Annotated in this window: 53 protein-coding genes (1 of these 53 cut by a window edge); 21 read left to right on the top strand and 32 right to left on the bottom strand. The window is 61.3% G+C overall.

Annotated elements, in window-relative coordinates; genetic code table 11:
* The 4 genes from NA619_RS20225 to NA619_RS20210 all read left to right on the top strand — a co-directional run.
* Nucleotides 1–1,125 carry the 3' portion of an efflux RND transporter periplasmic adaptor subunit gene (locus tag NA619_RS20225; RefSeq protein WP_255963610.1) on the top strand. It extends 51 nt beyond the left edge of the window, so the window shows 1,125 of its 1,176 coding nt (coding positions 52–1,176); its start codon lies off the left edge, out of view; it ends in the stop codon at nt 1,123–1,125.
* Nucleotides 1,122–4,286 (top strand): multidrug efflux RND transporter permease subunit, encoded by a 3,165-nt coding sequence (locus NA619_RS20220; RefSeq protein ID WP_255963608.1) that lies wholly within the window; start codon nt 1,122–1,124, stop codon nt 4,284–4,286. The genes NA619_RS20225 and NA619_RS20220 overlap by 4 nt, the downstream gene beginning before the upstream one ends.
* Complete coding sequence (locus NA619_RS20215; RefSeq protein ID WP_255963607.1) at nt 4,279–5,781, top strand: efflux transporter outer membrane subunit; 1,503 nt, start codon at nt 4,279–4,281, stop codon at nt 5,779–5,781. Before NA619_RS20220 ends, NA619_RS20215 begins: the two co-directional genes overlap by 8 nt.
* Nucleotides 5,782–5,875: 94 nt before the next feature.
* Nucleotides 5,876–6,343, top strand: a complete 468-nt coding sequence (locus NA619_RS20210) for a DUF3597 domain-containing protein (RefSeq protein WP_255963605.1) — start codon at nt 5,876–5,878, stop codon at nt 6,341–6,343.
* Between the two features lie 345 nt (nt 6,344–6,688).
* Here the strand turns inward: NA619_RS20210 and NA619_RS20205 are convergent, their stop codons facing one another.
* From NA619_RS20205 to ppc, 11 genes are all read right to left on the bottom strand, one after another.
* Nucleotides 6,689–7,501: an inositol monophosphatase family protein gene (locus tag NA619_RS20205; RefSeq protein ID WP_423836855.1), complete on the bottom strand. Its 813-nt coding sequence runs from the start codon at nt 7,499–7,501 to the stop codon at nt 6,689–6,691.
* A gap of 187 nt (nt 7,502–7,688) precedes the next feature.
* A complete protein-coding gene (locus NA619_RS20200) occupies nt 7,689–7,934 on the bottom strand; it encodes a DUF2789 domain-containing protein (RefSeq protein ID WP_255963603.1) in 246 nt (81 codons plus the stop codon).
* Nucleotides 7,935–8,095: 161 nt separating this feature from the next.
* Nucleotides 8,096–8,356 (bottom strand): hypothetical protein, encoded by a 261-nt coding sequence (locus tag NA619_RS20195; RefSeq protein WP_122164406.1) that lies wholly within the window; start codon nt 8,354–8,356, stop codon nt 8,096–8,098.
* A 333-nt stretch (nt 8,357–8,689) separates the two neighbouring features.
* Nucleotides 8,690–9,109 (bottom strand): HPF/RaiA family ribosome-associated protein, encoded by a 420-nt coding sequence (locus NA619_RS20190; protein WP_255963602.1) that lies wholly within the window; start codon nt 9,107–9,109, stop codon nt 8,690–8,692.
* Between the two features lie 177 nt (nt 9,110–9,286).
* Nucleotides 9,287–10,069, bottom strand: a complete 783-nt coding sequence (locus NA619_RS20185) for a class I SAM-dependent methyltransferase (RefSeq protein ID WP_255963601.1) — start codon at nt 10,067–10,069, stop codon at nt 9,287–9,289.
* A gap of 55 nt (nt 10,070–10,124) precedes the next feature.
* Nucleotides 10,125–10,817 (bottom strand): extensin family protein, encoded by a 693-nt coding sequence (locus tag NA619_RS20180; RefSeq protein ID WP_255963600.1) that lies wholly within the window; start codon nt 10,815–10,817, stop codon nt 10,125–10,127.
* Between the two features lie 58 nt (nt 10,818–10,875).
* Nucleotides 10,876–11,745 carry a DUF72 domain-containing protein gene (locus tag NA619_RS20175; protein WP_255963599.1) on the bottom strand — a complete coding sequence of 290 codons (870 nt, stop codon included), beginning with the start codon at nt 11,743–11,745 and terminating at the stop codon, nt 10,876–10,878.
* A gap of 17 nt (nt 11,746–11,762) precedes the next feature.
* The gene (locus NA619_RS20170; RefSeq protein WP_255963598.1) at nt 11,763–12,125 is read right to left on the bottom strand and encodes a hypothetical protein; all 363 of its coding nucleotides are present in this window, start codon (nt 12,123–12,125) and stop codon (nt 11,763–11,765) included.
* 58 nt (nt 12,126–12,183) lie between these two features.
* A complete protein-coding gene (gene tsaB / locus NA619_RS20165; RefSeq protein WP_255963597.1) occupies nt 12,184–12,861 on the bottom strand; it encodes a tRNA (adenosine(37)-N6)-threonylcarbamoyltransferase complex dimerization subunit type 1 TsaB in 678 nt (225 codons plus the stop codon).
* 142 nt (nt 12,862–13,003) lie between these two features.
* The gene (gene adk / locus NA619_RS20160) at nt 13,004–13,651 is read right to left on the bottom strand and encodes an adenylate kinase (protein ID WP_255963596.1); all 648 of its coding nucleotides are present in this window, start codon (nt 13,649–13,651) and stop codon (nt 13,004–13,006) included.
* A gap of 255 nt (nt 13,652–13,906) precedes the next feature.
* The gene (gene ppc, locus NA619_RS20155; protein WP_255963595.1) at nt 13,907–16,540 is read right to left on the bottom strand and encodes a phosphoenolpyruvate carboxylase; all 2,634 of its coding nucleotides are present in this window, start codon (nt 16,538–16,540) and stop codon (nt 13,907–13,909) included.
* A gap of 198 nt (nt 16,541–16,738) precedes the next feature.
* Here ppc and NA619_RS20150 point away from each other — a divergent pair, with 198 nt between their 5' ends.
* From NA619_RS20150 to NA619_RS20140, 3 genes are all read left to right on the top strand, one after another.
* Complete coding sequence (locus tag NA619_RS20150; RefSeq protein ID WP_255963594.1) at nt 16,739–17,083, top strand: pilin assembly protein; 345 nt, start codon at nt 16,739–16,741, stop codon at nt 17,081–17,083.
* Between the two features lie 247 nt (nt 17,084–17,330).
* Nucleotides 17,331–17,726, top strand: coding sequence for a DUF4398 domain-containing protein (locus tag NA619_RS20145; RefSeq protein WP_255963593.1), 396 nt, complete (start codon nt 17,331–17,333; stop codon nt 17,724–17,726).
* A gap of 45 nt (nt 17,727–17,771) precedes the next feature.
* Nucleotides 17,772–18,575, top strand: coding sequence for an OmpA family protein (locus NA619_RS20140; protein WP_255963592.1), 804 nt, complete (start codon nt 17,772–17,774; stop codon nt 18,573–18,575).
* Between the two features lie 96 nt (nt 18,576–18,671).
* Here NA619_RS20140 and NA619_RS20135 read toward each other — a convergent pair whose 3' ends face one another.
* Nucleotides 18,672–19,001, bottom strand: coding sequence for a hypothetical protein (locus NA619_RS20135; RefSeq protein WP_255963591.1), 330 nt, complete (start codon nt 18,999–19,001; stop codon nt 18,672–18,674).
* A gap of 284 nt (nt 19,002–19,285) precedes the next feature.
* On the opposite strand from NA619_RS20135, the gene NA619_RS20130 reads away from it, so the two are divergent.
* Nucleotides 19,286–20,839, top strand: a complete 1,554-nt coding sequence (locus tag NA619_RS20130; protein ID WP_255963590.1) for a class I adenylate-forming enzyme family protein — start codon at nt 19,286–19,288, stop codon at nt 20,837–20,839.
* Nucleotides 20,840–20,870: 31 nt separating this feature from the next.
* Here NA619_RS20130 and NA619_RS20125 read toward each other — a convergent pair whose 3' ends face one another.
* The 8 genes from NA619_RS20125 to NA619_RS20090 all read right to left on the bottom strand — a co-directional run bounded on the left by NA619_RS20125 (nt 20,871) and on the right by NA619_RS20090 (nt 28,754).
* The gene (locus NA619_RS20125) at nt 20,871–21,800 is read right to left on the bottom strand and encodes a 2-hydroxyacid dehydrogenase (protein ID WP_255963589.1); all 930 of its coding nucleotides are present in this window, start codon (nt 21,798–21,800) and stop codon (nt 20,871–20,873) included.
* Nucleotides 21,801–21,872: 72 nt separating this feature from the next.
* Nucleotides 21,873–22,619, bottom strand: coding sequence for a class II aldolase/adducin family protein (locus NA619_RS20120; protein WP_255963588.1), 747 nt, complete (start codon nt 22,617–22,619; stop codon nt 21,873–21,875).
* 61 nt (nt 22,620–22,680) lie between these two features.
* Nucleotides 22,681–24,363 carry a long-chain fatty acid--CoA ligase gene (locus tag NA619_RS20115; protein ID WP_255963587.1) on the bottom strand — a complete coding sequence of 561 codons (1,683 nt, stop codon included), beginning with the start codon at nt 24,361–24,363 and terminating at the stop codon, nt 22,681–22,683.
* Nucleotides 24,363–25,166: a 5'/3'-nucleotidase SurE gene (surE, locus tag NA619_RS20110; RefSeq protein WP_255963586.1), complete on the bottom strand. Its 804-nt coding sequence runs from the start codon at nt 25,164–25,166 to the stop codon at nt 24,363–24,365. The genes NA619_RS20115 and surE overlap by 1 nt, the downstream gene beginning before the upstream one ends.
* Nucleotides 25,163–26,233, bottom strand: a complete 1,071-nt coding sequence (locus NA619_RS20105; protein ID WP_255963585.1) for a phosphotransferase — start codon at nt 26,231–26,233, stop codon at nt 25,163–25,165. Before NA619_RS20105 ends, surE begins: the two co-directional genes overlap by 4 nt.
* A gap of 10 nt (nt 26,234–26,243) precedes the next feature.
* Complete coding sequence (locus NA619_RS20100) at nt 26,244–27,011, bottom strand: SDR family NAD(P)-dependent oxidoreductase (protein WP_255963584.1); 768 nt, start codon at nt 27,009–27,011, stop codon at nt 26,244–26,246.
* A gap of 35 nt (nt 27,012–27,046) precedes the next feature.
* Nucleotides 27,047–28,258 (bottom strand): acyl-CoA dehydrogenase family protein, encoded by a 1,212-nt coding sequence (locus NA619_RS20095; RefSeq protein ID WP_255963583.1) that lies wholly within the window; start codon nt 28,256–28,258, stop codon nt 27,047–27,049.
* Nucleotides 28,251–28,754, bottom strand: a complete 504-nt coding sequence (locus tag NA619_RS20090) for a PaaI family thioesterase (RefSeq protein ID WP_255963582.1) — start codon at nt 28,752–28,754, stop codon at nt 28,251–28,253. The genes NA619_RS20095 and NA619_RS20090 overlap by 8 nt, the downstream gene beginning before the upstream one ends.
* A gap of 442 nt (nt 28,755–29,196) precedes the next feature.
* On the opposite strand from NA619_RS20090, the gene dctP reads away from it, so the two are divergent.
* The 3 genes from dctP to NA619_RS20075 all read left to right on the top strand — a co-directional run bounded on the left by dctP (nt 29,197) and on the right by NA619_RS20075 (nt 32,200).
* Nucleotides 29,197–30,231 (top strand): TRAP transporter substrate-binding protein DctP, encoded by a 1,035-nt coding sequence (gene dctP / locus NA619_RS20085; protein WP_255963581.1) that lies wholly within the window; start codon nt 29,197–29,199, stop codon nt 30,229–30,231.
* A gap of 116 nt (nt 30,232–30,347) precedes the next feature.
* Nucleotides 30,348–30,893: a TRAP transporter small permease subunit gene (locus NA619_RS20080; RefSeq protein WP_255963580.1), complete on the top strand. Its 546-nt coding sequence runs from the start codon at nt 30,348–30,350 to the stop codon at nt 30,891–30,893.
* The gene (locus tag NA619_RS20075; protein WP_255963579.1) at nt 30,890–32,200 is read left to right on the top strand and encodes a TRAP transporter large permease; all 1,311 of its coding nucleotides are present in this window, start codon (nt 30,890–30,892) and stop codon (nt 32,198–32,200) included. Before NA619_RS20080 ends, NA619_RS20075 begins: the two co-directional genes overlap by 4 nt.
* A gap of 57 nt (nt 32,201–32,257) precedes the next feature.
* Here the strand turns inward: NA619_RS20075 and NA619_RS20070 are convergent, their stop codons facing one another.
* From NA619_RS20070 to NA619_RS20035, 8 genes are all read right to left on the bottom strand, one after another.
* Complete coding sequence (locus NA619_RS20070; protein ID WP_255963578.1) at nt 32,258–33,553, bottom strand: flavohemoglobin expression-modulating QEGLA motif protein; 1,296 nt, start codon at nt 33,551–33,553, stop codon at nt 32,258–32,260.
* A gap of 239 nt (nt 33,554–33,792) precedes the next feature.
* A complete protein-coding gene (lysS, locus tag NA619_RS20065; protein WP_255963577.1) occupies nt 33,793–35,295 on the bottom strand; it encodes a lysine--tRNA ligase in 1,503 nt (500 codons plus the stop codon).
* A gap of 193 nt (nt 35,296–35,488) precedes the next feature.
* Nucleotides 35,489–36,584 (bottom strand): peptide chain release factor 2 gene (gene prfB, locus NA619_RS20060; protein WP_255963576.1). Its coding sequence is split into 2 segments (ribosomal slippage): nt 35,489–36,511 and nt 36,513–36,584, totalling 1,095 coding nucleotides; the frame shifts between segments, so codons are not numbered across the junction.
* Nucleotides 36,585–36,742: 158 nt separating this feature from the next.
* The gene (locus tag NA619_RS20055) at nt 36,743–37,501 is read right to left on the bottom strand and encodes a tellurite resistance TerB family protein (RefSeq protein WP_255963575.1); all 759 of its coding nucleotides are present in this window, start codon (nt 37,499–37,501) and stop codon (nt 36,743–36,745) included.
* A gap of 30 nt (nt 37,502–37,531) precedes the next feature.
* Nucleotides 37,532–38,641, bottom strand: coding sequence for an NADH:flavin oxidoreductase/NADH oxidase (locus tag NA619_RS20050; RefSeq protein WP_255963574.1), 1,110 nt, complete (start codon nt 38,639–38,641; stop codon nt 37,532–37,534).
* A 453-nt stretch (nt 38,642–39,094) separates the two neighbouring features.
* Nucleotides 39,095–41,191, bottom strand: a complete 2,097-nt coding sequence (locus NA619_RS20045) for a molybdopterin oxidoreductase family protein (RefSeq protein ID WP_255963573.1) — start codon at nt 41,189–41,191, stop codon at nt 39,095–39,097.
* A 189-nt stretch (nt 41,192–41,380) separates the two neighbouring features.
* A complete protein-coding gene (gene recJ / locus NA619_RS20040; RefSeq protein ID WP_255963572.1) occupies nt 41,381–43,096 on the bottom strand; it encodes a single-stranded-DNA-specific exonuclease RecJ in 1,716 nt (571 codons plus the stop codon).
* A 33-nt stretch (nt 43,097–43,129) separates the two neighbouring features.
* Nucleotides 43,130–43,657, bottom strand: coding sequence for a winged helix DNA-binding protein (locus NA619_RS20035; RefSeq protein ID WP_255963571.1), 528 nt, complete (start codon nt 43,655–43,657; stop codon nt 43,130–43,132).
* 197 nt (nt 43,658–43,854) lie between these two features.
* Here NA619_RS20035 and NA619_RS20030 point away from each other — a divergent pair, with 197 nt between their 5' ends.
* The 5 genes from NA619_RS20030 (at nt 43,855) to NA619_RS20010 (ending at nt 48,367) form a co-directional block, all read left to right on the top strand.
* Nucleotides 43,855–44,604: a 5-oxoprolinase subunit PxpA gene (locus NA619_RS20030; RefSeq protein WP_255963570.1), complete on the top strand. Its 750-nt coding sequence runs from the start codon at nt 43,855–43,857 to the stop codon at nt 44,602–44,604.
* Nucleotides 44,601–45,305: a 5-oxoprolinase subunit PxpB gene (pxpB, locus tag NA619_RS20025; protein WP_255963569.1), complete on the top strand. Its 705-nt coding sequence runs from the start codon at nt 44,601–44,603 to the stop codon at nt 45,303–45,305. The genes NA619_RS20030 and pxpB overlap by 4 nt, the downstream gene beginning before the upstream one ends.
* Nucleotides 45,302–46,216, top strand: a complete 915-nt coding sequence (locus NA619_RS20020) for a biotin-dependent carboxyltransferase family protein (protein WP_255963568.1) — start codon at nt 45,302–45,304, stop codon at nt 46,214–46,216. Before pxpB ends, NA619_RS20020 begins: the two co-directional genes overlap by 4 nt.
* A 26-nt stretch (nt 46,217–46,242) precedes the next feature.
* Nucleotides 46,243–47,040, top strand: coding sequence for a putative hydro-lyase (locus NA619_RS20015; protein WP_255963567.1), 798 nt, complete (start codon nt 46,243–46,245; stop codon nt 47,038–47,040).
* 109 nt (nt 47,041–47,149) lie between these two features.
* Nucleotides 47,150–48,367, top strand: a complete 1,218-nt coding sequence (locus NA619_RS20010) for an NRAMP family divalent metal transporter (RefSeq protein ID WP_255963566.1) — start codon at nt 47,150–47,152, stop codon at nt 48,365–48,367.
* Nucleotides 48,368–48,415: 48 nt separating this feature from the next.
* Here the strand turns inward: NA619_RS20010 and NA619_RS20005 are convergent, their stop codons facing one another.
* Nucleotides 48,416–48,958: a YaeQ family protein gene (locus NA619_RS20005; RefSeq protein WP_222909059.1), complete on the bottom strand. Its 543-nt coding sequence runs from the start codon at nt 48,956–48,958 to the stop codon at nt 48,416–48,418.
* A 159-nt stretch (nt 48,959–49,117) separates the two neighbouring features.
* Between NA619_RS20005 and NA619_RS20000 the strand changes: the two genes are divergently transcribed.
* Nucleotides 49,118–49,336 carry a bacterioferritin-associated ferredoxin gene (locus NA619_RS20000; protein ID WP_255963565.1) on the top strand — a complete coding sequence of 73 codons (219 nt, stop codon included), beginning with the start codon at nt 49,118–49,120 and terminating at the stop codon, nt 49,334–49,336.
* A gap of 195 nt (nt 49,337–49,531) precedes the next feature.
* On the top strand, nt 49,532–50,002 hold the full coding sequence (gene bfr / locus NA619_RS19995) for a bacterioferritin (RefSeq protein WP_255963564.1): 471 nt from the start codon (nt 49,532–49,534) through the stop codon (nt 50,000–50,002).
* Between the two features lie 242 nt (nt 50,003–50,244).
* Here bfr and grxD read toward each other — a convergent pair whose 3' ends face one another.
* Nucleotides 50,245–50,571: a Grx4 family monothiol glutaredoxin gene (grxD, locus tag NA619_RS19990; protein ID WP_122164442.1), complete on the bottom strand. Its 327-nt coding sequence runs from the start codon at nt 50,569–50,571 to the stop codon at nt 50,245–50,247.
* A gap of 272 nt (nt 50,572–50,843) precedes the next feature.
* Here grxD and argF point away from each other — a divergent pair, with 272 nt between their 5' ends.
* Together argF and NA619_RS19980 are read left to right on the top strand one after the other, a co-directional pair.
* Nucleotides 50,844–51,764: an ornithine carbamoyltransferase gene (gene argF, locus NA619_RS19985; protein WP_255963563.1), complete on the top strand. Its 921-nt coding sequence runs from the start codon at nt 50,844–50,846 to the stop codon at nt 51,762–51,764.
* Complete coding sequence (locus tag NA619_RS19980; protein ID WP_255963562.1) at nt 51,761–52,870, top strand: ABC transporter ATP-binding protein; 1,110 nt, start codon at nt 51,761–51,763, stop codon at nt 52,868–52,870. The genes argF and NA619_RS19980 overlap by 4 nt, the downstream gene beginning before the upstream one ends.
* Nucleotides 52,871–52,887: 17 nt before the next feature.
* Here NA619_RS19980 and tadA read toward each other — a convergent pair whose 3' ends face one another.
* Both tadA and NA619_RS19970 read right to left on the bottom strand, forming a co-directional pair.
* The gene (gene tadA, locus NA619_RS19975; protein WP_255963561.1) at nt 52,888–53,397 is read right to left on the bottom strand and encodes a tRNA adenosine(34) deaminase TadA; all 510 of its coding nucleotides are present in this window, start codon (nt 53,395–53,397) and stop codon (nt 52,888–52,890) included.
* A 23-nt stretch (nt 53,398–53,420) separates the two neighbouring features.
* Nucleotides 53,421–54,791, bottom strand: a complete 1,371-nt coding sequence (locus NA619_RS19970) for a multicopper oxidase family protein (RefSeq protein WP_255963560.1) — start codon at nt 54,789–54,791, stop codon at nt 53,421–53,423.
* 191 nt (nt 54,792–54,982) lie between these two features.
* Here NA619_RS19970 and NA619_RS19965 point away from each other — a divergent pair, with 191 nt between their 5' ends.
* Entirely contained in the window at nt 54,983–55,825 is an 843-nt protein-coding gene (locus NA619_RS19965) for a DUF1206 domain-containing protein (protein ID WP_255963559.1), read from the top strand.
* Nucleotides 55,826–55,903 lie beyond the last annotated feature (78 nt).

The raw sequence follows: 55,903 nt of genomic DNA, 5'->3' as shown, positions 1-55,903 counted from the left end.
TTGGTAGCCTGCTCCAACGAAGAAAAAACCGAACAATCCGCTCCGCCACCGTCCGAGGTGGAGGTCATGACGGTCGAACCACGACCGATCGCCAACATCATCGAACTCCCCGGCCGCGTCCAGGCCGTGCGTATCGCCGAGATTCGTGCCCGGGTCAACGGCATCATCCAGAAGCGTCTTTACGAGGAAGGCAGCGACGTCCACGTTGGCACGCCGCTGTTCCAGATCGACCCACGGGAAATGCGCGCTAACCTCAAGGCCGCCAAGGCATCGCTGGAAGGCGCACAGGCCACTGCTCAGAACGCCGCGCAGGACGTCAGGCGCTATAAGGGGCTTGTGGCGAAACAGGCAATCAGCCAACAGGAATACGACACCGCACTCGCCACGCTGCGCACGGCTCGGGCTAATGTGTCACAAGCCGAAGCCAGCGTGCAGTCGGCTGAGCTTAATCTGGAATACACCACCGTGGAGTCTCCGATCGAGGGCCGCGCCGGTCGCGCCCAAGTAACCGAAGGCGCGCTGGTCAATGGCAGTGAAGGCACTCTGCTGACCACGGTCGAACAGTTCGATCCGGTTTACGTCAATTTCGCTCAGTCCAGTTCGGACCTGCTACGTATCCGCGCACAGCTCGCTTCGGGGGAGCTGGAGCTGTCAGAAGACGGGCGGGTCGAGGTTAAGCTGATTCTGGAGAATGGCAGCGAATACCAGCATCCCGGCTACATCGACTTCTACGCCATGAGCATCGATGAAACCACCGGCACCGTGGCCGTACGCGCCCAATTTCCGAATTCTGACCGACTGCTCCTGCCCGGACAGTTCGTTCGCGCAAGGGTCAATGCGGGCACGCGACCCAACGGTGTGCTGATTCCGCAGCGCGCGGTGATGGTCAATGATCAAGGCGCTCGCGTGCTGCTGGTGGGCGAAGAGAACAAGGTCGCCTCGCTGGAAGTGGAGCTCGGCGAGCTGCAAGGCAGCCAGTGGCTCATCCGCGAAGGGCTGAAAGCGGGCGACGTAGTGATCGTCGAGGGCGGCGGCAGCGTACGCAGTGGTGCGGCGGTACGCACCATTCCCTATGAACCCGAAGCACCGCCGCAAGCATCGCCCTCTTCCGAGCAGAGCCAATGACGCCTGCGTTTTTTATCCGGCGCCCGGTCTTCGCCTGGGTCATCGCGCTGGGGATTCTGCTCGGCGGCATGCTTTCGGTGCGCTCGCTGCCCATCGAGCAATACCCAAGCATCGCGCCGCCGACGTTGCGCATCAGCGTCACCTACCCTGGTGCCGATGCCTCTGTGCTGGAAACCAACGTCACCCAGGTGATCGAGCAAGAGCTCAACGGCGTTGAAGGTTTTCTCTACATGGACTCCTCGAGCCGCTCCAACGGCAGCGCCTCGATCGAGCTGACGTTCGAGTCGGGCACTGATATCGACATCGCTCAGATGGAAGTGCAGAACCGCCTGAGTCGCGTTGAGCAGCGATTGCCGGAAGAAGTCCGCCGTCAGGGCATTCAGGTTTTCCAGGCGTCACGGGACTTCCTGCTGATCATCTCGATGTTCTCCGAGAACGGCACCATGAGCACCCTGGAGCTCGGTCATTTCGCCACCACGCGCGTACTCGATGAATTGCGGCGCGTGGAGGGCGTGGGCGATATCCGTGAGTTCTACACCGCCTATGCCATGCGGATCTGGCTCAATCCGGATCGCCTGGCGAGCTTTGGTCTGTCAGCTGCGGATGTGCTGTCTGCAGTGCAAGAACAGAACAGCCAGTCCGCGGGCGGGGCGCTGGGCGATCTACCCCTGGCCGACGGCATCGAGATCAACGCACCGCTGGAAACACGCGGCCGGTTCAGCACGCCTGAGGAGTTCGGGGCGATCATCCTGCGCGCCACGCCCGATGGCTCGGCAATCCGCCTGAGCGATGTCGCCCGGGTCGAGTTGGGCGCACAGAACTACACCTCACGCAGCGAACTCAACGGCCAACCTGCTGCCGGTCTGGCCGTGCAGCTATCTCCTGGCGCCAATGCCCTGGACACGGCAGACGCGGTCAAGCAACGGATGCGCGACCTGGCCGAAGGCTTTCCCGAAGATGTCGCCTGGACGGTCCCGTTCGACTCGACGCCATTCATTTCGTCATCGATCCAGCAGGTGGTGGTTACTCTACTCCAGGCGATGGGACTGGTGGTGCTGGTGATGCTGCTGTTCCTGCAGAGCTGGCGCACCACGGTGATCCCCACCATCGTGATTCCTATCACCCTGGCGGGCACCTGCCTCGGGCTGTGGATTGCCGGGTTCTCGATCAACCTGCTGAGCCTGTTCGGCATGGTGCTGGCTATCGGCACCCTGGTGGATGACGCCATCGTGGTGGTGGAAAACGTCAAGCGAATCATGGATGAGGAGCGCCTCCCGCCGTATGAAGCCACGGTCAAGGCAATGGGGCAGGTCACCGCACCCATCATCGGCACGACCTTGGCGTTGATTGCGGTATTCGTGCCGCTGGCGTTTTTCCCGGGCTCTACGGGCGGCATCTATCGGCAGTTCGCGATCACCCTGTCGATTGCCGTGGGCACGTCAACGCTGTTGGCTTTGGTGCTGACGCCGGCACTCTGCGCATCCCTGCTCAAACCGCGCCCCGAGGAGGAAAAGCCCGGCCTCGGTCAGCGTGTCTTCGGCCCGTTCAACCGCTGGATGGACCGCACTACCAATCACTATCACCAAGCCGTGGGCGGCATGCTCGCGCGTCCGCTCTGGTTCTTGCTGGCCTTTGTTGGGCTCCTGCTGCTCACCGCATTCCTCTACATGCGCATGCCCAGCGCTTTCCTGCCGGATGAGGATCAGGGCTCACTCATGACCGTGATCCAGGCGCCACCCGGCGCGACGGTCGAACGCACCGAGGAAGCCATCGAGCAGGTCAAAGCGTTCTACGCGGATCACCCGCTTGTCGAGGACGCCATCACCGTCTACGGCTTCAGCTTCTTCGGCCAGGGACAGGCCCATGCCATGTCTTTCGTGCGCTTGATCCCCTGGGACCAGCGTACCGAGGACGGCAGTTCGGCTCAGGCGCTGGTAGGCGAAGCCATGGGTCGCTTCTCGCAGATCAAGGAAGCACGCGTATTTGCCTTGAATCCGCCGTCGATTCCGGGACTGGGTGTGGCGGGCGGCTTTACCTTCAAGCTCGAGGACCGTGGCGGAATGGGCTATGCCGCACTGCTCGACGCGCGCAACCAGCTGCTGGGCAAGGCCGGCGAAAGCGCCGTGCTGGAGAGCGTACGCCCCGAAGGGGCCGATGATGCTCCGCGCCTGCGGGTCGATATCGACCGCATCAAGGCGCGGGCACTCGGGCTTTCCATCAACGAGGTCAACGCGACACTGGCGATAGCCTTCGGCAGCGCCTACGCCAACGACTTCAACCGCGACGGACGGGTGCTGCAGGTGTTGCTGCAGGCCGATGCACCCTATCGCATGACGCCGCAGGACGTACTCGACTTGAAGGTGATCAATGACCAGGGCGAAAGCGTGCCCTTCGGCGCCTTCACTTCGGTGGCGTGGACAAAGGGGCCAACGCAATCGCAGCGCTACAACAGCTACCCGGCCTTGACGATCTCCGGCAGCGCCGCGCCGGGCTGGACTACCGGCGAAGCGATGACCGAGATGGAGCGACTGGCGGCCGAACTGCCAGGTGGATTCAGCTACGAGTGGACCGGCGCCTCGCTGGAAGAGCAACAGGCATCGGGACAAGTCGGGATGCTGCTGGGCCTTTCTCTGCTGGTGGTGCTGATGGTGCTGGCGGCGCTGTATGAGAGCTGGACGGTGCCTATCGCGGTGCTGCTCGTAGTGCCCTTCGGCGCGCTGGGTGCTGTGCTGTTCGCGATGATCCGCGACCTTCCGGCGGACGTGTACTTCAACGTTGGTCTAGTGACCATCATTGGTCTTTCGGCCAAGAACGCCATTCTAATCGTCGAGTTCGCCATCGAAGAAGAAGGCAAAGGCAAGAGCCTCACCGACGCGGTGATGAATGCGGTGCGTCTGCGTTTCCGCCCGATCCTGATGACCTCGCTGACATTCATCCTAGGCATGCTGCCGCTGGTTCTATCCACCGGGGCGGGCGCAGCTGGCCGGATCGCGGTAGGCACCGGCGTCATGGGCGGCATGATCGTCGCCACGCTGCTCGGGCTGTTCTATATCCCGCTGTTCTACCTTTCGGTACGCCGCTGGCTAACCAAGCGCCGACCACCGACCGCCGAAGACAAGGCGCACCCGGCGGACGATCAGGGGGCATCGAACAATGCCTAAATTCGCACCCCTGCTGCTGATCGCCGCGCTAAGCGGCTGCCAGCTCGCCCCGCCCCATGAACAGCCGCCCTCACCCAGCGCCGCGCAGTATCCGGCCGAGTATCAGCCGAGTCAGGGCGAAGCGGCGGCCAGTGAAATCGACTGGCGCGCGTTTCTTAAGGACCCGCGGCTGCAGCGCTATATCGAAACCGCCCTGCTACGAAATCGCGATCTACAGATCGCCGTGGCACGAATCGAAGAAGCAAGAGGCCAGTTCGGGGTACAGGGTGCGGACCGCTATCCCACTTTGGCCGCCAATGCCGACGCCAGTCGCGGCCGTTTCCCGGCCAGCGGTGCGGGCGCAACCGGTGCCGGCTCTGCAGGGGCAGGCGCTGGCACGACTGGCGCGTCCGGTGGTGCGGGTGGCCAGATCAGCGAGCGCTTTTCGGTCGGGCTCGGGATCTCGGCGTTCGAGCTGGATTTCTGGGGACGCGTGCGTAACCTCACCGAAGCGGCGCGCGCGCAATACCTGTCGACGATCGAGGCGCAACGCGCTTTTCGACTGTCGTTGATCGCCGACGTGTCGTCGACCTATCTGGCCATCCGCAGCGCCGAGGCGCGGATTGATCGTGCCGAAGCGACGCTGCAGAGTCGCCGCGATGGCCTGCGCATCGCCCAGACGCGCTTCGATGCCGGCATCACTTCGGCGCTTGACTACAACCAGGCACAAGCCCTGCTGACGCAAGCCAAGACCGAGCTGGCCAGCTTGCGCCTGACGCGCGCCGAGCAGGTCAACTACCTTACGCAACTGGCGGGCGGTCCACTGCAGCAGCCGCTGCCGGAATCGTTGCCGCTGGACCGGCAGATCGAGCCGTTACGACTGGATGCGGGGCTCCCATCCGAACTGCTGCTGGTACGGCCGGACATCCTCGGCGCCGAACAGGACCTGCGTGCGGCGCGCGCCAATATCGGTGTCGCGCGGGCAGCGTTCTTCCCACAAATCTCGCTGACCGGCAGCTTCGGCTATATCTCCGACGAGCTAAGCGGGCTGGTCAGCCGCGACAATCGCACATGGAGCATCGGCCCCAGCATTTCGCTGCCGTTGTTCGATTTCGGCCGTAACCGCGGCAACCTGACAGTCGCACAGGCACGCGAGAACGTGGCGGTGGCCGAGTACGAAAGCGCCATCGAGACGGCTTTTCGCGAGGTCGCCGACGCACTCGCCGGGCGCCGTTATCTGGCAGAACAGGTCGACGCACAGCAGGAGAACGTCGCCACGCTGCAGCGCATTGCGGAGCTGGCACGTGACCGCTACGCCGAGGGCGTCGTGAATTACCTTCAGGTGCTCGATGCCGAGCGCAACCTGTTCGATGCCGAGCAAGCCTTTATCGAGGTCCAGCGGGCCCAGGTGCAAAATCTTGTGAGCCTCTATATCGCGCTGGGTGGCGGAACTGCGGTGCAGGCAACCGAGCTGCAACCTGATGACGGCGGATCGGTCCCGACCTCTGGTCGCTAAGCCAGGAACATCGGGCCTCTCCCGACCTGCGGCGGCGATCACTGGCCGCTTGGAGTGGTCCCATTTACACACGCAATCACTTGAGGAAAATGCAATGGGCCTGTTCGACACCATCAAAGAAAAGCTCGGCATGGGCGGCGTCAGCAACGAAGCACACAAGCCTGTCGACCCCAGCAACACACCGAACCAGCACGCGACGGGCACCGTTATAGATTCGGAACGCCCGACCGCTGCACACAACGCCACCACTACGCCGCCAGGTGCTGCACCAAGCAATGAAAACGGCCTGACTGCCGGCTCCGCGGTTGATGTGCCTGCCAAGCTCGATGGCATGGCCGCCACTCACGCCGAGAAGTTGAACTGGCGCACCTCCATCGTCGACCTGCTCAAGCTTCTGGGTCTGGATAGCAGCCTGGAATCGCGCAAGGAACTGGCAACTGAACTCGGCTGCCCCCAGGAAATGATGGCCGATTCGGCACAGATGAATACCTGGCTGCACCGCACCGTGATGCACAAGCTCGCCGAGCATGGCGGCACCGTACCGCCTGAACTGCGGACCTGATCGGAGGCTGGGCTTGCGAGCCCAGCTAAGCAGGACGCTGATCGCCAGCAAGCTGGCTCCTACAAAGCCTGACTCACCTTGCGTGGGTGTAGGAGCGAGCTTGCACGCGAACCGTATTCATCAGCTGAGCGACCCTACGAGACTCAAAACGCTTCGCCACCGAGCTGGTTTTTAAGTAGTGGCCACTGTAGGAGCGAGCTTGCTCGCAATCCGTTTTGACGGATTGCGTCCCACGAAAGTCGGACCACCACGCCTACCCGCTGGCTTCTAAAAAAGCATGACTCACCCTGGCCGCTGTAGGAGCGAGCTTGCTCGCGATCCGAGCAGTGAGGGTCTTTCTATAGATCAGCCGTCCAGCGACGGACCAATCATTTCAGCTAGCTGCGGATACACGCCGGGGCAGGCGACCAGATACGGATTGCCGAGCAGCAAGCCGTCATTGCGGAAGAAGTCATTGACCAGGCCACCCGCCTCTTTCACCAGCACCAGCCCGGCCATGCAATCCCAGCTCTTCAGCTCGGTCTCGTAGTAACCGAGCAAGCGCCCGGCAGCGACGTACGCGGTCATCAGCGCGCCAGAGCCGTTGCGGAAAAACATCCCGCCTTCGCCGAGCAGCTTTTCCATGAACGGAATGAAGTGCTCCTTGCCGCGTGGGTGAAACGTGCCGGTTGCGGTTACGCCCTGGCCAACGTGAGTGGCTGAGCTGACCTTCAACGGTTTGTCGTTGACGAATGCGCCACGGCCCAGGCAGCCATAAAACAATTCGTTGTGATTCGGGTCGGCGATCGCGCCCAGATGCGGCTCGCCATCGATCAACAGGCCGATCGACACGCACCAGTTGTGCAAGCCGTTGACGAAGCACGCCGTACCGTCAATCGGGTCGATGACCCAGACGCAGCGCGCGGTGAGGTCAGCCGAGCCGCTTTCCTCACCGAGAAAGCCATCTTCAGGGAAACGCTGGCTCAGTTTCTCGCGGATAAAGGCTTCGATCTGCTTGTCAGCGATGCTCACCACATCCTGCAGGTCATTGCCTTTGTGTTCGACGGTCAACGCCTCGCGCTTGCGGTAGAAGTCCATCCCAAGCTCAGCTGCCTCGAGGGCAAGAGCTTTGGCGCATGCCAGGCGAGCGTCGATATCGAGGGAGTGCTCGGAACTCATGGTCATCCTATGAAGCGGCTGCGCGAACTGCGCGGAAGCGGGGATTCTAGTGAATCAACGGTTGCCGGCATACCGAGCACGACGATGGAATGCACATAACGCAGCAGCGCTTGTTGGCGTGCGCGGAGCCAGATGTCAGCGGAGACGGCCTTCTCAGCCGTCTCGTTCAAGCGCCAAGGCGCAGAAGTCAGGGCGTCGTCTGCTCATGGATGCGGACGTTCAACTCGTCCACGATAGGCGCCCATTCGGCGTCTTCCATCAATTCATCCTTGAGAAACGCCCGCTGCGAGTCGCTCCAGAACGGCGCTTCGGTGAGCTTCACATGATTGGGAAGTGGCGCGTGGTCGGCGATGAAATTGTCGATGCTGGCCGGGTCTGAAGGCAGGCCCAGCTGCTCGAACAGTGTGGTCATGTCTTTATTTGGAAGTTCCATCAAACAGCTCCTCAGCCTGGATCGGTGTGGTGTCCGTCAGAAACGGACGATGCCTCCAATAGAGGCTTAGGCGAGGGGAACAGTTCAACAGAGGGGACGTACCGTTCCGGCGAGATGGGGCTAAAAAAGCGGGCCCCGCAACAGGCGCGGCCCGCAGAAACTCAAGCAGCTTTGTCGAATAGCTGTCGGCCGTTGTCCAGGCACTGATCAACCAGCCATTTACCGTGAGCGATGGACGCCCGTTGCGCCTGTTCCAGCTCTGCCATGAAGGCATGGCCCACGGGAAGCGCCATGCGCCGGGTGGTCTGGCCCTGATGATTGCTGATTCGGCACCCACCCGCCCACGGCGTCGGTGTACCAGGGTGTTCCATTACCTCGGCGGTAATGACGTGATCGCGGTATTCACATTGCATCATGGTCATGGTGCTACCTCTCTGCGCTTTGGCTGCGGATGGCACCGATGCGATGCCACGCAGCAGGTCGATCCCCCTTTTCGTCACGGCCCGGCATGAGCCTAGCGCGCCGGTACAAGCGCTCCCCATGCGGTGCCTCTATTGGGTATAGCACAGGCTCGGCGTTACGCTGGCCCGGCGTCGTAAGGACCTGTTACGAGGACATGTCGGGGCGATGCGATGCGAGGCGATGAGTGTCAGCGCAGACGGCGGTGGAATGCGGTCGTGCGATCAGATGAAACGAGGGGATCAGCACCGTGACGGCCGGCTTACGGGGCCGCCGTCACGGTCGGGGGAGAAGTATCAGGAGCTACGCAGTTGCTCGTCAGCAAGGAAGTCTTCTTCCAGCAACGCATCCCGACCCTCTACTTCGAGGGTTTCGCCTTCGATTAGCGTCGGCGCTGAGGCGCGCTTGCTGCGCAGCTTGCCGAACTGATGGTTGAGAGCGTTATTGAGCTTGCCGATGGCGCCGTCGACGGCCAGCTCAAGCGAAGCTGCCTTGTGCGTGACGGATACAGGCTGCTGGCCCTTGGGCCGTGCTTCGATCTGGCAGCGTTTGTCCTGCGCGCCGGCCTTGATGCCATTTTCGTCGTTCAGATGGACCACGACACGGGTGACCTCGTCGTCGAAGCGGTCCAGCTTGTCTGCAACGCTAGCGCTCACCCACTCAACCAGGCGGGCGCTTCCTTCGATGTGGTTATCGCTATGTACTTGGATCTGCATATGCTCTTCCTTCTACACGATCTGGGTAACCACCGTTCAGCCTCAAACGGCCTGAGCTAGGAATGCCACTATTGAGATGATTAAGCAAGCAACGAAACCACAGGTAACGAAGACCAATTGCCAGTGCGGATGCCGTTCAGACTGGGTAGAGCAACGCGGATATACAGGGGCCCCGGCCTATCCCGGATTTGAGGCGAGCTTCTTCTTCGGGTAGATGTCGTACCGACTGGATTTACCTTCGAGGCTATAGCCAGGCTTGGCACCCTCGATGGTCGGCGCCTTGCGCGGCCGTTTGACCACCACGCGATGACTCGCCAGCGCCAACGCCTGCTCCAGCAATGCGCCTGCATCCAGGTCATCGCCCACGAACGGACGGAACAGGCGCATTTCCTTTTTTACCAGCGCGCTTTTTTCACGGTGAGGAAACATCGGATCGAGGTAGATGACCTGCGGTGCTTCGCCCTCCCACGCCGTCATCAGCTCGATGGCATTGCCCTGCCTGAGTTGCATGCGCTGCACGATTGGTCGCACGTCCCTATCGCCCTGAGCGCGCGCCAGTCCATCCTCCAGCAATGCGGCGATCAGCGGCTGACGCTCGATCAGCACCATCTCACAGCCCAGCGTTGCCAGCACGAACGCATCACGCCCGAGCCCAGCTGTGGCATCCAGCACGCTGGGGCGGATGCCAGGCTGAATGCCGACAGCCTTGGCGATCATCTGCCCGCTGCCGCCGCCGAATTGCCGCCGGTGCGCAGCGCCCCCTTCCAGGAAATCCACACGCACAGGACCAGGCGCCAGCGGACCGAGCAACTGCAGCTGCAGTCCCGTTTCGCCCAGTTGCAGCGCGAACTCGGCGTCGTCCACCTGCAACGGCAAACCCAGCCGGGACGCCCAGGCAATCGCCTGCTCGGCATACTGCGGCGCAAGAACTTCGATACGGACCAAGGGGGAAGAAGTCATACGGGGCTCGTGAGCGGAAAACGCCGCATTTTGCCAGAGCGAGCCCCAGCATGCCTCAGCGGCACATGCCAAAGCCGCCCATATCCACGTGGAAATGATCGTGATGCGCAGCGTTGTATTCAGGACTCAGGGTGATCTTGAAAGCGTTGCAGGCAGCAGTCTTGACCTGGCGAAGGAAGCGCGCCTTGTCGTCGTCGCCCTTCCAGTCGCGCGCCACGGTAATGCGGGTTCCGTCCTGCAGCCTGAAACCGGCGAGGTCCAGCGCATTAGCGGAGGCATGCTGACTACGCCGATTGCTGCGCGCAATATTGCGACAAGCGAAGCTGCCGAAATGATCGATCCGCGCCACCGGCTGCCCGAACACCTGCTGTGCGGCAGGCTGCAGGCCGTGGCGCTCGAACATCGCATAGGCCGCGGCCAGTGGGCAGGTCGCCAACCAGGCGCTATTGAATTTCACCGCCGAGCCAGTGACTCGCACGGCGTTTTCAACCGGACAGCCCGCCTGCGGCGTACTGTCGGGCACGGCAACGTATTTAAGATCGGACGTAGCCAGCGCCATCTCGCACAGCTTTCGGTCCTCCTGCAGCCGGCGGAGCTTGTATGAGGTCAGCAGATTGGGCGCCTCGCGAATGTCCAGCGGCGCCCAGGGATTCCACTTTGGCGGGACGTCGACATGCCCACGCCAGACTGCGTAAACGAAACCGCCCAGCGCGAGCAGTAGAAGGAGAAAGAAACGGCCGAACGTCATGCAGTTTTCGGCAACGGCGGTGCTTCAAGGTTGCAGCACCTTGCCGGTGCAAGGGCGATCATCGTTCGCTGCCGAGCAGAGATAACTGCGACTCGCTCTGCATGGGCGCTACCGGTAAGGGCGGCAGGCCTGGCAGTCGCTTGCTGAGCTGATCATGGAAACGCATGGCCAGTTCTGGCGCGAGCCGGTTGTCAGGCGTGTGCAGATAAACATGCGGGCGCTTGCCCTCCTCGATCCATCCGGCCACTTTTTCCAGCCACGGCAGCAGAAATTGGTCGTTCGCTTCCAGTTCGGGATGCCCGACAAAACGCAGCTGCGGGGAATCGCTGAACGCCGTTGGCCGCACCGGCAACCGCGGCTTCTTGCTCTGAGCGTGAATCAGTGCCGGATCGCGAGACTGACAGCTGAACAGCGCGCGGGTGTCCATGCAGATTCGCTCCACACCCCGCTCGTGCAGCATCCGGTTCAGCGCCCGCTCCTCCTCGCCGCGGGCGAAGAAGGCGGCGTGCCGGACCTCCACAGCGAGCGGCCGGTTCAGAGCCTCGATCAGCTGCGACACCTCATCAAGTCGAGCAGGACCAAAGGATGCCGGCAGCTGTAACCAGAATGGCGTCACCCGTGTGCCGAGGGGGGCAAGCAGATTGCGGAACGAAACGACCAGATCGACCACATCTCGCAGATCCGGCGCCTGACTGATCTCACGTGGCAGCTTGGCGCAAAAGCGAAAGCCTTCTGGCATCAACGCCGCCCAGCGCGCGATCTTCTGCGCCGATGGCCAGGCATAAAGCGTGGTATTGCCCTCGACGGTATTGAAAACCGAGCAATAGCTCGACAGGAATTCGCTTGCCGGCAAGCCTGGGGCATAGAGCGCACCGCGCCATGCGGCATCATTCCAGGACGGGCAACCAAGGAAATAGGGAAGATTCAAACGCGGTTCACTACGCCTCAGGCATAGAGATCCAGACCGAGCACTTCGTGAGCGTCTACGTCGGCCGTGAAGCTGGCGGTGCTGCCATAGCTCTGCAGCGCCTGGGTGGCCCGACTGGTCAGGGGCCGCTCCATCATGGCTTCGAAGCGAGCCGGCATGAAATCACCGGAAATGACCGAACCATAGTCGGTCGATTCGCTTTTGCTGGGTCGGGAAAGGTGCTCGTAGGTGGAATCGGGCTGGCTGACCGGGGTGACGATGGACTCGCGAGCCTGTTCCGCAGCCCTTTCGCTCTCGCGATAAGGGACCGGCGCGCTGCCGGGCTGGGCAGGACGTTCAATGGGATAGGCTGAGGGGGCGAGACCGTTTAGGCGCATCATTCACCTGTTCGAGTGCGCCGACTCTAGCGAGCTGCCTGACAATTGGCAATGCCGCTTGTCAGCGAGCGGCCTTCGGTGTTGCGACGTTGTCACGCAGGTAGATCGGCTGGGCCTGATCGGCATCTACCGCTTCGCCACGGCGCCAGGCAAAACCTGCCAATGTAAGCAGGTCTTCGGCGTGCGGCAGCAGTGTGGAATCAGCTGCTGCAGGCTGGACGGCCAGGCGCGAACCGTACCCCCAGCCAGTACCTGCGCCGAACCACTCGCCGCTGTTTCCAAGCGGTAGCTGGACCTGTTCCGGCGGCAATACAGCCTCACTGCCGGCCAGTTGCATTTCGCCCTGCTGGGCTCGGTAACAGCCCCAATACACCTCGTCCATGCGGGCATCGATCGCCACGGCAACCTGCTCCGCACTCTGTTCGCGATGCGCGCGCTGGGCGATGGTCGCCAGGGTCGAGACCGGCAGCACGGGACGCTCCAGCGCGAACGCCAATCCCTGAATCACGCCAACCGCGATGCGAACACCGGTGAACGCACCAGGGCCGCGACCGAAGGCCAGGGCATCGACTGCCGTGAGTGCGATGCCCGCCTCGCTCAGAAGGGTCTGGATCATGGGCAGAAGACGTTGCGCGTGCAGCCGCGGGATCACCTCGTAATGACTCAGCACGCGGCCGTCATGCAACAGCGCGACGGAGCAGGCTTCGGTGGCAGTGTCCAGGGCCAGCAGCGTGGTCATTAGAGGTTCCGGTCAGCGGGAAAAAGGGCGGCGATTGTAGCAGTAGCACTTGCGGCGATTGAATATCGAACGCGCCATCAATGCGGGGTGTGCCGGAAACGAAAACGGCCCGCAAGCGGGCCGTTTACTTAGCAAAGCGATATCAGCTGAGCGCTGCCATCACCTTTCCGGTGATCTCTTCCACCGATCCGACGCCCTCGATGCGATTGCATTTTGGCGTGCCTCTTTCTGCTTCGAGGTTCTGGTAGAAGGCAACCAGCGGCTGAGTCTGCGAATGGTAAACGCTCAGGCGATGGCGGACAGTTTCTTCCAGGTCATCTTTACGGTGAACCAGTTCTTCGCCCGTCACATCATCAATGCCCGCTACTTTCGGCGGGTTGTACTCGGTGTGGTAAACGCGCCCAGAGGCCGGATGCACACGGCGACCGGACAGACGCCCTACGATTTCCTCGTCGTCTACCGCGATCTCCAGTACGTGGTCCAGGTGCACACCCGCGTCGCGCAGCGCTTCGGCTTGCGGAATAGTGCGCGGGAAGCCGTCGAAGAGGAAACCGTTGGCGCAATCAGATTGCTGCAAACGCTCCTGGATCAGCGCAATGATGATCGCGTCGGAAACCAGACCACCGCTGTCCATGACATCGTTGACCTGCAAGCCGAGCGGCGAGCCGGCCTTGACCGCTGCACGCAACATGTCGCCCGTGGAGATTTGCGGAATGGCGAACTTCTCGGTGATGAAGCGTGCCTGTGTGCCTTTCCCGGCACCGGGCGCTCCCAGCAGAATGATGCGCATGGAGTGAGTCCTCAAGTTTACAAAGGGATGTCGCCAGGATCGATGCAACGCACCCCTACCGCTGGCGAATCAAAAATTCTGGTTTGCCGCCATGCGACAAAAGGTTGAACACGATACACAGCGCACAGAATGCAGACAAGCGGCGGCCACGGCACCTTCAGTAGCGGCATTCAGGCAGCCCAATGCGGCATAAAAATGCCGCCAGCCGCACATGGTGACGTTTGCCAGACGCCCCATGAACCAGGCTGGGAAGCATCAACCCGTGTTGCGCAACCCTGCCGCGATACCCGCGACACTGACCAACAAAGCTTGCTCCAGAGGGCTTGCCGCTGGGCTCTGCTGTTGCCGCGAGCGCGCCAAAAGCTCGGTTTGCATCAGATGCAACGGGTCCAGATAGGTGTTGCGCAGACTGAAGGCTTCCAATGTGGCCGGGCTATGCGCCAGCAACTCCGACTGATTGGTCAACTGCAGTATCGCCGCTACGGCCTGCGACAATCTGTCACGTAAATCGCGCCCCAGCGGCTGCAGTTCATCGGTGACCAGCCGCTCGTCGTAGCCCTCGGCGATATCTGCGTCAGCCTTCGCCAACACCATTTCCAGCATGTCTATCCGGGTGCTGAAGAATGGCCAACGCTGGCGCATCTGCTTCAACCGCTCGCCTTCGCCGCGCTCCAGCGCAGCGCGTAGTGCCTGTTCCCAGCCCAACCAGGCCGGCAGCATCAGCCGTGTCTGGGTCCAGGCAAAAATCCACGGAATCGCACGCAAGCTTTCAACGCCCCCTTCGCGGCGCTTGGACGGCCGGCTACCCAATGGTAGGCGGCCAAGCTCCTGCTCCGGCGTTGCCTGGCGGAAGTACTCGACGAATTGCGGGTGGTCGCGCACCACGCTGCGGTATCCGGCCACCCCGTCCTTGGCCAGCTGCTCCATGGTTTCACGCCAGTCCGGCTCGGGCATCGGCGGCGGTAGCAGGGTTGCTTCCAGCACCGCTGCGAGATACAGGCTGAGATTCTGCTCGGCAATGTCCGGCAGGCCGAACTTGAAGCGAATCATCTCGCCCTGCTCGGTGGTACGGAAACGCCCCGCTACGGATCCCGGCGGCTGGGAAAGGATCGCCGCGTGGGCCGGACCGCCGCCTCGGCCCACTGTGCCGCCACGGCCATGGAATAGCAGCAGTTCGACCTGATGTTCGCGGCAGATATCGACCAGGCTCTCTTGCGCGCGGTATTGCGCCCAGGCAGCGGCCGTGGTGCCGGCATCCTTGGCCGAATCCGAGTAACCAATCATCACCTCTTGCGGGCCATGCAGGCGCTGGCGGTAGCCGGGCAGACCCAGCAGCTGTTCGATGGCCGGCCCTGCATTGTTGAGATCGTCGAGCGTCTCGAACAGCGGCACCACTCGCATCGGCCGTTGCAGTCCCGCCTCTTTGAGCAGCAGCTGGACCGCCAGCACGTCCGACGCACCCTTGGCCATGGAGATGACATAGGAGCCCAGCGATGCACCGGGCGCCTGAGCGACGACGCGACAGGTTTCGAGCACCTCGGCCGTTTCGGCAGAAGGCTGAAAGTGCGATGGCAGCAGCGGCCGGCGGTTGTTCAGTTCGCCCTGGAGAAAATCCAAACGCTTCTGCTCGTCCCACTGATCGTAATGACCGATCCCCAGGTAGTCGGTTATCTCGGCCAGCGCAGCGACATGCCGAGCCGAGTCCTGACGGATATCCAGTCGCACAAGGAACAGGCCGAACGCCGCGACGCGCCGCAGGGTGTCAAGCAAGTCCCCGTCGGCGATCATTCCCATGCCGCAAGCGTGCAGCGAGTGGTAGCAGAGCTCAAGCGGCTCACGGAGGTCGGCGTTGTCCTGCAGTACCTCAGTCGGCGCTGGTTGGCCATGTTCGATCGCGTTGATCGACCAGTCGCGCGTGGCCACCAGACGATCGCGCAACCGCTTGAGCAAGGCACGGTAAGGTTCGGCCGACTCGCCACTGTGTTGCAGCAGCTCGTCGCTGGCGGTCTGCATCGAAAGCGCCGCAATCAGCCCTTCGATGTCACGCAGGAAAAGGTCAGCCGCGACCCAACGCGCCAGCAGCACTTCGCGGGAGACTTCAGCGGTCACGTTCGGGTTGCCGTCGCGGTCGCCCCCCATCCAGGAGGCGAAACGGATCGGTGAGGCGTCCAGCGGCAGATGCAGCCCGGTGCTGCGCTTGAGCGCCAGGTCGGTCTGACGCAGCACATTCGGCAGCGCTTGCCACAATGAATTCTCGATTACCGCGAAGCCCCACTTGGCCTCTTCTACCGGCGTCGGACGGCTGCGACGGATCTCTTCGGTGTGCCAGGCTTCGGCGACCAGGCGCTGCAGCCGCAGCTCGATCTTCGACAGCTCCGCCGCGCCGAGGTCGGTGTGGTCACGCGCCGCCAGCTGCGCAGCGATGGCGTCGTACTTCTGGATCAGGGTTCGTCGCGACACTTCAGTCGGGTGCGCCGTCAGCACCAGCTCGATTTCCAGTCGGCCCACCTGCCGCGCGAGGAATTCCTGAGCGAAACCTTCGCCCTTGAGCCGCTCAAGCAGCCCTCCCAGGGCACTGAATTCAAAGGGCGCGGGCTCACCCGGCCGGCGTCGACGCACCTGATGGTACTGCTCGGCGATATTGGCCAGATTGAGGAATTGGTTGAACGCACGCGTCATCGGCAACAGCTCGTCGTCTGCCAACCCATCGAGCGTCTCCTGCAGCAGCCGGGCCCCGTCGGCCGACCCGCGTCGTGCGCCTTTGGCCCCTTTGCGGATGCGCTCGATCTTGTCGAAGAAGGCATCGCCGAGTTGTTCACGAATGGTATTGCCCAGCAGTTCGCCGAGCAGATGAACGTTCTCGCGCAGTCGCGCGTCGATTTGCGCCATGTTCTGTCTCCCAGACCGCACCAACAAAAGCTCGCAACCGAAATGCAACCGAGGCTGAACGGCTACGCTGTATGAACCGTCCAAACAGAGTGCCCAGCGTCTACGTCGAAGACAAGGCATAGCGGAGCGAGCCTGTTCGTTGTTCGTCCGCAATACCCGCCAATAGTGCTCGCTCACGCGGGCTAAGGATGGAGCTAGATGAAAATCACAGAGTTGGTTCAAGAGTGGGAAAGCAGTGCCACCGGCCGCATGAGCAGCACGCAATACACCATTCCGCTGGACGTCGAGAGCGCCGCACGACTGGCAGCGCTGGCCGAGATGTATCCGAAGCGAAGCACAGAGGAGCTGCTCGGTGAGTTGGTAGGCGCAGCACTGGAAGGCATCGAGACCAGCCTTCCCTACCAGCGCGGTACCAAGGTGATCTCGACCGATGAGCAGGGCGACCCCATTTACGAAGATGTCGGCCCGACCCCCCGGTTTCTGGCACTTTCGCGCAAACACCTGGAGCGGTTGCTAGCCGAGCAATCAGCCGCGGATTCCTGACCCCAACCCGGCAGAGCGGCCCGTAAATCGGCCGCTCCGCGGGTATCCGATCATCACCGAAAGCATGATTCTGGCGCCCAAAACACGTCTACGGAGCCACGTCCAGACGTTTCGTTTGGTAATAATCCGGAACGATTACGCTCAGATGGCCTCACAAAAACATGCCCGTTCTGATTGCTTGACCATCGAAGACGGCCAAGCACGAGGCTTGCGGGCACTGTTCTCGAAACCTCATTGGAGACTGGCCATGAAAATGAACACCATCGAAAGCCCCCTTCCGCGATTCCAGCTACCCAAGCTGGCGGCCGTTGCACTGGGAGGCCTGCTGCTGGTTGGTTGTGCCGGCAATCCACCGAACGAGCAGTTCGCCGTCACCGAATCCGCGGTACGTAGCGCCGTGAGTGCAGGCGGCACCGAATACGCCGCTGTCGAAATGCGCGCAGCGCAGGAAAAGTGGAAGCAGGCTGAAATGGCCATGCAGAAAGAAAATTACGACGAAGCACGCAAACTGGCCGAGCAGGCCGAGTGGGACGCCCGCGTAGCGGAGCGCAAGGCCCAGGCCGCCAAGGCGCAAAAGGCCGTAGAGGACGCCAATCAGGGGATCCAGGAACTGCGCGAGGAAAGCATGCGCGGCATGCAGTGATCACCCCGCTCGACTCTCAACGCCTTGAACACAGGATGATTCGATATGAATAAATTACTCGCCCTCCCAACCCTGCTGGCCATGACTATCGGTCTCGCGGCCTGCTCGTCGCAGCCGAACCAGAATCTGGAACAGGCGCGCAGCCAATATTCGCAGCTGCAAGCTGATGCGCGCTCCAGCAAGCTCGCCGCGTTGGAAACCGAAGATGCCGGCAAGTCACTGGAAAAGGCCAACCAGGCGTTCCAGAAGGATGCAGACGAGAACACCGTCGATCAGCTGTCGTATCTGGCCAAGCGCCGGATCGAGCTGGCTGAGCAGACCATCGCCCTGCGTACTGCCGAGCAGGACATCGAGAAGGCATCGGCAAAACGCGCCGAAGCCCGCCTGGAATCCCGCGAGCAGCAGCTCAAGCGTCAGCAGGATGAGATCCGCCAGCTGCAGCAGGACCTGCAAGCCAAGCAGACTGAACGTGGCACGCTGGTGACCTTCGGCGACGTGCTGTTCGATCTAAACAAGTCTGAATTGAAGCCGTCGGGCATGCGCGGCGTGCAGAAGCTTGCGCAATTCCTGCAAGAGAACCCTGAGCGCAAGGTGGTAGTCGAGGGTTACACCGACAGCACTGGTTCGGATTCATACAACCAGCAACTGTCCGAGCGCCGCGCAGAATCCGTGCGTCGTGCCCTGACCCGTGCTGGCGTTGATCCACAGCGTATCCAGGCAGTCGGCTATGGCGAAGAGTATCCGGTAGCGAGCAATGACTCGCCTTCCAGCCGCGCCATGAACCGTCGAGTGGAAGTGACAATTTCGAACGATGATCAGCGCGTAGCACCCCGTTCGTCGATGCAGTGATTCAGCTCGGCTGAACGGTCCCGGCGGTATGCGGGAAAGTAAAAAAGCCCGCCATCATGGCGGGCTTTTTATTGCCCGTGACGCAGTGCGTGGGTATTAGGGATTAGCCGGTTGCGCGGGCACCTGCTGACCCATGCAACGGATCGCACGCTTGCGATTATCTACCAGCACGCCTGTCAGTCCCTTCTGCTCGGTATCGAAAAGCACCAGCACACCATCGATGCATTCAGCTACCTGTGGGGCCGGCTTCAGCGAGACGCGATAGTCCTCGCCTGGAATAGTCTTGAGCATGGTGTAGTCGGCAAGCAGCAGCGCGTCCTCGGGTTTTGCGATATGCACATAACCGTAGTAGGTCAATACCGCGACGGTGCCTATGACGCTGCCTATGGCAGTCAGGATCAGGGGGATGGGGTTGCGTTCGGACATGGACGGGCTCGTCTGATCTAAGAGCCGGCATTGTCGCAAAATTAAGGCGACCAAGGCGAAAGGATACGTTTGCGCATGTCGGGCCTGACTGTGCCTGAACGCCAAAAGCAGTAGCGATCTGCCTCCAACGTTTCGCCTTGCTGATCGGCCGACATCGCCGCAGCAAATATCGCTTCACGCAGCCACCGTTAGCCCTGATGGTTGCTAGGCTCGGAGCATGCCTGGTTGCCCGTCAGACTGCCCGCATACAACACGCCTTCCAACGCCGACAGGATGAGCCCGTGATGGAAACCTACGACGCCGTCGATCTGGATCAACCCTTCGCTGCAGTTCCCGATCTGATCGCATACTGGGCAAAGCATCAGCCAGATCATCCCGCGCTGATCCAGGACGACCGCACGCTGAGTTTTGCCCAACTCGACCGTTACATGAGCCGCGTTGCGGCGGCGCTGCAACGTGACGGCGCGAAGCCGGACGACGTGCTTGCTATCTGTGCGTACAACTCCATTGAGTACGCCGCGGTGTTTCTCGGCGCTTTGCGGGCCGGTGTCGCCGTCGCGCCACTGGCCCCTTCGGCAAGTCCCGAAAGTCTGCTGACGATGCTGGCCGACGCCTCGCCTCGGCTGGTCTTCCTCGACGCGAACGCAGCGGAGCATCTGAAGCGGGTCTCCAGCCGACTACCCTGCCCTTTCCTGCGCCTGGATCAGTCGTCGACACTGGCGGACTGGCTCAGCGATTCCGCACCGGAGCCGGTCGAGATCCAGCCGGAATGGGCGTTCAACATCATCTATTCCTCGGGCACCACAGGCGAGCCCAAGGGCATCGTGCAATCCCATGCCATGCGCTGGGCGCACCTGCGGCGCAGCGCTGCCTACGGGTACGGCGACAACGCCACGACGCTGATCTCCACGCCGTTGTACTCGAATACCACGCTGGTGGCCTTTCTGCCGACGCTGGCCCTCGGCGGCACCGTAGTGCTGATGCCCAAGTTCGACGCCGGGGAATATCTGAGCCTGGCGCAGCGGCACGCGGTCACGCACACCATGCTGGTGCCGGTGCAGTACCAGCGGATCATGGCCCACGACGACTTCGATCAATACGACCTCAGCCACTTCCGCTACAAGATGTGCACCAGCGCGCCGTTCAGTGCAGCGCTGAAGGCGGATGTTCTGGCGCGCTGGCCGGGCGGGTTGATCGACACCTATGGCATGACCGAAGGCGGCGGCACCTGCATCCTTGCAGCCCATGAGCATCCGGACAAATTGCACACCGTCGGCAAGCCAGCCGAGGGACATGACATCCGTGTGATCGACGATGCCGGTAACGAGCTGCCTGAAGGCGCTATCGGCGAGATCGTCGGGCATTCCCCGGCGATGATGACCGGCTACCTGAACAAACCCGAGAAGACCGCCGAAGCCGAGTGGTTCGACCCGAGCGGCAAGCGCTTCATCCGCACCGGCGACGTCGGCCGCTTCGATGCCGAGGGCTTCCTCACGCTGCTCGATCGCAAGAAGGACATGATCATCTCCGGCGGCTTCAACCTGTACCCGAGCGATCTCGAAGCCATCCTGCGGGAGCATCCGGCCATCGGGGACGTGGCCGTGGTCGGCGTGGCTTCGACGCGCTGGGGAGAAACGCCGGTAGCTTTTGTCGTCCTCGCGTCTGACGCAACCCACGCACCCGAAGCGCTGCTGAGCTGGTTCAACGACCGTGTCGGCAAAACCCAGCGCTTGGCCCGCCTTGAATTAATCGATGAGCTGCCACGAAGCGCCATTGGCAAGGTGCTCAAGCGCGAGTTACGGGATCGGTATCTTTCTGAGGACGGCGCGGCGGACTGAAGGACGCCCGCCTGCGCCGTGACGGAATGGATCAATAGCCGCGCTGGACGTCGACGATGCCGCTGATGGACTGCCCTTGTTCCAGGGCGAGAATCTTGTCGGTGATCTGAGCAATGGTGGCCTCGCGCAAGGTGCGCGCCGAGACGTGGGGCGTGATGGTGACCTGCGGCATCTGCCAGAACGGGTGCGACGTAGGCAGCGGCTCCTCACGAAACACATCGAGCACGGCGCGCGCGACTCGCCCCTCTTCAATAGCTCGGCAAAGATCCTCGTCTACCAGATGTTCGCCGCGACCGACATTGATCACCACGGCGTCGGGCCTGAGCTTCGCGAGCAATGAATAGTCGATGAGGTCTCGCGTGCTCTCGGTCAAGGGCAGCATGTTGACCAGCACGCGTGTCTCGCCAAGAAAGCCGTCGAGTTCGGCAGCGCCGGCAAAGCTGCGTACGCCGTCCAGAGCATGCGCGGAGCGAGCCCAGCCGCTCACCGGGTAATCCAGCCCGGCCAGTGTGCGGGCGACACGCTGGCCGATCTGGCCGAGGCCGAGCACGCCGATGGGCCACTCGCTGCGTTCGATGGGGCGTCGCAGTTTCCATTGCTTCTCGGCTTGTTGCTCACGGTAAAAATCCATGTCCCGGCTGATGCCGATTGCGTGATAAGCGACGTACTCAGCCATCTGCACGGACATACCAGCGTCCTCAAGACGCACCACCGGAATGTCGCGCGGCAGGTTGGGCACCTGGACCAACGCATCGACGCCCGCGCCCAGGTTGAACACGGCTTTGAGATGAGGCTCCTTGTCGAACAGCGCGGCCGGCGGATGCCAGACGATGGCGTAGTCGGCCCCGCAGCTCGGCATGTCCGAATGCCAGACCTGAATGTCAGCCTCAGGCAGATGCTGCTGGATCAGACTGGTCCAGCGCTCGGGCTTGGGATCGGCGGCACCAAAGAGGATTTTCATGGGCGTTCTGCTTTTGCTCGGATGAATGACCGTCCGCCTCGGGGGCGGACAAGTGATCGCCTCAGCCTACCGCTAAATCGCATAGACGTGGCCGTTGGCCTCCAGCAGACGCAACAGGGCTGGCCAGGTGAGCTTGGCGGCCATGCCGAGTTCAGCCGATTGCTGACGGGTCGTTTCGATGGCTGCAGCCGAGGGCATGTGCGTCGGCCCGCACGACTGGGCGCGCACCTGGATCTCACAGGCCTTCATCAGGAAATACAGGTAGGTGAAGGCTTCGGCGACGGTGCTACCAGCGGTGAGCACACCATGATTGCGCAAGATCATCATTTGCTTGCTGCCCAGGTCGCGGATCAACCGCTCGCGCTCGGTCAGATCCAGCGCGACGCCTTCGTATTCGTGGTAACTGATGTGATCGAGACAGAGCATCGCCGTCTGACTCAGTGGCAGCAGGCCGTCGCGGTGGGCGGAAACCGCCGTACCGTCCGCGGCGTGCAGATGCATCACCGCGCCGGCATCTTCACGCCCCATGTGAATGGCGCTGTGGATGGTAAAGCCCGCCGGATTGACACGATGCAGGCTGCCGCTCTGGACGATCTGACCCTCGCGATCCACTTTCACCAGGGACGAGGCCGTGATCTCCTGAAACAGCAGGCCGTAGGGGTTGATCAGGAAATGATGCTCTGGGCCCGGCACGCGTGCCGACAGGTGAGTGAACACCAGATCGTCCCAGCCGAAATGCGCCACCAGGCGATAGGCTGCAGCGAGGTCCTTGCGCACCTGCCATTCCGCTTCCCGATTCGTTGAAGTTGAATCTTGCATAGCTTTGCTCCAGTGGTTACGTAGGTGCCCGTGGCGCATGGCACTCGTTCATTCGCTGTCCTCAGGCCTCTTGAGCGCGACTGGCGTGTTTGCGGTTCTCCTCTTCCTGCAAGGTGCGCCACATCAACTTGCCGGTTGACGAACGTGGCAACGACGCGACGAACTCCACGTATACCGGCGCCTTGTAGGCAGCCATTTCCGCCTTGCACCAGTCGATGATGTCCTGCTCGCTGACCAGCCCAGCCTGGCCGTTGCGCAATACCACACAGGCCTTAACCGTCTCGCCGCGCTTGGGATCGGGGCAGGAAATGACGCAGCACTCCTGAATCGCCGGGTGGCGGTACATCAGGCTTTCGACTTCCGATGGCCAGACCTTGAAACCGGAGGCGTTGATCATCCGCTTGACCCGGTCGACGAGGAAGAAATAGCCCTCTTCATCGTAGTAGCCCATATCGCCGGTGCGGAAAAACCTGTGGCCGTCCAGTTCGATGAAGGCGCGCTCGGTCTCTTCCGGACGGTTCCAGTAACCCTGGAACAGCTGCGGGCCGCGGCTGACGATCTCGCCTACTTCATTGGGGCCGAGCTCCCGCTGGTCACTCAGGTCGATGACGCGGCTGTCAACATCGAATACCGGGATGCCGAGGCATTGCGCTTTGGGTCGCGGCACTGGGTTGATGTGGGTGGCCGCAATGGTTTCCGACAGCCCATAGCCTTCGATATAACGAAGACCAGTGAGCCGATGCAGCTTCTCCTCCACGGCCTTGGGCATCGCGGCACCACCGCCACCCACACTGACCAGGCTGGACAGGTCGTAGCGCTCGACATCGGGATCGGAGAGGAAATCGATGGCCATGGTGGCGATGTTCACCCAGCCGGTCACCTTGTGTCGCTCGATCAGCTGGGCCGCGACCGTGCGGTCCCAGCGGGTCATGATGACCGCGGTGCCACCGTTGTAGATCGGCCCGCTCATGGCGCCTTGCATGCCGGTGACGTGAAAGTACGGCAGCGTCGCGAGGATCACCGATTCGCTGGTGCTGTTGGTCCAGACCACGCGATGGATGATGGTTGCCATGGCGGAGCGGTGGGTATGCATGCAGCCTTTCGGCGCGCCCGTGGTGCCTGAGCTGTAAGGGAACACGCACAGGTCGTCCGGACCAGCCGTGTGCGATCCCGCCTTGTGACCGGCGCGCAGGGCTTCGCTCCAGGCGATGCCGCCAGTGAAAGCCGGCGCTACGGCTGGTGCCCGCACCTCGGCTGGCAGCGCAAGATCGGTGGGCTGGCGAAGGTATTCCGAGTAAGCCGCAACGACGACATGGCGCAACTGCGCTGTGCCGACCAGGGGCGAGATAAAGCCGGTGAGCTCCTGCCCACAGAGGCACAGGGCCGCGCCAGTGTCGTGCAGGTAGTGCTCCAGCTCGGCGCTGTGGTTCATCGGGTTGACCGGGATCACCACGGCATCCGCGCGCAGGATCGCGTAGTAGGCGATGGTGAACTGCGGCGAGTTCTGCATGTACAGCAACACCCGATCACCCTTGGCCACGCCCAGGTGTTGCAGGTAACCGGCCAGCGCTTCAACCTCGCGCAACAGCTCGGTGTAGGTGATCAGGGTGTCGTAGAAGATGATCGCCGTCTTGTCCGGATAGCGGCGCGCGGAGACTTCGAGATTGTTGAACAGGCTGGTTTCCGGAACGGTCAGGTGCTTGGGCAGATCTTCAGGCCAGACCCCATGATGACGAGTGAACATTACTGAGCTCCTGAATCACAATTGACGGCCAGATCGGCCAGTGCCCGCTCTTCGCCCCACTCGAGCCAGCACCGGGTATCGCGCAGCGGCGTGATGGCGATGCGTTTCGCGCGCAACGCCGTAACGTCGAGTTCGGGGTCGGTGATATGGGCGGATGAGTGTTCGAACCCAAGCCACCAGTACGGCAGACCGCGACCATCGTGGCCGGCCTGCAAACGCGGTCGGGTGATCGAACCGCGGGATTGCCGGGTCATCCGCAGATGGCTGACGGCGCCAGCCGGGCAAGCCGGGAAATTCACATTCCAGCAACAACCGTTTTCTTCACGACGCGCCCAGAGCGCGCGGATCGTGACGGCGGCGTAGGTTTCTACGCAGGACCAGTCGATCAGTGTGCGGTCCAGAAAGGCCTGGCTAAGACCGATGGCCGGCACACCGAGCAGGTCGGCGCTGAGAACCGCACCGAGGGTGCCCGAGTAAGGCACCGAGTCGCCGATATTCGCTCCGCTGTTGACGCCGGACAGCACCAAGTCAGGCGGCGAGTCCTGCAGCCATTCGGCCATTGCGAACATCACGCAGTCGGACGGTGTGCCGGAAACGGCGAAGCGCCGCTCGCCATGGTGATACACGCGCAACGGCGCATGCACCGAGATGCCCTGTCCTGTGCCGCTCTGGTCGTGCTCGGGCGCGACTACCCAGACTTCCTCTGCCAGTTGCGCGGCGATTCGTTCGAGCAATGCCAGACCCGGCGCGGCAATGCCGTCATCGTTGGTCAGCAGGACACGACGCAGCAACGGCGCATTCATGGGGTCACCCCGCTGCCGCCGCTCTGGGCGATCCGCCAACCGGCGTCGGCAAGCAGACCGGCGCGCTGCCCGACCTGCAACGCATCGGCATTACTGGCATTGCCCTGCAAGGCCCGCGCGTACACACCCTGAAGAATCGCCGCGAGCCGGAACAGCGAAAACGCGACGAAGACATGCCAGTCAGCAATGGAACCGCGTCCGCTCTGCTGGCAGTAACGCGCCAGCACCTGCTGCTCGGACGGAATACCCAACGCCTGCAGATCGAGCCCGACCAAGCCGCGCAAGCCCTCCACGCCAGCAGGCAAGTGATACGGCAGGCAGAAGTAAGCAAGGTCCGCCAGTGGATGACCGATGGTGGAAAGCTCCCAGTCGAGAATCGCCGCTACCCTTGGCTCGGCTGGATCGAAGATCAGATTGCCTAGTCGGTAATCTCCATGGGCGATGGCGCATTCGTCACGCTGCGGGATCTGCTCCGGCAGCCATTGCATGAGACTTTCCATCGACGGCATGTCGTCGGTGCGGGACGCCTGATACTGACCGGACCAGCGCTTTACCTGACGGGCGAAATACCCTTGGGCCTTGCCGAAATCACCCAGCCCCACGGCCTCTACGTCGACCTGATGCAATGCGGCCAGCGTATCGATGGCTGCCATGTGAATCGGCTCGCGCTCGGCAACAGCCAACTCGTCCAGCGCCGGATGGCTGAAGATCCGCCCTTCGACGTGATCCATGACATAGAAAGCGGTGCCGATTACGGTTTCGTCTTCGCATAAGAGATGCACCGAGGGCACCGGCACGCGGCTGTGTTCCGAAAGCGCGCGGATCACCTTGTATTCGCGCTCGACCATGTGCGCCGACGGCAGCACCTTGCCCGGCGGTTTCTTGCGCAACACGTAACGCCGCCCGGCGCTTTCCAACAAATAAGTGGGGTTGGACTGCCCGCCCTGAAACTGGCGAACATTCAGTTCGTCGCCAATGCCTGGCAGGTGGTTGCGCAGGTATCGCGCCAGCGCCGGTTCATCTAACCGATGCGCCGGCAGTACGTCGATCAGCTCGGGTTCGTTCATTGCCACGCCCTCAGCATGCAGTTTCACCGCCGTCTGCAACGATCACCTGGCCGGTGATATAGGCGCTGGCGGGCGCTGCCAGAAATACAGCAAGGCCGGCGATATCCACCGGTTCACCAATCCGGCGCAACGGCGTTTTTTCTGCGGCGCGGCGGACCCGCTCCGGATCATCCAGCAACGCTTTGGCGAAATCGGTACGTACGAGCCCCGGTGCAATAGCATTGACGCGGATGCCCTTGGGGCCCCACTCGGCCGCGAGATTGCGGGCCAGCGCCGCCTCGGCCGCCTTGGATACACCATAGGTGCCGATCACAGTGTTGCCGCGCAATCCGGCAATGCTGGAAAGCATGATCACCACCCCCTCGCCACGCTCGGCCATCTGCGGCAACACCATGTTCGAGAGCCAGAAGGTGCCCTTGACGTTGGTGTCCATGATCTTGTCCCAGGCGTCGTCGGTCAGCTCGCCGGTGGGGCCGTATACCGGATTGGTGGCCGCGTTACAGACCAGCACGTCGATGCGTCCCCAGGTTTGCAGGGTCGTGTCTACCAGCCGCTGCAGGTCTTCCTTGCGACCCACATGGCAAGGCACTGCGATGGCCTCGTAGCCAGCGGCATTCAGCTCAGCGGCAACGGCGTCGCAGGCGTCAGCTTTGCGGCTGGAAATCACGACCCGCGCGCCGCATTTGGCCATTTCCTCGGCAATGGAGCGGCCGATGCCGCGGGTGGAGCCGGTAATCAGTGCCACCTTTCCGGTCAGATCGAACAGCGGATTGGTCATCTGGCTTCGTCCTTCTTGTTGGTGTTATCAGGCGCTCAGCGCTTGCTGGAATAGTTCTTCAATTCGAGCTTGGCGATGGTGTCCAGATGCACTTCGTCCGGGCCGTCGGCCAGTCGCAGCGTCCGTTGGTGGGCCCAGGCAGCAGCGAGAAAGCTGTCCTGAGAGACGCCCTTGGCGCCATGGACCTGGATCGCACGGTCCAGCACGCGCAGCGCCATGCTCGGGGCCGCAGCCTTGATCATGGCGATCTCCTGCCGCGCCACCTTGTTGCCGACGGTGTCCATCATCCGCGCGGCTTTCAGCGTCAGCAGGCGTGTCTGTTCGATCTCGATGCGCGAGCGGGCGATGTCTTTGCGGATCGAGTCGAAGTCCGACAGCGGTTTGCCGAAAGCAACCCGCTCATGTACGCGCTCACACATGGCCTGCAAGGCCCGCTCGGCCACGCCGATGGTGCGCATGCAATGGTGGATACGGCCCGGGCCAAGACGCCCCTGTGCGATTTCGAAACCACGGCCTTCACCGAGCAGCATGTTGCTGGCCGGTACGCGAACGTTGTCGTAGTGGATTTCGGCGTGCCCGTGGGGTGCGTGGTCGTAACCGAACACGTTGAGCGCCCGAATGATCTCGACGCCTGGGGTGTCCAGCGGAACGAGGATCATCGATTGCTGGCGATGCCGTTCCGCGCCGGGGTCGGTCTTGCCCATGACGATGGCGATCTTGCAGGTCGTGGTCATCGCTCCGGACGACCACCATTTGCGCCCGTTGATGACGTATTCATCACCGTCGCGACGGATTTCGCAGGCGATATTGGTGGCATCGGACGAAGCCACCTCGGGTTCGGTCATTGAAAAGCAGGAGCGTATTTCGCCCTCAAGCAACGGCTTGAGCCATTGTTCCTGCTGCTCCGGGGTGCCGTAGCGCGCGAGCACTTCCATGTTGCCGGTATCCGGTGCGGAGCAGTTGAAGACTTCGGACGCAACATGGGAGCGGCCCATGATTTCGCAGAGATGGGCGTACTCGAAATTGGACAGTCCGGCGCCATGTTCACTTTCCGGGAGAAACAGGTTCCACAAGCCCTGCGCCCGGGCCTTGAGCTTCAGCTCTTCAAGAATCGGCGGTGGCGCCCAGCGATTGCTGGCCGTGGCGACCTGCTCATGGAAAACGTGCTCGTTGGGGTAGATATGCTCGTCCATGAATGCCGTGAGCTGTTGCTGGAGCTCCAGCGCTTTACCGGTCAGTTCATACATCGCCGTGTTCCTTGTTGTTGTTATGGGTAAGGAAATCCAGGGGCACGCCTTGCGCTTGCTCGCTGCCGGAACGCAGACGAAACGTCGCTTCGCCGATGGCAAGCAGCCGGTCGTCGGCGTCACGGACTTCACCCGAGCTGTTGAAGATGCGGCTTCCCCCGGCGCGGCGCCTGCCGATGGCGCGGATCACTCCACCGGAGCACTGCCCGGTGAAGGTGGTGTTGAGCACCAGCGTGATCGCTTTGCGCACCCGGCCGGAATAAGGGCAGTAGGTGCCGGCTTCGGCCAGCACCACATCAAGCAGCGATGTAATCACTCCGCCGTGAAGCACGCCGCCCATGTTCAGGTGACAGGCCTGCACGTCGAGCTCGATCACCGCCTCGTTTTCCGTCCAGGACACCTGACGATAGCCAAGCACCTGATGGAAACCGGGAAGGTCCTTGCCGCCGCTGATCGGTAGTTCCTCAGAAGGGTTTGCGCTTGTGGGTTGATCCATAGCCAGCCCTACCCCGCCCGGAGAAGACGGAGAAGGTCGCGCAAGCGGACCCGTGCCGTCCTGTCAGTGATGCGGATGCCTGAATGCATAGCGAGTCTCTCGATTGTTTTTGTGGCGAGTCCTCTCCCTTTTGAAGCTGGCACGCTTGAAACCATGCGTCAATTCGAAATCCAGTTCCATCAGGCAGAATTATGACGACCCACAAACAGAACCGTCTAAGCTCAACCGCGAGCCCGGAAGGCATCATGCAGCCAGCGAACCGACACAACCTGAAAGACAAGAGAAGCAGCGATAGCTATCTGCTAGCGCTTGAAAAAGCCCCGAGCTATGTTAGCTTTCGATCAGCTTTGCAAAAGTCAGTTCTGCTGTGCGAAACAAGCATGCGACACACGTGATACAAAAGATGGCCCGCAGCCAGACAATTACAACAAGAGGACGCGTTATGAAATCCATGCTCAAGAAGCTACTCGTACCGGCCAGCCTGGTCGCTTTCGCAGTGGCGGCGGTGACATCACCGCTGGCCGTCGCGCAGGACGTCACCAAGTGGCGCGTCCAGTCCCACTGGCCGAGCGCCAGCAGTTCCTATAAAGACAGTCTTGTTCGGTTGAAGACCGAGCTTGAACGGCGTACCGAAGGCCGCTTGCAATTGCAGCTATTCGAGGCCGGTGCTCTGTTCAAAGATACGGAAACGTTCAACGCTGTCAGCCGCGGCATCTTGCAGATGGGCACGATTTCGCCCGGTTACGCCCAGGACAAAATAAGCTTGGCCGGTATCGCCTCCGGTCTGCCCTTCGCATTCCGCAACGTCTGGGAAGCCGCGTACTTCCACAAACACATGGGCTTCGAAGACATGCTTCGCGAGGAAGCTGCCAAGCACAACGTCTACTGGTCCACTGACAAGGTCTACCCCACCGAGATGGTGGTGAAGAAGCCGATCAACAGCTGGGAAGATTTCACCAAGCTGAAGATTCGCTCTTCCGGCGCGCTGCAGAAGTTTTTGAGCGAAGCCGGCGCATCGACCACGTTCCTGCCCGGCAGTGAGCTCTACCCCGCGCTGGACACCGGCGTGGTCGATGCCGCGCATTGGGGTGCCGCACAAGGCGCGGCGAGCATGAGTTTCTATGAAGTGACCAAGTACCACGTCAAGCCGGCACTCAATATCGCCGGTACCGATGTGATCATCGTCAGCCAGAAAGCGCTCGATGGCCTGTCCGAGAAGGACCAGGAGACAGTCAAGCAGGTCCTGGATGAGCAGTTCTGGTACCGCACCAACGAGTACCTGTATCAGGAGCAGATAGCTCTTTCCAACGCCATCAAGGAGCACGGCGTCGAGGTCAATACCTTGCCCGAGGATGTGCAGAAGCGTCTGACGGAAATTGCGCAAAAGACCTGGGACGCCGAAGGCAAGCGCAGCGACAACGCCGCAAAGGCGCTGCAGATGCTCAAGACCATGCTTGGTGATCTCGGCTACCTCTGACCTGACGGCTCGCCAGCGCACCAGACGTTCGCACTGGCCAGGTCTCTAGGCCTGCCAGCGCGAGCGCCGCCGGTGTGAATTCGCTCCCGATTCGCCATGCTGCCCTGGAGTTAGCGATGCGCCTCATTCATGCGTACATCAACGGCATCACGCGGCTGAACAACCTGATTGGTCGTTGGGCGGCGTATCTGATCTTCGTCATCTTCCTGCTGCTGATAGCCGAAGTGTTCATGCGCTACCTACTCTCTGCGCCGACTTCGTGGACCAACGAACTCGGGCAATTGCTGTTCGGCGTCTATATCGTCCTCTCCGGCGGCTATGTGATGGCCCAACGCGGTCACGTCAACGTCGACCTGCTTTACAGCTCGCTCTCGCGCCGCACTCAGGCCTGGGTCGATATCTTTACCTCCTCGATGTTCTTTCTGTTCATGGCCGCGTTGCTTTACTTCGGTAGCTCCATGGCGTGGGAGTCGGTTCAGAGCATGGAAACCTCCTACTCAGCCTGGAACCCGCCGATCTGGCCGATCAAGTTAGCCATTCCCATAGGCACGGCCCTGTTGCTTCTGCAGGGCGTGGCAAAGCTGCTGCAAGACATCCTCGTGGCGCTGAACCTGGAACCCGGCAAGGATCTGCCCGAGTCTTCCATGGAGGGGAACAAATGAGCATCGAGATCACGACGCTGCTGTTCTTTCTATCGCTGATCTTTTTCCTGGTACTCGGTCTGCCGCTGGCTTTCGTGCTTGGTGGCGTCTCGGTGCTGTTTCTGTACTTCACCTGGGGCGCCGACGCTTTCTACATGGTGGCCTCGCAGATGTGGGGCACCATGGGAAGCTTCACCCTGGTGGCCATTCCGCTGTTCGTATTCATGGCCATGCTGCTGGAGCGCACCGGGGTAGCCCGCGACCTCTATCGAATGATGCACCTCTGGTGTGGCGGCATGCGCGGCGGTCTGGCGGTCGGCACCTTGGGCATCTGCGCGATTTTCGGCGCGATGGTCGGCATCAGCGGGGCTGCGGTGGTGGCCATGGGCACCATCGCGCTGCCGGCAATGCTGGAGCGTGGCTATGACAAACGCATGGTGCTTGGCTGCATCAATACGGGCGGCGGCTGGGGCATCCTGATTCCGCCAAGCATCATGATGATCCTCTACGCGATGATCAGTGGCGTCTCTGTCGGCAAGATGTTCGCTGCGGGCGTTCTGCCGGGCATCTTGCTGGTCGCGCTGACGGTTATCTATGTACTGGGTCGTTGCTTCTTCCAGCCACACCTGGCACCCGCGCTGCCGAAAGAGGAACGCGGCAGCTGGGGCGACAAACTACGAGCGATCCGTGCGGTAATACTGCCCATCGGCATCGTGGTGATGGTGCTTGGCTCGATCATCGGCGGCATGACGACGCCTACCGAAGCCGCAGCCATGGGCGTGCTCGGTGCGCTGATCTCGGCAGCCGTTTATCGCAAGCTCAATTGGGAGATCGTTCAGGAAGCGGCTATCCGCACCTTCAAACTGACGGGCATGATCGCCTGGATCCTGTTCGCAGCCCACGCCTTCAGCTCGGCCTATCAAGGCATGGGTGCGCAGTCGCTGATCGAGGGGTTGATGATGGATCTGCCCGGAGGTCGCTGGGGCATCATCATCACGATGATGGCCATAGTGTTCCTGATGGGCATGCTGCTCGACCCGGTGGGCATCATGTTGATCACGCTGCCGGTGTTCTTGCCCATCGTGGCGTCGCTGGGATTCGACCCGATCTGGTTCGGCATTCTCTTCGTGATCAACATGGAGATCGGCTATATGACGCCGCCGTTCGGGTTCAACCTGTTTTATCTGAAGGGCATCGTGCCGCCAGGCATCACCATGCGCGACATCTACTGGTCGGTCATCCCCTTCGTGATCGTCAACATCATCGGGCTGGGCATCATCATGGTCTTCCCCGAGATCGCGACGTATCTGCCAAACCTGCTGTTCTGAGATTGACGCAGAATGAAAAAGCCGGAGCAGATGCTCCGGCTTTTTTGTTTCGATTAATCAAATGATGTTGGCGTAGTCCGCTTCGATCCGATCCAGACTCAGGTGATTGAGGAAGTTGGAAAAGCACATCCAAGCCGAAAGCGCATTGAGGTCCTGAAATTGCTGCGGCAGGTATTTGGGCGGGACCACCATACCCTCCTCGACCAGCTGACGCAGGGTGCGCATGTCCTCCAGCGTGGTCTTGCCACAGAACAGCAGCGGGATATGTTCCAGCTTGCCTTTGCGCACCGCGAGCTGGATGTAGTTGTAGATCATGATGAAGCCCTTCAGGTAGGACAGGTCCTTGGTGAAGGGCAAGCCATCGGGCGTCGAGCCACGGAAGACCCGGCTGGCATTGCTGTAGCACTCATCCTGGGCATAACCCTGGTCGTGGAAGAAGGCGAATACGTCAAGAAAGTCGGCGCCCTCCTCGGCCATGTGGATCGCACGGGTGCGGTTGGTGAGCTTGCGCAGGCGCGTCGGGTAAGAGGCGAAGGCGATTACTTCCATCAGGATCGCCAGGCCTTCTTGGGTCACCGTCGAGGACGGCGGACCCTTGGCAAGAAAGGTACAGATTGGCTGGTTCTGACCGTTGAGCGTGGTGCCGACGTGTACCAGCCCTTCATGGACTTCCAGGGCACGCACGTCGCGTTCGTTGAACATCGCATCGCTGCGAATCTTGATGTAGTCGGCGCCGGCTGCGGCATCGGCGAGGATGCCATCGGACTCGAAGACGCGGATCACACCTTCACCCTCGCCGAACACCAGGTCCAGGCGACGTTGCAGCATGTCCACCGCCTGCGGTGCGGTCAGGATCTTGGCTTCGTCTTTCAGGTCGCCGCGGTCGGCAATGTTGTTCAGGTAATCGGACAGCATCAGCCCGAGGTCGGCCAGGGTCGGGTCGCCGGCGTGGAACGCATCTGAGGCGGCGCCATAGAGTTCCTGGGAGATCAATCCGAAATCGGCAGTGCCGCGTGCTTCGAGCATGCGGATCACCATGCGGTATTCCTTGCACATGCGTCGCATGATCTGCCCGACCGGGTTGAACTGGCCCAGTTGGCGGGTGATATCGCGCTCGATGTTCTGGAATTCTTCTTTCTTTGCGCTGGAATCGAAGCCGAGCGGGCGGTTTTCGTAATAGGCACGGTCGATTTTTGGCAACTCACGTCCGCCGGCGGCGAAAAAGCCCTGACGGATGCTGTCATCCCACTTGACCGCATCGAGTACCCGCACCGGGGTCTGCGCATCGACGATGCGGTCGGACAGGCCGCGCACCGTTAGTTGGTATTCGTCCAGGTTGTTACGGGAATTCATCCGTACCTCGTCAGTGATGATCCGTAGCCTTCAACTTATACACCAGCGGACCACGCTGATCCGTGCCCGGTTCGCCAAAGGCCGCTATCACGAGAGCATGTCGGCCGCCGCTAGGCGATCTGTAGCCTCTGATCCGAAGCGTGCCGAAAGGGAAAATCTGCCGTCGTGTCTTACCACTGTCGCGACGGCTCTCAACGTCCGGCCGCTCGGCGCGTTTCCGAGCGGCCGGACTCGCCTTGTCAGGCTTCGGGGCGCATGTGCGGGAAAAGGATCACGTCGCGGATCGACGGCGAGTTGGTCAGCAGCATCACCAGACGGTCGATACCGATGCCCTCTCCCGCAGTGGGCGGCATGCCGTATTCCAGTGCGCGGACGAAATCAGCATCGAAATGCATGGCTTCGTCGTCACCGGCATCCTTGTCCCGAACCTGAGCCTGGAACCGCTCGGCCTGATCTTCGGCGTCGTTCAGCTCGGAATAGGCGTTGGCGATCTCGCGGCCACCGATGAACAGCTCGAAGCGGTCGGTGACGCTTGGGTCGTCGTTGCTACGACGCGCCAGCGGCGACACTTCGAAGGGATAGCGGGTGATGAAAGTGGGCTGCTCCAGCTTGTGCTCGACCAGTTCCTCGAAAATCATCACCTGCAGCTTGCCCAGCCCTTCGAAGCCGAGCACCTTGGCCCCGGCTTTCTTCGCAATGGCACGGGCGGTGTCGATGTCATGCAGGTCGGCGGCGCTGATCTCAGGATTGAACTTGAGGATGGCGTCGAACACCGAAAGCCGTGCGAAGGGCTCGCCGAAGTGGAACAGCTTGTCGCCGTAGGGCACGTCGGTGCTGCCCAGGACCAGCTGCGCCAGCTCGCGGAACAGCTCCTCGGTCAGGTCCATGTTGTCTTCGTAGTCGGCGTAGGCCTGGTAGAACTCGAGCATGGTGAACTCGGGATTGTGCCGGGTCGAAACACCTTCGTTACGGAAGTTGCGGTTGATCTCGAACACGCGCTCGAAACCGCCAACAACCAGACGCTTGAGATAGAGCTCCGGCGCGATACGCAGGAACATCGGCAGATCCAACGCGTTGTGATGAGTCTCGAACGGCTTGGCCGCGGCGCCGCCGGGAATGGTCTGCAGCATTGGCGTCTCGACTTCGAGGAAGTCGCGCTCGTTGAGGAACTTGCGGATATGGCTGATCACCTGAGAACGCACGCGGAAGGTATGCCGGGTTTCCTCGTTGACAATCAGGTCGACGTAGCGCTGGCGATACCGTTGTTCGGTGTCGGTCAGGCCGTGGTGCTTGTCCGGCAGCGGGCGCAGCGACTTGGTCAGCAGGCGCACATCGGTCATCTCGACATACAGATCGCCCTTGCCGGAACGCGCCAGGGTGCCTTCGGCAGCAATGATGTCGCCCAGATCCCAATGCTTGATGGCTTCGAGGGTCTCGGCCGGCAGCGTCTTGCGGTTGACGTACACCTGAAGGCGCCCGGTCATGTCCTGCAGCACCATGAACGCGCCACGGTTGAGCATGATGCGCCCGGCAACCTTTACCGGGATCGCCGCTTCAGCCAGCTCTTCCTTGGTCTTGTCGGCGTATTTCAACTGCAGATCATTGCAGTAGCTGTCGCGACGGAAGTCATTGGGGAAAACGTTGCCCTTGGCGCGCTCGGCGGCCAGTTTTTCCTTACGCTGAAGGATCAGGCTGTTTTCTTCCTCTTGGGTGGCGTGCTGGTTCAGCGGTTGTTCGCTCATGGTTTAAAAATGCCTGGATCGAATGGATGAATCCTGGGGAGGGTGCTGGAAGGCGTTTCGCTTCATTCCATCACGTACCTGCCCCTGTTTTGGTTGGCTGAAACCCACCCTACATCTGGACGCTTGGAACTCGGGTTAGGTGGGCCGGGCGGCGTTCCGCTTCAGCCCACCGACGCTGGCCAAGCGCAGTAGCTTACAGCCCCTGTTTCAAACTAGCTTCGAGGTACTGGTCGATGTCGCCATCCAGAACCTTCTGGCAGTCGCTACGTTCCACGCTGGTACGCAAATCCTTGATGCGCGAGTCGTCGAGCACATAGGAGCGAATCTGATGACCCCAGCCGATATCGGACTTGGTGTCTTCCAGCGCCTGGGAGGCCGCGTTGCGCTTCTGCATTTCCTGCTCGTACAACCGGGCCCGCAGCATTTTCATGGCGGTGTCCTTGTTGGCGTGCTGGGAACGCTCGTTCTGGCAGGCCACCACCGTGTTGGTTGGTACGTGGGTGATACGTACCGCCGAGTCGGTGGTGTTGACGTGCTGACCACCGGCACCGGAGGACCGGTAGGTGTCGATGCGCAGGTCCGCCGGATTGATGTCGATCTCGACCCTGTCGTCGATCTCGGGCGAGACGAACACTGCCGAGAATGAGGTATGGCGGCGGGCGCCAGAGTCGAACGGGCTCTTGCGCACCAGGCGGTGAACGCCGATCTCGGTGCGCAACCAACCAAAGGCGTACTCGCCTTTGATGTGTACGGTCGCGCCCTTGATACCGGCGACTTCGCCCTCGGACAGCTCGACGATCTCGGCGCTGAAACCGCGCTTGTCGGCCCAGCGCAGGTACATGCGCAACAGGATATTGGCCCAGTCCTGGGCCTCGGTACCGCCGGAGCCGGCCTGGATGTCGAGGTAGGCGTTGTTGGGGTCCATCTCGCCGCTGAACATGCGACGGAATTCCAGCCCTTCGAGGATGCCGCGCAGGCGGTCGAGTTCGGCGGCGACATCGTCCACGGCGCTCTGGTCGTCTTCTTCGACAGCCATGTCGAGCAGGTCGCGGGAATCGGCCAGGCCGCCCTCGAGGTCGTCGATGGTCTCGACGATCTGCGCCAGGGTGGCGCGCTCGCGGCCCAGGTTCTGGGCGTACTCAGGTTTGTTCCAGACGTTGGGGTCTTCGAGTTCGCGGTTTACTTCGACGAGACGATCATGCTTCTGATCGTAGTCAAAGATACCCCCGAATTGACTGGGTGCGCTCGGACAGGTCCTTGATGCTGTTGAGGATCGGGTTGATTTCCATAGGTAGGCAGCTCTCAATCGGACGATGCGAAAAGCCGGCGATTATAGCGCAGCAGGCAGACGCTGACAGCCCGTAAAGGACCATCGGCACAGCTTATGTCAAGTGATTGAACTGTCGGTAGCAACGGGACGAGGCGGCGACATGGCCGCCTCTTCGGCTCAGGCGGAAACGCCCCGCACCTGGCTTTCCAGCTCGGCCTTCAACTGATCGTCCAGCTTCAGCTGTCGAGCCAGTTCATCCAGATAGGCGCGTTCCATGTACTGCTCCTCGTCCACCATCAATACGCTGGCGAGGTACATCTCCGACGCCATTTCAGGCGTGGTGGCGGCGGCGGCAACTTCCACAGGATCCAGTGGCTTGTTCAGCTCGGCTTCCAGCCAGCGCTGCAGCTCCGGATCGTCGGTGAGTTGGGCAAGTTCGCCCTCGATCATCTTGCGCTCCTGATCGTCGACGTGACCATCAGCCTTGGCAGCGGCGACCAGCGCCTTGAGAATCCCGCGGCTGTGCTCCTCGACCTGCGCAGGTGGAAGGCGATCGACCGTCTTCGGTTCAGCCTGAGTAGCACCCGCCTGCGCCGCTCCGCCCTGCTGGGCTTGTTTCGCCTGCCAGTTGCCGTAGGCCTTGTAGGCCAGCATGCCGAGCGCGGCCAGACCACCATAAGTGACGGCCTTACCGCCGAGTCGGCGCCCGCTCCTGCTACCTAGCAACATGCCAAGCGCGCCGGTTGCCAGCGCTCCTTTTCCGGCGCCACCCACTCCGCCGAGTATGCTGCCGAGCGGGCCTCCGGCGCCGGAGAGCATGTCACCAAGCGAACCCGTGCCTTTGGCGGCAGGTGAACGGGAGGCCGATCCCTGTTGCTTCTGTAGAAGATCCTGGCCGGATTTGAGTAGCTGATCGAGCAAACCACTGGTTTTCATGTAGGTACCTGCAACGAGTCTGTGTGGGGATCAATTGAGCGAATCGGGAAGCTTGCGGATGGGCGTGTCGCGGTGCGCCGCGCGCACGTACTGAGCGGGCCAGGGCACGGAGTTGTCGCGCAGATCCTCGGCGGCATGCAATGGCCAGTAGGGATCACGCAGCAGCTCGCGGGCCAGTAGAATCAGATCCGCCTGCCCTGTGCGCAGGATGTGCTCGGCCTGCACCGCTTCGGTGATCATGCCGACCGTGCCCGTCGCGATGCCTGCTCCGCGACGCACCTGCTCGGCAAATTGAGTCTGGTAACCGGGACCGACTGGAATCTCGGCATTTGCCGCTGTTCCGCCCGAGGAGACGTCGATCAGGTCGACGCCGAGGGCTTTCAGCCGGCGCGCCAGCTCGACCGTCTCTTCGGCATTCCAGCCGTCCTGAACCCAGTCGGTGGCGGACAAACGGACGAACAACGGTAGCTCTTCAGGCCAAACGGCCCGCACCGCCTCGGTCACTTCCAGCAATAACCGAACTCGGTTGTCGAAGGAGCCGCCATAGGCGTCCTGACGCTGATTTGAAAGCGGCGACAAGAACTGGTGCAGCAGGTAGCCGTGCGCGGCATGCACCTCGGCAATCTTGAAGCCCGCCGCCAGTGATCGCTCGGCGGCACGAACGAATGCCTGGATGATGTCCTTTATGCCGGTTTCATCCAGCGCGGTGGGCACTGCATGCTCAGGATCGAAAGCGATGGTCGAAGGACCAACCGGCGTCCAGCCACCCGCCGCGATAGGTACGCTGCCGTGCCGGCCGAGCCAGGGCTGCCAGGTGCTGCCTTTACGGCCAGCATGGGCCAACTGGATGCCTGCGACAGATCCTTGAGATTCGATGAACCGCGTGATGCGTCGCAGGGGCTCGACATGCTCGTCGGTCCAGATACCCAGATCCTCCGGCGAGATGCGCCCATCGGCCGTAACAGCAGTAGCTTCGATGATGACCAGCCCTGCCCCGCCGACGGCGCGGCTGCCCAGGTGAACAAGATGCCAGTCGTTGGCCATTCCGCCCTGGGCCGAGTACTGGCACATCGGGGAGACCGCGATACGGTTCGGCAAGGTCAGCTGGCGCAGGGTGAGCGGCTGGAAGAGCTGTGTCATGAAAACCTCGACTGCAATGGATGCATTTTTGGACACCCTTGAGTACAGACTGTTTCGACAACTTTGCCTGGTCAGGCCGCGTTTACGGGCGAATCGGTGACCAGTTGTTGCAGCGCAACGGAGTCAGTGAACAGCTTCACCGATATGTCGGTAGCTGAGAGTCCCCGCCCCTCACCCCAGCCCTCTCCCGGAGGGAGAGGGGGCTTGCTCCGTGCATCTGCCTTAACTGCGCTGATATACCGAACGAATGGAATGCCCTTGCACCGCTTCGTTGATCAGCGAGGCACGGCTTAAGTCCGCTAGCCTTCCACCTAACCAACTCATGCAGCCGACTACCTGAATACCTCCGGACGACCGAGCCACACTCGATCCAGTCCCCTCTCCCTCAGGGTTAGGGTGAGGGGGATACCGTCAAACCCGATAGAGGCATCACTCTTTCACTGCACCTGAACACTAGGCCGCCTCCACCCATACAGGCACACCATTAAGCGCTGCGTTCCCGGACAAAGCGTCCAACGCACGCTCATCAGTCAGGTCGTTCGCACTCGCACCTGGCTGTCGATTGGCGATTTCCAGCTGCACGCCTGGCCGTCCGTGCCCCCAACCGTGCGGCAGGCTCACCACGCCGCGCATCATCTCGTCGCTTACGGCCACCTCGACCTCGATCATCCCGACCCGCGAACGCACCCGCACACGCTGTCCGTCGAGCAGTCCCAGGCGATCCAGATCGGCGGAATTCATCAGCAGCTGATGGCGCGGCTTGCCCTTCACCAGGCGATGGTAGTTGTGCATCCAGGAATTATTGCTGCGCACATGCCGACGACCGATCAACACCAATTGGTCGGCCTGTACCGCAGCCGCTGCGGCAAAGCGCGCCACGTCGCCAACGAACAATGACGGGGCGGCCTGGACCCGCTGATTCGCCGTTTTCAAACGCCCCGCCAGGTTCGGTTTGAGCGCACCGAGGTCAAGCCCGTGGGGATAGTCGCGCAGCCTGTCGACACTCAAGGTCAGCTCGCTCTTGTCACCGTAAGGTCCCGCCCGCAGGCTGCGATCAATCATCTGATCGGGCGCCATGGTGGGCTTGAGCTCAGCCCCGGTGCGCGCCGCAAATGCGCGGGCGAGACCCACAAAGATCTCCCAGTCATGCAGCGCACCCGCCGGCTTGTCGAGCACCGCCTCGTTGAAGCGAGTCACGTTGCGTACCGCAAAGACGTTGAAGGTGGTGTCGTAGTGGTCATGCTCCAGAGGAGCCGTGGGCGGCAGGATCAGGTCGGCGTAACGGGTGGTTTCATTGATGTAGAAATCGACGCTGAGCATGAACTCCAGCCCATCCAATGCCTGCTCAAGTTGACGGCCGTTGGGCGTGGACAACGCCGGATTGCCCGCCACCGTGACCAATGCGCGTATCTGCCCCTCTCCCTCGGTCAGCATTTCCTCAGCCAGTGCCGATACCGGCAGCTCCCCACCATATTCCGGCAAGCCCGAAACACGACTCTGCCAGCGGTTGAAATGCCCGCCTGATGTATTGGCCACCAGATCGACGGCCGGCTCGGTACAGAGAGCGCCGCCCGCGCGATCCAGATTGCCAGTGACCAGATTGATCGATTGCACCAGCCACTGGCACAGCGTGCCAAAGGCCTGCGTCGATACCCCCATGCGTCCGTAGCAAACAGCGCTGTCCGCGGCAGCGAAGTCGCGTGCCAGCTGTCGAATCTGTTCGGCCGGCACGCCGCAGCGCGGGCCCATGGATTCCGCCGAGAACGGCGCCACAGCCGCGCGGAGTTCTTCCAGGCCGTCGATTGGCAGGTGGCTGGTGCGGGTCAGCTCCTCGTCGAACAAGGTATTGAGCAAGCCAAAGAGCAGCGCAGCATCTTCACCAGGGCGCACGAACAGATGCTGGTCGGCGATCGCCGCCGTTTCGCTGCGCCGCGGGTCGACCACCACCAGCTTGCCGCCACGCGCCTGCATAGCCTTGAGGCGCTTTTCCACGTCAGGGACGGTCATGATGCTGCCGTTGGAGGCCAGCGGATTGCCGCCAAGGATCAGCATGAAATCAGTATGGTCGATGTCTGGAATCGGAATCAGCAGGCCGTGGCCGTACATCATCAGGCTGGTCAAATGATGCGGGAGTTGGTCGACCGAGGTGGCGGAGAATCGATTGCGGGTTTTCAGCTGACCGAGGAAATAGTTGCTGTGGGTCATCAGCCCGTAGTTGTGCACGCTGGGGTTTCCCTGGTAGACCGCCACGGCGTTATTGCCATGCCGCTCGCGGATCTCGGCCAGGCGCTCGGCGACCAGCGCAAACGCCTCGTCCCATTCGATCGCCTGCCACTCGTTGCCGACACGACGCATGGGGTGGCGCAGGCGGTCCGGGTCGTTCTGGATGTCCTGCAACGCCACGGCCTTGGGGCAGATGTGGCCGCGGCTGAAGCTGTCCTGAGCGTCGCCCCTGATGGACAGAATCTCCTGATCACGGGTTTCGATGGTCAGGCCACAAATGGCCTCGCACAGGTGGCACGCACGGTGATGCCGGGTCGTTTCGCTCATCGCAGGCTCCGAGGGATTGTTCTTGTAATCCAATCACTCTAGGCGCCCGCCGGGCCGGCAACAATCAATCGCGTAGCGGCAAATATCCTCTGATTCAGAGGACCGATCTTGCGAGGGCAATGCCTTGCCATACAGGCCGTCAGGCTGAAAGTCGCCCCGCTCTTTTTGGCTATGCCTAAATCCAGGCGATCAACGCGCCGCGATATGCGCTACCAGCAACTGTACGCTTTCCCGGCCGCGAAACTCGTTCACGTCAAGCTTGTAGGCCAGATCGGCCCAGCGCACGTTGGGATTGGGCCAGAGTTCGCGATCAATGTTGAAGGCGATCCCGTCAAGGGTCAGCGAACCGCATTCACTCTTGAGCACCATCTTGAGATGTTTTTCGCCCACCAGTCGTTGCTGCACCAGCTGGAACACGCCGTGGAAGACCGGCTCGGGGAAATGCTGCCCCCAAGGACCGGCATTGCGTAGCGCCTTGGCCAGTTCCAGATGGAACTCCTCGATGCTCAACTGACCATCGGTGAGCAGGCGCCCGGTCAGGTCGTCCTCGCACAGCTGGCGGCGTACTTCGGCATCGAAGGCAGTCGCAAAGGTGCCGAAGTTGCTTTCCGGTAGCGACAGGCCAGCTGCCATCGCATGGCCCCCAAACTTGCTGATCAAGCCGGGATGGCGCGCCGCGACGGCGTCTAATGCATCGCGAATGTGAAAACCTGGCACCGAACGCGCCGACCCCTTGAGCATCCCATCGCCCGCATCGGCGAAGGCGATGGTGGGACGGTGGTAACGCTCCTTGAGGCGCGACGCGAGGATGCCGATCACGCCTTGGTGCCAGTCCGGCTCGAACAAGCACAGGCCGAACGGCATGTCTTCAAGCGGAAGATCCTTGAGCTGAGCCAGTGCCTCGCGCTGCATGCCCTGTTCGATGCCCTTTCGGTCTTGGTTGAGCTGATCGAGCTGAACGGCCATGTCCCGCGCGAGCGCCTCGTCTTCACAGAGCAGGCACTCAATACCCAGCGCCATGTCATCGAGGCGCCCCGCCGCGTTCAGTCGCGGGCCAAGAATGAAACCGAGGTCCGTTGAGGTGATGCGACTGTGATCGCGCCCGGCAACTTCCAGAATGGCACGCAACCCAGGCCGCGCCCTGCCGGCGCGGATACGAGCCAGCCCCTGATGCACGAGGATTCGGTTGTTCGCATCAAGCGGCACTACGTCGGCGACACTGCCCAGCGCGACCAGATCCAGCAGCTCAGCCAGATTCGGCTCCGACCAGCCATTGCGAGTGAACCAACCCGACTCACGCAATGCCGCGCGCAGGGCCAGCAGTACGTAAAAGATCACCCCGACGCCGGCGATGCATTTGCTCGGAAAGGCGCACTCGGGCTGGTTGGGATTGACGATGGCGTCCGCGTCCGGCAGCAGCGGACCTGGCAGATGGTGATCGGTCACCAGGACCTTGAGCCCTGCGGCCTTGGCCGTCGCTACGCCGTCCACGCTGGAAATGCCGTTGTCGACCGTAACCAGCAGATCAGGCTGACGTTCGAGCGCTACGGCGACGATTTCAGGCGTCAGCCCATAGCCATATTCGAATCGGTTAGGGACCAGGTAATCCACATGCGCGGCGCCCAGTTGACGCAGGCCCAGCACTCCGACGGTGCTGGCCGTGGCGCCATCGGCATCGAAGTCACCAACGATGAGAATGCGCTGCCGCTTCTCCAGCGCTTCGACCAGCAACGCCACGGCTGCATCCATCCCACTGAGCTGGCCATAAGGAATCAGCCGCGCCAGCCCCTTGTCCAGTTCACTGATCGACTGCACACCACGCGACGCGTACAGGCGCGTCAGCAACGGCGGCAGGTCGCCCAGATCGGGAAGCCTTTCGGGGAGCGGGCGAGGTTCGATGCGCATCTATTGATTATCCGGCGTGCAGCGTGAAGTGGGTCAGAGCGATGTAGCGGCGCGTGCGGCCTGGTCGTAGAGGCCGGACATGGCGCGCAGCAGCCCTGCAAGACGGTGAATATCGTCCGGGTCGATGTTCAGGTTTTCGAAGGAGGCGATCAGGCATTCACGTCGGATGTCGGCGTACTCCCGGCACAGCGCGCCGCCCTTTTCAGTGGGCCGATAGAACATTTCCTTGCCCTGTTTCTCGCCTTCCACCAGACCGAGCTTGCCGAGTTTCTTCAAAGCGTAAGTCACGGTGTGAGTGTCTTCGATATTGAGCAGCAGGCAGATATCCGCTTGTCGCTTGGCACGGCCGCGGCTCGCCAGATTGTGCAGCACCATGACGTCCAGCGCGTTCATTTCAACGGCACCAGAGGCTTTCATGCAGCGCTCCATCCAGCGCATCAGCGCGGCGCTGGCAACGATGATGCCGTACTCGAGCTCGGAGAGTTCCTGCGATTGTTCGGCGAGATGCGCCGACGCAACGATGGACGATCGCAACGGGCGAGGGGATTTAGCGTCAACCATCTTGTGGACCATGACCTGAGGGGCGAAACGTGATTTCGCCCGATGAATCGGGTCGGCAAGCATACAGCAATGAGCTTGGAGCGACCGCTGCGAAGGCTGACAATAAATTTTTATTGATAAATCATCGATAATTTATCATCGTAATGTCACTCACCTGCCGGCACGCCGGTCGGGCCAGCAGTTCAGCGAGGAATGGTATGAAACGTCTACTTCTCAACTGCGACATCGGCGAGAGCTTCGGGGCCTGGACCATGGGCCTGGATGCCGAAGTCATGCCCTTCATTGATTGCGCCAACGTGGCGTGTGGTTTCCACGCCTCTGACCCACAGATCATGCGACGCACCGTCGCGCTGGCAACGCAGCATGACGTGAAGATCGGCGCCCATCCGGCCTACCCAGATCTGGTCGGCTTCGGCCGCCGCTCCATGGCGTGCACGCCGGACGAAGTGGAGAACATGCTGCTTTATCAGATTGGCGCGCTGGATGGCATCTGTCGCGCCGAGGGCACTCAGGTCCGCTACGTCAAGCCGCACGGGGCCCTTTACAACGACATGATGCGCAAACCCGAACTGCTCCGAGCTGTGATGCGCGCGGTTATCGCCTATTCCCCGTCGCTCCCCCTGATGCTGATGTCGACCCGCGACAACAGCGCTGCGCAAGCGCTGGCGGACGAACTGGGTGTGATGCTGTGGTTCGAAGTGTTCGCTGATCGTGCCTATGACGCGGCCGGCATGCTGGTTTCCAGAGCCCTGCCCGGGGCGGTACACCACGATCCCGAAACGGTCGCAGCCCAGGCGCTATGCCTGGCCAAAGGCGAAGCGCTGACCGCCAGCGACGGCAGCCCTCTGGTACTGCGGGCCGATACGCTTTGCGTTCACGGTGACAACGCCGGTTCGGTCGCCGCCGTGCAGCGCATCCGCCAGGCGCTCGAGAAGCTGGCGGCATGAAGGCCCGTATCGAAGTCGTCGGCATCGACTGCCTGATGCTGCGCCTGTTCGACGAAATCGACGAAGCTCACATGCCCTGGCTACTGGCCGCTGCACGGCGCCTGCGCGAAAGTTTCGGCGCCGCCCTGATCGATCTAGTGCCGTCCTACACCACCCTTTTAATTCATTACGACCTGGCACAACTGGACGACGACCAGGCGCGTCGTCGGGTAGCGAATGCGCTGCATGACCTGCAGCCGGATGCGGGGGCTCAGGCGCGCGAGCTGGACATCCCGGTCTGGTACGACCCAAGCGTCGGTCCGGAACTCGAAGCATTGGGGCAGCGCAGCGGGCTCGGCGTTTCCGGCGTGATCGAGCGTCATAGCGCCCGGACCTATCAGGTTTTTGCGCTGGGCTTCGCGCCGGGTTTCGCCTTCATGGGGCTGGTCGACGAATCCCTCGCCAGCCCGCGCCTGCAAACGCCACGCAAGCAGGTTCCGGCTGGCAGTTTGGGTATCGCTGATCGTCAGACCGCTATCTATCCGCTGGTATCACCCGGGGGCTGGAATCTCATCGGCCGCAGCCCGACGCGGCTGTTCGACCGGGAGCTGGACGGCTACAGCATCTGGCAACCCGGTGACCGCGTGCGTTTCCAGCCCATCGAACGCGCCGAGTTCGTTCGGCTTGGCGGAGACGACAGTCCTTTCGAGGTTACACCATGAGTCTGTTGATCGAGCGCAGCGGCGCCATGGCCAGCCTGCAGGACGGCGGTCGGTTCGGTGTCCGTCATCTCGGCGTGACCCAGGGCGGCGCGGCGGACTGGATTTCTCAGGCATGGGCCAACTGGTTGTTGGGCAATCCGCTGCACGCCGCAACCATCGAAATCACCTTGGGGAATTTCGCCCTGCTGGCCGAAGCTGACAGCTGCCTCGCGCTGTGCGGCGCGGACCTTGCGGCCACGCTGGATGGCCAACCGCTTGAACCGGGACGCAGCTTCAACATTCGCAAGGGTCAACGCCTGACCTTTGCCCAGCCGCGCCGAGGTGTGCGCGCCTATCTCGCCGCCCCGGGCGGCTTTGCTGCACCTTTGACTCTGGACAGTTGCGCGACGGTACGCCGCGAGGCGCTTGGCGGCCTGCACGGCGATGGCAAGCCGCTGGCCCAGGGTGATCGACTGCAGTGGAGCGGCGCGGCGCCCAGGCCACGTGACCTGGATGCCGATCTGATCACTCCGTTGTCATCGTCAGAACCGCTGCAGGTGGTGCTTGGCGCACAGATCGGCGACTTCAGCGGGCAAAGCCTGTTCGATGCATTCAATAGCGAATGGACGCTGGACCAGCGCGCCGATCGCATGGGCATCCGCCTGCTCGGTCCAGTGCTGCGCAGTTCACGACAGTCGATGATTTCCGAAGGCGTGCCATTAGGGGCGATTCAAGTGCCGCCGGATGGGCAGCCCATCGTCCTGCTCAACGACCGGCAAACCATCGGCGGTTATCCCCGGCTTGGCGCCCTGACGCCATTGGCAGTTGCTCGTCTGGCGCAAGGCATGCCGGGCACAGTCCTGCGGTTGAAGCCGATAGCCTTGGAAGCGGCCCAACGTCAGCAAAGCCGGCTGCTCGCCACTTGGCGATAACCCCATTCACCCCCGGAGCGAAGCCCATGAATACGAGCCCCCATCGCCATCTGCCTCCCTCCGAACTACGCCAGTTGATCCGCAGTGGTGAGCTGAACGGACCAACCGCAGGGCTGGCCAATGGCTTTGCCCAGGCGAACCTGATGATCGTTCGCCGGGACCTCGCTTACGACTTCCTGCTGTTCTGCCAGCGCAATCCCAAGCCCTGCCCTTTGCTCGACGTGACCGATCCAGGCTGCACCGAGCCGCTGCGCGCCGCGCCTGGAGCCGACATTCGCAGTGACTTTCCGAAATACCGGATCTATCGCCATGGAAACCTTGAGCAGGAAGTAAGCGATATCACGAGGTTCTGGGAAGACGACATGGTCGGCTTCCTGATCGGCTGCAGCTTCAGTTTCGAGGGCGCATTGCTGGCAAACGACGTTCCGGTGCGGCACATCGAGGACGGCCATAACGTGCCGATGTATCGAACCAACATCCCTTGCCAGAGCGCCGGCTCCCTGAGTGGCCCGATGGTGGTCAGCATGCGACCGATGCCGGCAGACAAGGTCGTGCGCGCGGTGCAAGTCACGTCTCGCTTTCCGGCGGTGCACGGCGCACCGGTGCACATTGGCGACCCGCGTCAAATCGGTATCCAGGAGCTGAACAAGCCTGATTTCGGTGAACCATCAATCCTCCGTGAGAACGAGATCCCGGTGTTCTGGGCCTGCGGAGTAACGCCGCAAGCGGTAGCGATGCAAGCCAAACCCGAACTGGTCATTACCCATTCCCCCGGCCACATGTTCATCACCGACATCCGTGACGAACAAATGGGGGTGCTCTGACCATTCATATCGATCTCGCGGCACCTCATAACAAAAATTACATCGAGAGTCCGGCTCGCACCCGGCTGCATTCCCTACCTGCCCCAACATCAAGAAAAAAGGTATCCCGATGCACTCCACCCCCAGTGCTACTCCAGCGTCACAACGCAACGTCCTGCGCGGCGCCATCTTCATCATGGCGACGTCGTCGATCGGCCCGGCTTTTCTGACCCAGACATCTCTGTTTACCGAGAAGTACCTGGCGAGCTTCGCTTTCGCCATCGTCATATCGCTACTAATCGACATCGGCGCTCAGCTCAATATCTGGCGAGTCATTACCGTGGCAAACCTGCGCGGCCAGGATGTGGCAAACCGGGTGATTCCCGGCATGGGCCACCTGATCTCCGCGTTCATCGTCCTCGGCGGCATTGCCTTCAATATCGGCAATATCGGTGGCGCCGGCCTGGCAATGAACGTGATTTTCGGAGTGCCTCCGGTGATCGGCTCGTTGATCGCCGCCGTGCTGATCATCGGCATCTTCTTGCTGCGCAACGCCAAGGGCGTGATGGACTCGGTAATGCAAGTCCTTGGCCTGGTGATGCTGTGCATGATCGGCTACGCCATGCTGCAATCCAGCCCACCGCTGATGGAGGCGGTCAGCCGCAGCTTCAATCCGGACGATCCACTGATTCTGCTGCTCCCGATCGTGACGCTGGTCGGCGGAACGGTAGGCGGCTACATCTCCTTTTCCGGCGGGCATCGACTGGTCGAAGCGGGGATCACCGGCGTACAGAATGTTGGCGTGGTAACACGCGCAGCGGTGATCGGTATTGCCACCACTGGCGTGGTGCGCATCTGCCTTTTCCTCGCCGCGCTCGGGGTCGTCAGCCAAGGCTTGAGCCTGGACCCAGCCAATCCGGCAGCGTCGGTGTTCTCGCACTCCATGGGCAATATCGGCTACAAGATGTTCGGCATCGTGTTGCTGGCCGCTTCGGTGTCTTCAGTGATCGGCGCTGCCTACACCAGCGTGAGCTTCATGTATTCACTGCATGAAAGCATCCAGCGCCACAATCAGCGGGTGGTCATCGCTTTCATCGCCTGCTCGACGCTGATCTACAGTCTGGTGGGGCAACCGGTAAAGGTGCTGGTCGTGGCCGGAACGCTCAACGCGCTGGTACTGCCGCTTGCGCTGGCCTGCATTCTCTGGGCGGCCAAGAAGCCGAGCATCGTCGGTAATGAGTACCGTCACCCGACCTGGATGCTGGTGTTCGGCCTGTTGGCCATGGTGGCCACAGCGGTGGGCGTGGTGATGTCGTTCAACGCGTTCGTACAGTTCTGGCAGTCCTGACACAAACAGCGGAGGGCCTTGGCGCCCTCCTTTACCATCGCTGAGCGCTTAGCCGCGCTCGCCGATCAGCCACTCCAGTGGCACTTCGTGCTGACCGCGCTCGTCGGTGATGAACAGTGCGCCCTCGCTGACCATCACGCTCCAGTTGATCGAGCGCGGCAAGTCTCGAGCCACGGTCTCCAGCGCTTCCTGCCCAACGCCGACAACATTGATCTTCTTGAGACTGCGCACGCTGTCGAGCACCTTCGTCTGCCAGACGCGAAGGTTGCCGTAGGCCACCAGACTGAAACGCTCGGCACGGCGCGAACACCAGGTAATCCGCTCAGCATCCGGCTGGCCCACTTCGATCCAGTGCAGCACACGATCGTCCAGACTCTTCTCCCACAACGCCGGCTCATCGACGTCCGACAGACCGCGGCCAAATGCCAACTGCTCGCCATACCAGAGTATGTAGGCGATCAGCCGCGCGACCATCCGTTCTTCAGTCTCGGATGGATGACGGGCCACGGTGAAGCGCAGATCCTGATAAACATGACGATCGAGATCGGTGAGATTGATTTCAACCTTATAGGGCGTGGCTTGGAGGGCCATGACGGCTCCCGTTGGAAAATGGGTGGGCAGTTTACCCCATCGGTAATGGCAAACAGGCCTCGTTACCGTTTCTCGCAGAAACCGACGAGCGAGCTTTGACAATCATTCTCATTATATTTAGCATCTGTTTCATTCGCAGACCCAACGGGTAGTTTTCTAATGTACGTGTGCCTCTGCCAAGGTGTGACCGACGGCCAGATTCGTGATGCCATTTACGAAGGTTGCTGCAGCTATCGCGAAGTTCGCGAGACTACAGGCGTGGCCACCCAGTGCGGAAAATGCGCCTGCGTAGCCAAGCAGGTTGTTCGCGAGACCTTGAGCGATCTACAAGGCGCCAATGCCGCCCTCGCTTACCCAGCGGGTTTCGCGCCAGCCTGATAAATAGTTTTGCGAAAGCCGGGCACTTGCCCGGCTTTTTTCTGCCCGCAAATCAAGGCCTTGCCGGCAAGTCGCGGAACAGACTTATTCTTATTCCGGTTTACCCTTTTATATTCAAGGACTTAGGTTTGACAGAGACCTAAGTCGTGGCCAGACTGCGCCCATTACGAACTCGATTCGACGCAGGGCAATGACATGAAAGGCGACAAGCTAGTTATTCAGCATCTCAACAAGATCCTTGGCAATGAACTGGTCGCCATCAACCAGTACTTCTTGCATGCGCGCATGTACGAAGATTGGGGTCTCGGCAAGCTTGGCAAGCACGAGTACAAAGAATCCATCGATGAGATGAAGCATGCGGACAAGTTGATCAAGCGCATCCTCTTTCTCGAAGGTCTGCCCAATCTGCAGGACCTCGGCAAGCTGCTGATTGGCGAGAATACGCGCGAAATGCTCGATTGCGATCTGAAGCTGGAACAGGGCGGCATGCAGGACCTGAAAGTTGCGATTGCCTACTGTGAAAGCATTGGCGACTACGGTACGCGTGAAATGCTCGAAGAGATTCTTGAGTCCGAAGAAGAACACATCGACTGGCTGGAGACCCAGCTGAGCCTGATCGATAAGGTCGGGATGGAGAATTATCTGCAATCGCAGATGGATGAATAAGGATTGATGCTAAAAACGGGAGCCTAGGCTCCCTTTTTTTGTGCTGTAAAACACTACGGCCAAACCCAACTACTCACTGGCGATATAGATCGCCAAATAGCTAAGGCTTTTCAGGGTACGCCCAACGGCAAGGCCGTTCAGCGGGCATCCAAAACAAAAACACCCTGCGAAAGCAAGCCTTTCGCAGGGTGTCGGCGACCATCTTAATCAACCCGCACCAGCGGGCTTTCAGATCAACGCAATCAGGCGCCGGCTTTCTGCACGGCCTGCTTGATCAGCGGTTGCAACTCACCTTTCTCGAACATCTCGAGAATGATGTCGCTGCCGCCTACCAGTTCACCATCAACCCAGAGCTGGGGGAACGTCGGCCAGTTGGCATACTTGGGCAGGTTGGTACGGATTTCAGGATTCTGCAGGATGTCGACATAGGCGAATTTTTCGCCGCAGCCCATGATCGCCTGGGTAGCGCGGGCCGAAAAGCCGCACTGCGGAGCATTGGGCGAGCCTTTCATATAAAGCAGCACCGGATTCTTTTCGATCTGCTCTTTGATGGTTTCGATGATATCCATGGGGCACCTCGGCTAGTCTCGGTTGCGGCGCATTGTACAGGAACACCGCTTTAAAAGCCGAGTCGAGGACTCGGCTTTTATATTCCGACACTGAGCGCTGCCCCTCTGTAGCGCCGATTTATGGCACGCCGAGGCCGATTTGCGCCGGCCAAGACTTTCTGGATAAGATCGCGCCTTTCCCGTTTCGTCGCTCTATATGCGACCCCTGTCGCAGGCCCCTCTTTTCCTGTCGAAAACCCCCGGCCTCGACTGCGGCAATAAAGGTAGTTGATATGAGCGCAAGGCACTTTCTCTCACTGATGGATTGCACGCCCCAGGAGCTAATCAGCCTGGTCCGTCGCGGCATCGAGCTGAAGGATCTGCGCGAGCGCGGCATTCTGTTCGAGCCGCTGAAAAACCGTGTTCTGGGGATGATCTTCGAAAAGGCCTCGACCCGGACTCGCCTGTCATTCGAGGCAGGAATGATCCAGCTCGGCGGCCAGGCAATCTTTCTTTCTCCCCGCGATACGCAACTGGGGCGCGGTGAGCCGATCAGCGATTCGGCCATCGTCATGTCGAGCATGCTCGATGCAATCATGATCCGCACCTTCGCTCATTCGACGCTGACCGAGTTTGCGGCGAACTCTGCGGTTCCGGTAATCAACGGCCTGTCAGACGATCTCCACCCCTGCCAGCTCATGGCGGACATGCAAACCTTCCATGAGCTACGCGGCAACATTGCAGGCAAGACCGTGGCCTGGGTCGGTGACGGCAACAATATGTGCAACTCTTACATGGAAGCTGCGCTTCAGTTCGATTTCCAGCTGCGAATTGCCTGCCCTGAAGGGTACGAGCCTAAGGGCCAGCTGTTGGCGCAGGCCGGCGACCGGGTGCAGGTCTTCCGGGATCCGCGAGAGGCCGTGAGCGGTGCTCATCTGGTCAGCACCGATGTATGGGCCTCGATGGGTCAGGAAGACGAAGTAGCGGCGCGTATCGCCACCTTCCGTCCTTACCAGGTCGATCGCGCTCTACTCGACGCTGCCGCAGAAGACGTGCTGTTCATGCACTGCCTGCCCGCACACCGCGGTGAAGAAATCAGCCACGACCTGCTCGACGACAAGCGTTCGGTCGCCTGGCAGCAAGCAGAGAATCGTCTGCATGTACAAAAGGCGTTGCTCGAGTTTCTGGTCGAGCCGGCCTACCACCACGCATGAGCCACGAAGCCCTGCTGCACCTGCGCAATCTCGACTGCGGTTACAGCGGTCAGAGCGTGGTGCAGCACCTCAATCTTCACCTCAACCGCGGCGACATCGGTTGCCTGCTCGGCCCGTCCGGCTGTGGCAAAACTACGACGCTGCGTGCCATCGCGGGATTCGAACACGTCAACGAGGGCGAGATTCAGCTAGGCGACGCTGTGCTATCCCGGCCGGGTTTCACCCTTGCGCCTGAAAAGCGCCGAATCGGCATGGTGTTTCAGGACTACGCCCTGTTCCCGCACCTGACAGTTGCCGAAAACGTCGCCTTCGGCATCCGCAAGCAGCCAGAATGGAAGCGCATCGTGCGCGACATGCTCGAACTCGTGCACCTGGCGCCTTTGAGTCAGCGTTACCCGCACGAGCTATCAGGCGGTCAGCAACAGCGCGTCGCACTGGCTCGGGCGCTCGCACCTGAACCGGAACTGTTATTGCTGGACGAGCCCTTCTCGAACCTTGATGGGGACTTGCGGCGACGCCTTAGCCACGAAGTGCGCGAGATCCTGAAGTCGCGTGGCACCAGTGCCATCCTGGTCACTCACGATCAGGAAGAAGCGTTCGCTGTCAGCGACCAGGTTGGGGTGTTCAAGGACGGCCGGCTGGAGCAATGGGATACGCCTTACAACCTCTACCACGAACCCCTCACGCCGTTCGTGGCGAGCTTCATCGGTCAGGGCTATTTCATCCGCGGGCAACTGATCGACCCGGAAACGGTGCAGACCGAACTTGGCGTCATTCGCGGCAACCGCGCCTATACCATGCCGGCTGGCAGCTCAGTGGATGTCCTGCTGCGCCCGGACGACATCATTTATTCGCCCCAAAGCGCGCTCAAGGCGCTGATAGTCGGCAAGACCTTTCTCGGCGCCTCAACCCTGTATCGACTGCAATTACCCACGGGCAATCAGCTCGAGGGCATCTTCCCCAGCCATGCAGACTATCCGACGGGCCAGGAAGTGGGCATCGGCATCGCTGCTGATCATCTGGTGGTGTTCCCCGCGCAGGGCAGCGTCGCGGCGCATGAGAAATTGCCCAGTGCAGGCGTGCGACGCTACAGCGGCGGCGTCTGATCCCCGGGCGGCACGGGCTAAGAGTTTTGCGCTGCCTCACCGCCTCGAGCCCGCAGACGACGCTCTCGGAAGAAAGAACTCAGCACATCGCTGCACGCTTCAGCCAATAGGCCGCCCTCAATCAGCACGCGGTGATTGAGGAAATCCTGGGCAAAGAACTCACCGCGACTGATCGCAACACCAGCCTTCGGCTCTGTAGCGCCATAAACTACACGCTGAATGCGAGAGTGGACGATTAGCCCCGCACACATGCTGCAGGGCTCGAGCGTCACGTAGAGCGTAATGCCCGGCAACCGGTAGTTCTCCAGCCTCGTTGCGGCATCGCGGATAGCCACCATCTCCGCATGCGCGCTGGGATCATGGCTCGAAATCGGGCAATTGAAGCCACGCCCGATGACCTTGCCATCCTGTACGACTACCGCCCCTACCGGCACCTCGCCAAGCAGTGCTCCCTGGGCAGCAAGCGCCAGCGCCTCACGCATGAAGAACTCATCATGAGAACGGTCGATGATCATCGGTCTTTTCATTTATCAGTCCAGCTGCCGCTTCTTCAAACAACTTCAATGGCCGCCATCAGGCCCGTTTCCATATGATCGATGACGTGGCAATGGAACATCCACACGCCGGGATTATCCGCGACCAGAGCAATTCGCGCAGTCTCGTTCTTGCCGAGCAGATAGGTATCAGTAAACCAGGGGTCGATCCGCTTGCGATTAGACGAGATCACCTTGAAGGTCATGCCGTGCAAGTGAATCGGATGCTGGTACTGGCTGAGATTGCGCAGTTCGAAAATGTAGTGACCATCTCGCTTGAGCGTGGCGATTGGCCGATCCGCACAGGTCTTGTCGTTGATGTCCCAGGCCTGCCCGTTGATTTGCCAGAATGTGAACACACCGCCCTGCCCCGTATCGGCAGATAGCGTGCCGGCCCATTCGAAATTGAAACGCAGCGTTTCGGCCTTCTGCAGGTCAGGTTCAGCGACAGGATTGGTGGGCAGGGGCGCCGGCCAGTCACCCTCGGTTTCGACAGAGGGTACCGAGGCGAGCGTCGCCAGACGCAACGGGCCGTTACGCAGGGATATTTTCTTGCCTGCAGCTGGGACCTTGAGAGCCAGATCGATGCGCATGCCGGGGCCGAGCCAATACTCCTTGCCAAGCGAACGCGGCGCGACCGGGTGGCCATCTATCGCGTAAATGCGCGCTTCGCCATCGGACAGATTCAGCCGATATGTAAGGGTGTTGGTCACATTGATGATGCGCAAGCGCACCACCTGACCTGCCGGCAGCTCCAGGGTCGGAGCATGGACGCCATTGACGGTCGACAGAACCCCCGGCGTGCCGCCTCGAGCAGCCTCACGCGGCACGCTAAAGTCGGTGAAGGCCCCCTGCTTGTCGACATGCCAGCTCTTGAGGCTCAGCGTGCGCTCGTGGCGAAAGCCGCTCGGCTCACGCTCCTCGATAATCAACGGTCCTACCAGGCCGCGCCCGAGCTGCTCGGCGCTGGTCGTGTGCGGGTGGTACCAGAAGCTGCCCGCATCGTGCACCTGGAAGAGGTAATCGAAAGACTCCCCTGGCATCACAGGCAACTGCGACACATAAGGCACGCCATCCATGTTCAACGGCAGACGTATGCCATGCCAATGAATGGTGGTGGGTTGCGGTAGATGATTGATGAAACGCACTCGGAGCCAGTCGCCTTGCCGGGCGCGTAGTTCGACCCCTGGCGCCTGACCACCGTAGCACCAGGCCGGTGTCCGGGCACCAGCCACCAGCTCGATGTCCGCAGGCGCTGCAATCAATTCATAGTCATGGGTGACGGGATCTGCGGGGCGACCCAGCCAATAGCGCGCGCCTCCACCGACGACGCCCAGCGCCACGAGCCCAGCCATGCCGGCCAACATCTTTCTACGGGTAAAAGTCATCTTGATCCCATCAAAAACTGCGCGAGCTAGCGCCAGATTGGAATAGCTCGCATTTGCGTCATGCTACATCGTCGCGCTCCGCCTCGCAGCCCTCAGGCTGATCAACACCCACCTCATTACCGCCTGCCGCGAACCCTTGCGTCTGATCAGGCGTCTATTACGACGACATCAATTCACATAGAGGAGGCGCCATGCATACCACCGCAGCCCACGCCAAAGGCGAAGTCAGCCGCGGAATCACCTGGCTCGCACGCAGCGGGTACGCCGCACGAGGGATCGTCTACGTCATTGTCGGCGCGTTCGCATTCATGGCAGGTATCGGCAGCGGCGAAACCGTGGGCACCAAAGGCGCGATCCAGCAATTGTTGAGTCAACCCTTCGGTACGGTCTTGCTCTGGATCATGGTTGTCGGCCTCCTGGCCTACGCAGCCTGGCGAATCACGCAAGCCATCACCGATCCGGAGGGGCACGGCACCGACGCGAAAGGCCTGGCAATTCGAGCCGGGCTAGTGGGTGGTGCGGTTACCTACAGCCTGCTGGCCTTATTCACCCTTGGTTTGCTCGGCACATCCATTGGTGAGTCAACAGGTGGCGGCAGTGGAGGCTCGAGTGGCGGTAGCGATTTTCTGTCCGGCCTACTCGGCTGGAAGTACTCGAACTATCTGGTCTATGCCGTAGCGCTGATACCACTTGGCGTAGGCATCGCTCATATCATCAAAGGGTGGAAGGCCAAGTTCGAAAAGTACTTCTATGCCTCTGAAGATGTCATGCGCTGGGTGCGCCCGGTATCTCGCGCGGGCCTGATAGCACGTGGCGTCGCATTCCTCATTGTGGCTGGAATGCTCTTCAGCGGCGGCACCCGGTATGAACCCACTGACCCACCAGGGCTGGAAGATGCGCTAAACGCACTCCAGAGCCTGCCGTTCGGTGCATTCTGGTTGTCGGTGGTGGGCCTCGGACTGGTCGCGTTCGCCCTGTACAGCATCTCCGAAGCCATCTGGCGCCGCATCGATACAGCTGCCGTCATGAGTTAGTTAGCAGTCAAAAAAAGCCCCGGACCGACCGGGGCTTCGTTCTCTTTCACGACAACCGCTTGCAGATCATTCCCACTC

The organism is Stutzerimonas stutzeri (assembly GCF_024448895.1).
GTDB classification, from domain to species: Bacteria; Pseudomonadota; Gammaproteobacteria; order Pseudomonadales; family Pseudomonadaceae; genus Stutzerimonas; species Stutzerimonas stutzeri_Q.
This window is presented reverse-complemented; position numbering and strand designations above follow the sequence as displayed.

What these genes read in the sequence shown, in the direction of transcription:
- NA619_RS20075 (WP_255963579.1), top strand. Translation starts at nt 30,890, where the DNA reads ATGAGCATCGAGATCACGACGCTGCTGTTCTTTCTATCGCTGATCTTT.
- tsaB (WP_255963597.1), bottom strand. Translation starts at nt 12,861, where the DNA reads ATGACCACGCTGCTGGCCCTGGACACTGCCACCGAAGCCTGCTCCGTC.
- NA619_RS20200 (WP_255963603.1), bottom strand. Translation starts at nt 7,934, where the DNA reads ATGGAACTTCCAAATAAAGACATGACCACACTGTTCGAGCAGCTGGGC.
- NA619_RS20145 (WP_255963593.1), top strand. Translation starts at nt 17,331, where the DNA reads ATGAAAATGAACACCATCGAAAGCCCCCTTCCGCGATTCCAGCTACCC.
- NA619_RS20220 (WP_255963608.1), top strand. Translation starts at nt 1,122, where the DNA reads ATGACGCCTGCGTTTTTTATCCGGCGCCCGGTCTTCGCCTGGGTCATC.
- NA619_RS20100 (WP_255963584.1), bottom strand. Translation starts at nt 27,011, where the DNA reads ATGACCAATCCGCTGTTCGATCTGACCGGAAAGGTGGCACTGATTACC.
- NA619_RS20190 (WP_255963602.1), bottom strand. Translation starts at nt 9,109, where the DNA reads ATGCAGATCCAAGTACATAGCGATAACCACATCGAAGGAAGCGCCCGC.
- NA619_RS20205 (WP_423836855.1), bottom strand. Translation starts at nt 7,501, where the DNA reads ATGAGTTCCGAGCACTCCCTCGATATCGACGCTCGCCTGGCATGCGCC.
- NA619_RS20015 (WP_255963567.1), top strand. Translation starts at nt 46,243, where the DNA reads ATGAATACGAGCCCCCATCGCCATCTGCCTCCCTCCGAACTACGCCAG.
- argF (WP_255963563.1), top strand. Translation starts at nt 50,844, where the DNA reads ATGAGCGCAAGGCACTTTCTCTCACTGATGGATTGCACGCCCCAGGAG.
- NA619_RS20140 (WP_255963592.1), top strand. Translation starts at nt 17,772, where the DNA reads ATGAATAAATTACTCGCCCTCCCAACCCTGCTGGCCATGACTATCGGT.
- NA619_RS20150 (WP_255963594.1), top strand. Translation starts at nt 16,739, where the DNA reads ATGAAAATCACAGAGTTGGTTCAAGAGTGGGAAAGCAGTGCCACCGGC.
- NA619_RS19980 (WP_255963562.1), top strand. Translation starts at nt 51,761, where the DNA reads ATGAGCCACGAAGCCCTGCTGCACCTGCGCAATCTCGACTGCGGTTAC.
- NA619_RS20045 (WP_255963573.1), bottom strand. Translation starts at nt 41,191, where the DNA reads ATGAGCGAAACGACCCGGCATCACCGTGCGTGCCACCTGTGCGAGGCC.
- NA619_RS20070 (WP_255963578.1), bottom strand. Translation starts at nt 33,553, where the DNA reads ATGAATTCCCGTAACAACCTGGACGAATACCAACTAACGGTGCGCGGC.
- NA619_RS20050 (WP_255963574.1), bottom strand. Translation starts at nt 38,641, where the DNA reads ATGACACAGCTCTTCCAGCCGCTCACCCTGCGCCAGCTGACCTTGCCG.
- dctP (WP_255963581.1), top strand. Translation starts at nt 29,197, where the DNA reads ATGAAATCCATGCTCAAGAAGCTACTCGTACCGGCCAGCCTGGTCGCT.
- NA619_RS20020 (WP_255963568.1), top strand. Translation starts at nt 45,302, where the DNA reads ATGAGTCTGTTGATCGAGCGCAGCGGCGCCATGGCCAGCCTGCAGGAC.
- NA619_RS20095 (WP_255963583.1), bottom strand. Translation starts at nt 28,258, where the DNA reads ATGTATGAACTGACCGGTAAAGCGCTGGAGCTCCAGCAACAGCTCACG.
- NA619_RS20120 (WP_255963588.1), bottom strand. Translation starts at nt 22,619, where the DNA reads ATGCAAGATTCAACTTCAACGAATCGGGAAGCGGAATGGCAGGTGCGC.
- tadA (WP_255963561.1), bottom strand. Translation starts at nt 53,397, where the DNA reads ATGAAAAGACCGATGATCATCGACCGTTCTCATGATGAGTTCTTCATG.
- lysS (WP_255963577.1), bottom strand. Translation starts at nt 35,295, where the DNA reads ATGAGCGAACAACCGCTGAACCAGCACGCCACCCAAGAGGAAGAAAAC.
- NA619_RS20080 (WP_255963580.1), top strand. Translation starts at nt 30,348, where the DNA reads ATGCGCCTCATTCATGCGTACATCAACGGCATCACGCGGCTGAACAAC.
- NA619_RS20115 (WP_255963587.1), bottom strand. Translation starts at nt 24,363, where the DNA reads ATGTTCACTCGTCATCATGGGGTCTGGCCTGAAGATCTGCCCAAGCAC.
- NA619_RS20170 (WP_255963598.1), bottom strand. Translation starts at nt 12,125, where the DNA reads ATGATGCGCCTAAACGGTCTCGCCCCCTCAGCCTATCCCATTGAACGT.
- recJ (WP_255963572.1), bottom strand. Translation starts at nt 43,096, where the DNA reads ATGCGCATCGAACCTCGCCCGCTCCCCGAAAGGCTTCCCGATCTGGGC.
- NA619_RS20005 (WP_222909059.1), bottom strand. Translation starts at nt 48,958, where the DNA reads ATGGCCCTCCAAGCCACGCCCTATAAGGTTGAAATCAATCTCACCGAT.
- NA619_RS20090 (WP_255963582.1), bottom strand. Translation starts at nt 28,754, where the DNA reads ATGGATCAACCCACAAGCGCAAACCCTTCTGAGGAACTACCGATCAGC.
- adk (WP_255963596.1), bottom strand. Translation starts at nt 13,651, where the DNA reads ATGCGCATCATTCTGCTGGGAGCGCCCGGTGCCGGGAAAGGCACACAG.
- NA619_RS20000 (WP_255963565.1), top strand. Translation starts at nt 49,118, where the DNA reads ATGTACGTGTGCCTCTGCCAAGGTGTGACCGACGGCCAGATTCGTGAT.
- NA619_RS20105 (WP_255963585.1), bottom strand. Translation starts at nt 26,233, where the DNA reads ATGAACGAACCCGAGCTGATCGACGTACTGCCGGCGCATCGGTTAGAT.
- NA619_RS20210 (WP_255963605.1), top strand. Translation starts at nt 5,876, where the DNA reads ATGGGCCTGTTCGACACCATCAAAGAAAAGCTCGGCATGGGCGGCGTC.
- pxpB (WP_255963569.1), top strand. Translation starts at nt 44,601, where the DNA reads ATGAAGGCCCGTATCGAAGTCGTCGGCATCGACTGCCTGATGCTGCGC.
- ppc (WP_255963595.1), bottom strand. Translation starts at nt 16,540, where the DNA reads ATGGCGCAAATCGACGCGCGACTGCGCGAGAACGTTCATCTGCTCGGC.
- NA619_RS20010 (WP_255963566.1), top strand. Translation starts at nt 47,150, where the DNA reads ATGCACTCCACCCCCAGTGCTACTCCAGCGTCACAACGCAACGTCCTG.
- NA619_RS20035 (WP_255963571.1), bottom strand. Translation starts at nt 43,657, where the DNA reads ATGGTTGACGCTAAATCCCCTCGCCCGTTGCGATCGTCCATCGTTGCG.
- bfr (WP_255963564.1), top strand. Translation starts at nt 49,532, where the DNA reads ATGAAAGGCGACAAGCTAGTTATTCAGCATCTCAACAAGATCCTTGGC.
- NA619_RS20130 (WP_255963590.1), top strand. Translation starts at nt 19,286, where the DNA reads ATGGAAACCTACGACGCCGTCGATCTGGATCAACCCTTCGCTGCAGTT.
- NA619_RS20180 (WP_255963600.1), bottom strand. Translation starts at nt 10,817, where the DNA reads ATGACGTTCGGCCGTTTCTTTCTCCTTCTACTGCTCGCGCTGGGCGGT.
- NA619_RS20215 (WP_255963607.1), top strand. Translation starts at nt 4,279, where the DNA reads ATGCCTAAATTCGCACCCCTGCTGCTGATCGCCGCGCTAAGCGGCTGC.
- NA619_RS19965 (WP_255963559.1), top strand. Translation starts at nt 54,983, where the DNA reads ATGCATACCACCGCAGCCCACGCCAAAGGCGAAGTCAGCCGCGGAATC.
- NA619_RS20125 (WP_255963589.1), bottom strand. Translation starts at nt 21,800, where the DNA reads ATGAAAATCCTCTTTGGTGCCGCCGATCCCAAGCCCGAGCGCTGGACC.
- NA619_RS20135 (WP_255963591.1), bottom strand. Translation starts at nt 19,001, where the DNA reads ATGTCCGAACGCAACCCCATCCCCCTGATCCTGACTGCCATAGGCAGC.
- surE (WP_255963586.1), bottom strand. Translation starts at nt 25,166, where the DNA reads ATGAATGCGCCGTTGCTGCGTCGTGTCCTGCTGACCAACGATGACGGC.
- NA619_RS19970 (WP_255963560.1), bottom strand. Translation starts at nt 54,791, where the DNA reads ATGACTTTTACCCGTAGAAAGATGTTGGCCGGCATGGCTGGGCTCGTG.
- NA619_RS20195 (WP_122164406.1), bottom strand. Translation starts at nt 8,356, where the DNA reads ATGACCATGATGCAATGTGAATACCGCGATCACGTCATTACCGCCGAG.
- NA619_RS20055 (WP_255963575.1), bottom strand. Translation starts at nt 37,501, where the DNA reads ATGAAAACCAGTGGTTTGCTCGATCAGCTACTCAAATCCGGCCAGGAT.
- NA619_RS20185 (WP_255963601.1), bottom strand. Translation starts at nt 10,069, where the DNA reads ATGACTTCTTCCCCCTTGGTCCGTATCGAAGTTCTTGCGCCGCAGTAT.
- NA619_RS20030 (WP_255963570.1), top strand. Translation starts at nt 43,855, where the DNA reads ATGAAACGTCTACTTCTCAACTGCGACATCGGCGAGAGCTTCGGGGCC.
- grxD (WP_122164442.1), bottom strand. Translation starts at nt 50,571, where the DNA reads ATGGATATCATCGAAACCATCAAAGAGCAGATCGAAAAGAATCCGGTG.